Annotated in this window: 49 protein-coding genes and 2 rRNA genes (1 of these 51 running past the window's edge); 16 read left to right on the top strand and 35 right to left on the bottom strand. The window is 70.7% G+C overall.

Annotation, left to right across the window (positions count from 1 at the left end; all coding sequences use genetic code 11):
• From I847_RS0105370 to I847_RS22080, 4 genes are all read right to left on the bottom strand, one after another.
• A protein-coding gene (locus I847_RS0105370) for a DUF2306 domain-containing protein (protein ID WP_028048871.1) crosses the window boundary here: on the bottom strand, positions 1–683 show its 5' portion. It extends 52 nt beyond the left edge of the window; 683 of the gene's 735 nt are visible here — the first part of the coding sequence; its start codon is at positions 681–683; the stop codon falls past the left edge of the window.
• A gap of 66 nt (positions 684–749) precedes the next feature.
• On the bottom strand, positions 750–2,414 hold the full coding sequence (locus tag I847_RS0105365; protein ID WP_028048870.1) for an alpha-glucosidase: 1,665 nt from the start codon (positions 2,412–2,414) through the stop codon (positions 750–752).
• Between the two features lie 36 nt (positions 2,415–2,450).
• On the bottom strand, positions 2,451–3,446 hold the full coding sequence (locus tag I847_RS0105360; protein WP_028048869.1) for an ABC transporter permease subunit: 996 nt from the start codon (positions 3,444–3,446) through the stop codon (positions 2,451–2,453).
• Positions 3,443–4,459 carry an ABC transporter ATP-binding protein gene (locus tag I847_RS22080; RefSeq protein ID WP_034609272.1) on the bottom strand — a complete coding sequence of 339 codons (1,017 nt, stop codon included), beginning with the start codon at positions 4,457–4,459 and terminating at the stop codon, positions 3,443–3,445. Before I847_RS22080 ends, I847_RS0105360 begins: the two co-directional genes overlap by 4 nt.
• Before the next feature lie 127 nt (positions 4,460–4,586).
• Here I847_RS22080 and I847_RS0105350 point away from each other — a divergent pair, with 127 nt between their 5' ends.
• Both I847_RS0105350 and I847_RS0105345 read left to right on the top strand, forming a co-directional pair.
• Complete coding sequence (locus I847_RS0105350) at positions 4,587–5,015, top strand: hypothetical protein (protein WP_028048868.1); 429 nt, start codon at positions 4,587–4,589, stop codon at positions 5,013–5,015.
• Complete coding sequence (locus tag I847_RS0105345; RefSeq protein WP_028048867.1) at positions 5,015–5,335, top strand: transcriptional regulator; 321 nt, start codon at positions 5,015–5,017, stop codon at positions 5,333–5,335. Before I847_RS0105350 ends, I847_RS0105345 begins: the two co-directional genes overlap by 1 nt.
• Positions 5,336–5,338: 3 nt before the next feature.
• Here the strand turns inward: I847_RS0105345 and I847_RS27030 are convergent, their stop codons facing one another.
• Positions 5,339–6,094, bottom strand: coding sequence for a hypothetical protein (locus I847_RS27030; protein WP_028048866.1), 756 nt, complete (start codon positions 6,092–6,094; stop codon positions 5,339–5,341).
• An 8-nt stretch (positions 6,095–6,102) separates the two neighbouring features.
• The gene (gene ilvD, locus I847_RS0105335; protein ID WP_028048865.1) at positions 6,103–7,833 is read right to left on the bottom strand and encodes a dihydroxy-acid dehydratase; all 1,731 of its coding nucleotides are present in this window, start codon (positions 7,831–7,833) and stop codon (positions 6,103–6,105) included.
• A 247-nt stretch (positions 7,834–8,080) separates the two neighbouring features.
• Here ilvD and I847_RS26610 point away from each other — a divergent pair, with 247 nt between their 5' ends.
• A complete protein-coding gene (locus I847_RS26610) occupies positions 8,081–8,248 on the top strand; it encodes a hypothetical protein (RefSeq protein ID WP_155856024.1) in 168 nt (55 codons plus the stop codon).
• A gap of 78 nt (positions 8,249–8,326) precedes the next feature.
• Here I847_RS26610 and I847_RS22075 read toward each other — a convergent pair whose 3' ends face one another.
• From I847_RS22075 to I847_RS0105305, 5 genes are read right to left on the bottom strand one after another with little or no spacing between them, the layout of a single operon-like run.
• Positions 8,327–8,800: a S26 family signal peptidase gene (locus I847_RS22075; protein WP_051274500.1), complete on the bottom strand. Its 474-nt coding sequence runs from the start codon at positions 8,798–8,800 to the stop codon at positions 8,327–8,329.
• A complete protein-coding gene (locus I847_RS22070) occupies positions 8,797–9,627 on the bottom strand; it encodes a BTAD domain-containing putative transcriptional regulator (RefSeq protein ID WP_034609267.1) in 831 nt (276 codons plus the stop codon). Before I847_RS22070 ends, I847_RS22075 begins: the two co-directional genes overlap by 4 nt.
• Complete coding sequence (locus I847_RS22065; protein ID WP_051274499.1) at positions 9,624–11,489, bottom strand: ABC transporter ATP-binding protein; 1,866 nt, start codon at positions 11,487–11,489, stop codon at positions 9,624–9,626. Before I847_RS22065 ends, I847_RS22070 begins: the two co-directional genes overlap by 4 nt.
• Positions 11,459–11,953, bottom strand: a complete 495-nt coding sequence (locus I847_RS27025) for a hypothetical protein (RefSeq protein ID WP_028048864.1) — start codon at positions 11,951–11,953, stop codon at positions 11,459–11,461. The genes I847_RS22065 and I847_RS27025 overlap by 31 nt, the downstream gene beginning before the upstream one ends.
• A gap of 46 nt (positions 11,954–11,999) precedes the next feature.
• Positions 12,000–12,533: a MauE/DoxX family redox-associated membrane protein gene (locus I847_RS0105305; protein WP_155856022.1), complete on the bottom strand. Its 534-nt coding sequence runs from the start codon at positions 12,531–12,533 to the stop codon at positions 12,000–12,002.
• A 272-nt stretch (positions 12,534–12,805) separates the two neighbouring features.
• On the opposite strand from I847_RS0105305, the gene I847_RS22055 reads away from it, so the two are divergent.
• Positions 12,806–13,396: a polysaccharide deacetylase family protein gene (locus tag I847_RS22055; protein ID WP_231384096.1), complete on the top strand. Its 591-nt coding sequence runs from the start codon at positions 12,806–12,808 to the stop codon at positions 13,394–13,396.
• 6 nt (positions 13,397–13,402) lie between these two features.
• On the opposite strand, the gene I847_RS0105295 is transcribed toward I847_RS22055, so the two are convergent.
• Both I847_RS0105295 and I847_RS0105290 read right to left on the bottom strand, forming a co-directional pair.
• A complete protein-coding gene (locus I847_RS0105295; RefSeq protein ID WP_028048862.1) occupies positions 13,403–14,068 on the bottom strand; it encodes a 4a-hydroxytetrahydrobiopterin dehydratase in 666 nt (221 codons plus the stop codon).
• Positions 14,069–14,096: 28 nt separating this feature from the next.
• Complete coding sequence (locus tag I847_RS0105290; protein ID WP_028048861.1) at positions 14,097–15,617, bottom strand: peptide MFS transporter; 1,521 nt, start codon at positions 15,615–15,617, stop codon at positions 14,097–14,099.
• A gap of 88 nt (positions 15,618–15,705) precedes the next feature.
• On the opposite strand from I847_RS0105290, the gene I847_RS0105285 reads away from it, so the two are divergent.
• Positions 15,706–17,025, top strand: a complete 1,320-nt coding sequence (locus I847_RS0105285; protein ID WP_028048860.1) for a deoxyribodipyrimidine photo-lyase — start codon at positions 15,706–15,708, stop codon at positions 17,023–17,025.
• 8 nt (positions 17,026–17,033) lie between these two features.
• Here the strand turns inward: I847_RS0105285 and I847_RS0105280 are convergent, their stop codons facing one another.
• From I847_RS0105280 to I847_RS0105255, 6 genes are all read right to left on the bottom strand, one after another.
• Positions 17,034–17,579, bottom strand: coding sequence for a GNAT family N-acetyltransferase (locus tag I847_RS0105280; RefSeq protein ID WP_028048859.1), 546 nt, complete (start codon positions 17,577–17,579; stop codon positions 17,034–17,036).
• A 52-nt stretch (positions 17,580–17,631) separates the two neighbouring features.
• Complete coding sequence (gene gatB / locus I847_RS0105275) at positions 17,632–19,128, bottom strand: Asp-tRNA(Asn)/Glu-tRNA(Gln) amidotransferase subunit GatB (protein ID WP_028048858.1); 1,497 nt, start codon at positions 19,126–19,128, stop codon at positions 17,632–17,634.
• Entirely contained in the window at positions 19,125–20,636 is a 1,512-nt protein-coding gene (gene gatA / locus I847_RS0105270; RefSeq protein ID WP_028048857.1) for an Asp-tRNA(Asn)/Glu-tRNA(Gln) amidotransferase subunit GatA, read from the bottom strand. The genes gatB and gatA overlap by 4 nt, the downstream gene beginning before the upstream one ends.
• The gene (gene gatC, locus I847_RS0105265) at positions 20,633–20,932 is read right to left on the bottom strand and encodes an Asp-tRNA(Asn)/Glu-tRNA(Gln) amidotransferase subunit GatC (RefSeq protein WP_028048856.1); all 300 of its coding nucleotides are present in this window, start codon (positions 20,930–20,932) and stop codon (positions 20,633–20,635) included. The genes gatA and gatC overlap by 4 nt, the downstream gene beginning before the upstream one ends.
• Positions 20,933–20,974: 42 nt before the next feature.
• A complete protein-coding gene (locus I847_RS22050) occupies positions 20,975–21,490 on the bottom strand; it encodes a VOC family protein (RefSeq protein ID WP_034609265.1) in 516 nt (171 codons plus the stop codon).
• A 114-nt stretch (positions 21,491–21,604) separates the two neighbouring features.
• On the bottom strand, positions 21,605–22,021 hold the full coding sequence (locus I847_RS0105255; protein ID WP_028048855.1) for a hypothetical protein: 417 nt from the start codon (positions 22,019–22,021) through the stop codon (positions 21,605–21,607).
• Positions 22,022–22,321: 300 nt separating this feature from the next.
• On the opposite strand from I847_RS0105255, the gene I847_RS22045 reads away from it, so the two are divergent.
• On the top strand, positions 22,322–23,293 hold the full coding sequence (locus I847_RS22045; RefSeq protein WP_155856021.1) for a glycoside hydrolase family 16 protein: 972 nt from the start codon (positions 22,322–22,324) through the stop codon (positions 23,291–23,293).
• A 117-nt stretch (positions 23,294–23,410) separates the two neighbouring features.
• Here I847_RS22045 and I847_RS0105245 read toward each other — a convergent pair whose 3' ends face one another.
• The 5 genes from I847_RS0105245 to I847_RS0105225 all read right to left on the bottom strand — a co-directional run bounded on the left by I847_RS0105245 (position 23,411) and on the right by I847_RS0105225 (position 29,339).
• A complete protein-coding gene (locus I847_RS0105245; RefSeq protein ID WP_028048854.1) occupies positions 23,411–24,412 on the bottom strand; it encodes a sugar phosphate isomerase/epimerase in 1,002 nt (333 codons plus the stop codon).
• A gap of 2 nt (positions 24,413–24,414) precedes the next feature.
• Entirely contained in the window at positions 24,415–25,590 is a 1,176-nt protein-coding gene (locus I847_RS0105240; RefSeq protein ID WP_028048853.1) for a Gfo/Idh/MocA family protein, read from the bottom strand.
• Between the two features lie 71 nt (positions 25,591–25,661).
• Complete coding sequence (locus I847_RS0105235) at positions 25,662–26,714, bottom strand: substrate-binding domain-containing protein (protein WP_028048852.1); 1,053 nt, start codon at positions 26,712–26,714, stop codon at positions 25,662–25,664.
• A gap of 58 nt (positions 26,715–26,772) precedes the next feature.
• Entirely contained in the window at positions 26,773–27,825 is a 1,053-nt protein-coding gene (locus I847_RS0105230) for an ABC transporter permease (RefSeq protein WP_028048851.1), read from the bottom strand.
• Positions 27,822–29,339, bottom strand: coding sequence for a sugar ABC transporter ATP-binding protein (locus tag I847_RS0105225; RefSeq protein WP_034609263.1), 1,518 nt, complete (start codon positions 29,337–29,339; stop codon positions 27,822–27,824). The genes I847_RS0105230 and I847_RS0105225 overlap by 4 nt, the downstream gene beginning before the upstream one ends.
• Before the next feature lie 109 nt (positions 29,340–29,448).
• Here I847_RS0105225 and I847_RS0105220 point away from each other — a divergent pair, with 109 nt between their 5' ends.
• Both I847_RS0105220 and I847_RS0105215 read left to right on the top strand, forming a co-directional pair.
• Positions 29,449–30,633 carry an ROK family protein gene (locus tag I847_RS0105220; protein WP_028048849.1) on the top strand — a complete coding sequence of 395 codons (1,185 nt, stop codon included), beginning with the start codon at positions 29,449–29,451 and terminating at the stop codon, positions 30,631–30,633.
• Between the two features lie 9 nt (positions 30,634–30,642).
• Complete coding sequence (locus I847_RS0105215) at positions 30,643–31,299, top strand: ThuA domain-containing protein (protein WP_028048848.1); 657 nt, start codon at positions 30,643–30,645, stop codon at positions 31,297–31,299.
• On the opposite strand, the gene I847_RS0105210 is transcribed toward I847_RS0105215, so the two are convergent.
• From I847_RS0105210 to I847_RS0105185, 6 genes are all read right to left on the bottom strand, one after another.
• Positions 31,296–32,573, bottom strand: a complete 1,278-nt coding sequence (locus I847_RS0105210; RefSeq protein WP_034609369.1) for a GNAT family N-acetyltransferase — start codon at positions 32,571–32,573, stop codon at positions 31,296–31,298. The two genes, I847_RS0105215 and I847_RS0105210, sit on opposite strands and share 4 nt — an antisense overlap.
• A gap of 92 nt (positions 32,574–32,665) precedes the next feature.
• On the bottom strand, positions 32,666–34,906 hold the full coding sequence (ligA, locus tag I847_RS22040) for an NAD-dependent DNA ligase LigA (protein ID WP_369751707.1): 2,241 nt from the start codon (positions 34,904–34,906) through the stop codon (positions 32,666–32,668).
• A 159-nt stretch (positions 34,907–35,065) separates the two neighbouring features.
• Entirely contained in the window at positions 35,066–35,422 is a 357-nt protein-coding gene (locus I847_RS0105200) for a hypothetical protein (RefSeq protein WP_028048846.1), read from the bottom strand.
• On the bottom strand, positions 35,419–36,444 hold the full coding sequence (locus tag I847_RS0105195) for a hypothetical protein (RefSeq protein WP_028048845.1): 1,026 nt from the start codon (positions 36,442–36,444) through the stop codon (positions 35,419–35,421). The genes I847_RS0105200 and I847_RS0105195 overlap by 4 nt, the downstream gene beginning before the upstream one ends.
• Positions 36,441–37,550, bottom strand: a complete 1,110-nt coding sequence (gene mnmA / locus I847_RS0105190) for a tRNA 2-thiouridine(34) synthase MnmA (RefSeq protein WP_028048844.1) — start codon at positions 37,548–37,550, stop codon at positions 36,441–36,443. The genes I847_RS0105195 and mnmA overlap by 4 nt, the downstream gene beginning before the upstream one ends.
• The gene (locus I847_RS0105185) at positions 37,550–38,725 is read right to left on the bottom strand and encodes a cysteine desulfurase family protein (RefSeq protein ID WP_028048843.1); all 1,176 of its coding nucleotides are present in this window, start codon (positions 38,723–38,725) and stop codon (positions 37,550–37,552) included. Before I847_RS0105185 ends, mnmA begins: the two co-directional genes overlap by 1 nt.
• 96 nt (positions 38,726–38,821) lie before the next feature.
• Between I847_RS0105185 and I847_RS0105180 the strand changes: the two genes are divergently transcribed.
• Positions 38,822–39,814 carry a phosphotransferase family protein gene (locus tag I847_RS0105180; protein ID WP_028048842.1) on the top strand — a complete coding sequence of 331 codons (993 nt, stop codon included), beginning with the start codon at positions 38,822–38,824 and terminating at the stop codon, positions 39,812–39,814.
• Positions 39,815–39,824: 10 nt separating this feature from the next.
• Here I847_RS0105180 and I847_RS0105175 read toward each other — a convergent pair whose 3' ends face one another.
• The 3 genes from I847_RS0105175 to I847_RS0105165 form a co-directional block, all read right to left on the bottom strand.
• Positions 39,825–40,223 carry a PLD nuclease N-terminal domain-containing protein gene (locus tag I847_RS0105175; protein WP_028048841.1) on the bottom strand — a complete coding sequence of 133 codons (399 nt, stop codon included), beginning with the start codon at positions 40,221–40,223 and terminating at the stop codon, positions 39,825–39,827.
• A gap of 80 nt (positions 40,224–40,303) precedes the next feature.
• Positions 40,304–41,284: an electron transfer flavoprotein subunit alpha/FixB family protein gene (locus I847_RS0105170; RefSeq protein WP_028048840.1), complete on the bottom strand. Its 981-nt coding sequence runs from the start codon at positions 41,282–41,284 to the stop codon at positions 40,304–40,306.
• 20 nt (positions 41,285–41,304) lie between these two features.
• Complete coding sequence (locus I847_RS0105165; RefSeq protein WP_028048839.1) at positions 41,305–42,099, bottom strand: electron transfer flavoprotein subunit beta/FixA family protein; 795 nt, start codon at positions 42,097–42,099, stop codon at positions 41,305–41,307.
• A gap of 130 nt (positions 42,100–42,229) precedes the next feature.
• On the opposite strand from I847_RS0105165, the gene glgX reads away from it, so the two are divergent.
• The 7 genes from glgX to I847_RS22035 all read left to right on the top strand — a co-directional run bounded on the left by glgX (position 42,230) and on the right by I847_RS22035 (position 54,101).
• A complete protein-coding gene (gene glgX / locus I847_RS0105160; RefSeq protein ID WP_231384094.1) occupies positions 42,230–44,449 on the top strand; it encodes a glycogen debranching protein GlgX in 2,220 nt (739 codons plus the stop codon).
• Between the two features lie 38 nt (positions 44,450–44,487).
• On the top strand, positions 44,488–46,134 hold the full coding sequence (locus tag I847_RS0105155) for an FAD-binding dehydrogenase (protein WP_028048837.1): 1,647 nt from the start codon (positions 44,488–44,490) through the stop codon (positions 46,132–46,134).
• Between the two features lie 153 nt (positions 46,135–46,287).
• Complete coding sequence (locus I847_RS0105150) at positions 46,288–48,297, top strand: alpha-1,4-glucan--maltose-1-phosphate maltosyltransferase (protein ID WP_028048836.1); 2,010 nt, start codon at positions 46,288–46,290, stop codon at positions 48,295–48,297.
• Entirely contained in the window at positions 48,294–50,045 is a 1,752-nt protein-coding gene (treS, locus tag I847_RS0105145) for a maltose alpha-D-glucosyltransferase (protein WP_028048835.1), read from the top strand. The genes I847_RS0105150 and treS overlap by 4 nt, the downstream gene beginning before the upstream one ends.
• Positions 50,042–51,289 (top strand): aminoglycoside phosphotransferase, encoded by a 1,248-nt coding sequence (locus I847_RS27345; protein ID WP_028048834.1) that lies wholly within the window; start codon positions 50,042–50,044, stop codon positions 51,287–51,289. Before treS ends, I847_RS27345 begins: the two co-directional genes overlap by 4 nt.
• A 192-nt stretch (positions 51,290–51,481) precedes the next feature.
• Positions 51,482–53,665, top strand: coding sequence for a 1,4-alpha-glucan branching protein GlgB (gene glgB / locus I847_RS27340; RefSeq protein ID WP_028048833.1), 2,184 nt, complete (start codon positions 51,482–51,484; stop codon positions 53,663–53,665).
• A 13-nt stretch (positions 53,666–53,678) separates the two neighbouring features.
• Positions 53,679–54,101, top strand: a complete 423-nt coding sequence (locus I847_RS22035; protein ID WP_231384092.1) for an AAA family ATPase — start codon at positions 53,679–53,681, stop codon at positions 54,099–54,101.
• A 174-nt stretch (positions 54,102–54,275) separates the two neighbouring features.
• On the opposite strand, the gene rrf is transcribed toward I847_RS22035, so the two are convergent.
• Both rrf and I847_RS0105115 read right to left on the bottom strand, forming a co-directional pair.
• Positions 54,276–54,392: ribosomal RNA gene (gene rrf, locus I847_RS0105120) — 5S ribosomal RNA — on the bottom strand.
• Between the two features lie 82 nt (positions 54,393–54,474).
• A 23S ribosomal RNA gene (locus I847_RS0105115) occupies positions 54,475–57,583 on the bottom strand.
• Between the last annotated feature and the right edge of the window lie 88 nt (positions 57,584–57,671).

The following is a 57,671-nucleotide window of genomic DNA, read 5'->3' as shown; positions in this document are numbered from 1 at the left end:
ACGAGCCACTCGGCGACCACGAGGTTGATGAGCCAGCACAGGAACGGGACCGCGGCATAGCCGTTGTCCCAGGCGGCCTCGTACGACTCCGTCGTGACGGACGAGAACGGCACCAGCTGCACGACGAGGAACAACGGCTGGAGCACCCGGAGCGTCACCGCCGCATAGGTGAGGGCGTAGTTGCGGATCATCCACGCCTGGTGGCTGGGGACGTCGCCGGTCCGGATGGCCCGGTAGGCACGGCCGCCGGTCCACAGCCACAGCACGGCGAGCGTGCCGAACCCGAAGAAGCCGACCATCCCCGCGGTGTTGAACGGAGCCATGACGAGCGACGCGAGCGCGCTCACGGCGACCGAGAGCAGATACGTACGGCCGATCGCGCGGTGCAGCGCGCGTCGTCGGTTCCGGAGCCGGGCGGAGAACTGCAGTGGTCCGAGGAGCAGCGCGAGCGTGGCGAACGTGATGTGGACGTAGAGCGCGGCCTGCACGAACGCGGGTTGACCGGCATATCCCTTGGCCAGTCCGCTGTCCTGGTCGGCCAGCGTGCTCAGCGATGCGGTGAAGTAGGGCACCGCCGAGAAGGCGACGACGCCGACAGAGGCGAGCAGGACCGCGGTCCAGCCCACACGGTTGCGGCGTACGGTCGTGATCTGCGGGGCGGGCGGGGCAGCCGTCGTCGTCATGCGATCGACGCTAGAGACCGCCGGAGGGCAGCGTCTGTGGTGCGCGCCCCCGGGCGGGTGCGGGGGCTACCCCACGTGCCGGTGCACGCGCGCCTCCCACGGGCGCAGGGTCGTGGCCGGTGCGGAGTAGTTGGACAGGATCAGCTCCCCGGGGTCGTGGTCCAGCACGACGTCCTGCAGCGAGCCCGAGAAGTTCCCGAGCACCGTGAGCGTCACCCCGTCCCACGAGCGCGTGAAGGCGTAGACGTGCTCGTGATCGGGCAGGAGCATCGTGAAGTCGCCGAGGGCGACGACCGGGTCGTCGTGGCGCAGCGCGATCAGGCGGCGGTAGTGGTGGAAGACGGACTCCGGGTCGGCGCGCTCGGCCGCCGCGTTGATGATGCCGAAGTTCTCGTTGACGTCGATCCACGGCGTGCCGGTGGAGAATCCGGCGTTCGGGTCCGACGACCACTGCATCGGCGTGCGGGCGTTGTCTCGACCCCGCTCGGCGACGCCCGCCAGGCTTCCGGAGGCTTCGACGTGGCGCAGCGTCTCGATGTCCCGGTACTGGTCGAGGCGCGTGAAGTGCGCGTTCGTCATCCCGAGCTCCTCGCCCTGGTAGACGAACGGCGTGCCGCGGTGCAGGTGCAGGACCGTCGCCAGCATGGTCGCGGACTCTCGTCGGAAGTGGCCGTCGTCGCCGAACCGGGACACGATCCGCGGCTGGTCGTGGTTGTCCCAGTAGAGGCTGTTCCAGCCGATGTCCGCCAACCCCGCCTGCCAGCGGCCGAACGACGCCTTGAGGTCCGCCAGCCGCAACGGCCGGACGTCGAACTTGCCCCCCGGTCCGTGGTCGAGGCCGACGTGCTCGAACTGGAAGACCATGTCGACCTCGGCGCGGGCGGGATCCGTGAACACGCGGGCCTGGTCGATCGTGACCCCCGGCATCTCGCCGACCGTCAGCAGTCGCTCCGGCCGGCCGGCGAACACGGCCCGGTGCATCTCCGCCAGGAAGTCGTGGATCCGGGGCCCGCAGATGTACGACGCCGAGCCGTCCGCCCAGACACCGCCGTGCACGGGACCGTCCGGCAGGGACGTGTCCTTGGAGAGCACGTTGACGACGTCCATCCGGAAGCCGTCGACGCCCCGGTCGAGCCACCAGCGCATCATGGCGTAGACGGCCTGCCGGACCTCCTCGTTCTCCCAGTTGAGGTCCGGCTGCTTGCGGCTGAACAGGTGCAGGTAGTACTCGCCGCTCGTCTCGTCGAGCTCCCAGACGGAGCCGGAGAAGAAGGACCCCCAGTTGGTGGGCTCCGCGCCCGGTGCACCCGCGGCGAGGCCCGCGCGAGGTGGGCGCCACCAGTACCAGTCACGCTTCGGGCTCGTCGGGTCGCGGGACTCCACGAACCACGGGTGCTCGTCGGACGTGTGGTTCACGACGAGATCCATGACCAGCTTGATCCCGTGCTCGTGCAGGGCCGCGATCAGCTCGTCGAGGTCGTCGAGCGTGCCGAACACCGGGTCGACGGCCTGGTAGTCGCTGATGTCGTAGCCGTTGTCGTCCTGCGGCGAGGCGTAGACCGGCGACAGCCACACGGCGTCCACGCCGAGCTCGACGAGGTGGTCGAGGCGGTGGAGGATGCCGCGCAGGTCACCGATGCCGTCACCGTCGGAGTCCGCGAACGACCGCGGATACACCTGGTACACGACAGCACGGGTCCACCACGGCGCATCCTCGACGCTCCAGCTCACCCACCCATCGTGAACCCGGCGCGGTAGATCCGCCGGTCAGGCGATGTCTCGACGACGGAACACGAGGAGAGCCGCCGCCACGAGCGCGACTGCGACCACCCCGCCGACGACAGCGCCGTGCGTCTGGGAGACCTGGTGGACGATGGCGGTGCACTCCTGCCCCGTCGGCGTCGTCGTGCACTTGTTCACGTAGTACTCGGCACCGCCGTTGGTCCACGCCGTGATGTTCATGACCACGGACCACGGCCTCAGGCCGGTCGCGACGTTCATCAGGATGCCCTCGACGAGCACGGCCCAGCCGAGCACGACCCCCAGAGCCGCGGCCGTGTGCCTCAGCAGGGTGCCGAGCGCGGCGCCCACCATCGCGACGACGGCCGCCAGCGCGAGGATCCGGCCGGACTCGGCCCAGATCTCGCCCGTCCCCCCGTGCGCCTCGCCGAAGTGGGCGTAGATCAGCCAGGACCCGCCGATCACGAGGCCCAGTCCTAGGGCCGCGTACGGGATCGTCGCGACCACGGCCGCGGCGAGCTTGCTGGCGAGCACACGCGTGCGGCGCGGTGCGAACGTGAGCCAGTTGCCGATGGCGCCCGTCGAGAACTCCGCCGCGACGAAGCTCACCGCGAGCACGGCCGGGACGAGCACGTACAGCGCGGCGAGCTGGCCGAGCAGGCCGGCGGTGTCCACCGCGAAGTTCGGGTTCTTCGGCAGGAAGTTCGCGAGGGTCGGGGCCATGTGGTCGCACCCGTAGTCGACGTCGGCGGGATCCGTGCCGGCCGCTTCGGCGTCCTTGCGGGCGGTCGCCTCCTGCGCGCGGCAGTCGGCGAGCATCTGGGGCCCGTTCTCCTTCCAGTCCGCTTCCTGCTGCTCGAAGTACTGCGTCGCCTGAGCGACCTGGGCCGCCGACGCAGGCTTCGCAGCATCCCAGGCCGAGATCAGCGTCAGTCCCGACAGGACGAGCAGAGCGATCACGCCGAGCCGGATGAGCAACCTGGCCCTGAAACGGTCGAGCTCGATGCCGACGAGACGGATCATGACGCCGCCCCCGCCTGCGCGCTGTCGGAGTCCAGCGCGTGAGCGCCAGGTCCGTCCGGTCTGTCGCCCGGTGCGTGCGTCCCTGGTCCTCGGCCGGCGGTCAGCTCGAGGAACACGGACTCCAGGTCGGCACGGATCGGCACGAGCTCGTCCAGGTAGAGACCCTGGTCCGCGAGCGCCCGCGTGATGTGGCCCGGCTGCACCGAGCCGCTGACGACGAGGTACGCGCCCTCGCGCGTGACGCCCCACCCCCGCGCCTGCAGCACCTGCGCGGCACGTTCGGAGTCGACGATCCCCACGCGGACGGTCGTGGCGGTCGCGCCCGCCCCGATGAGGTCGCTGACCTTGCCGCTCGCGATGAGCTCGCCGCGGGCGATGATCGAGACCGTGTCGGCCACCTGCTCGACCTCGGCCAGGATGTGGCTCGAGACGAGCACGGTCTTGCCGCGGTCCGCGAGCCCACGCATGGTGCCGCGGATCTCGCGGATGCCCGCCGGGTCGAGGCCGTTCGTCGGCTCGTCGAAGATCAGCAGGTCGGGGTCCTTGAGCAACGTCGCCGCGATCGCGAGCCGCTGCTTCATGCCGAGGGAGTACCCCTTGTACCGGTCCTTCGCGCGGTCCGTGAGCCCGACGTCCTCCAGCACCACGTCCACCAGGTGCGGGGGCGCGTCGATCGCACGCGCGAGCAGGGAGAGGTTCTTGCGTCCCGAGAAGCTGGGGAAGAACTTGGGCTGCTCGACGATCGCGCCGACGCGCCCGACGACCTGAGGCAGCCGGGCGGGCACGTCCTCGCCGAACAGGGTCATCGTGCCCGAGTCCGGGCGGATGAGGCCGAGCAGCATCCGGATCGTCGTCGTCTTGCCCGCGCCGTTCGGCCCGAGGAAGCCGTGCACCCCACCGATGGGGACGTCGAGGTCGAGTCCCCCCACGGCGACCGAGCGGCGACCGTTGAGCTTGCGGTAGGTCTTGCGCAGACCCCGCGTGGATATGGCCGTCGTCGTGCTGGTGCTCACAGCGTTGTGCTCCCTGCAGGGGATACGTCCGGCGATGTGCCGGCCGCGAGCGACGGTACAGGTGCCGGCACCGGCCGGGAGGCGGAACGGACGTGCGAAAGTACTTTCCGTTATGGAAACTACTTCCATGACGATGAACCCGACGCCCGAGCAGGCGCAGCACCTCCTGACCCTGACCCACGGCGCAGCCGACTCGCTGCGCGCCGCGGGCCAGAACCGCCACGCTCAGTGGCTCACCGGGTTCGCGACCAGCACCTTCATGACGTACGTCGGGCTGAGCACGACCCCCGACGACGCCGGCGGCCTCGTGCTGCTCGGTGCGTACATGGCGACCGTCGCGTTCCTGAGCTTCGCCCTGCGCCGGGGAGCACCCGTGACCAAGCGCGGCCTGTCCGGGCGTCTGGTGCCCGCCATGTCGACCTGGGGCGTGCTCTACGGCATCACGCTCTTCGTCGGGCTGGAGTGGTTCCGCGAGTCGAGCCTGTTCTGGCTCGTCAGCGCGTTCGTCGTCACGGCACCGCTGGCCGTCGGCGCGTGGCGCGAGGGGCGGGCGTGATGGCTCTGCCCGACAGCGACGCCGTGGGAGAGACGGCTCGCTCCCGGCTCGACGAGATCATCCACTCCCCCGTGCGCCTCTCGGTGGTCGCGGCCCTCGCCGCGACCGACGAGGCCGAGTTCGGCGCCGTCCGGGATGCGGTCCAGATCAGCGACTCCGCGCTGAGCAAGGCCGTGACCGTCCTGGAGGACGCCGGCTACGTGTCGGCGCGCAAGGGGTACGTGGGCAAGCGGCCGCGGACGTGGCTCTCGGCGACGTCAGCCGGCCGGGACGCGCTGCAGGCGCACCTGGCCGCGCTGAGAGCGATCGCGGGCCAGTGAGCCTCACGGCGTCGGTGTGATCGTCCAGCTGCCGGTGGTCGCGATCGCGAGGATCCCCGGCATGGCCACGTCCTCGACGTCGGCGAACGCCTCGGTGTCACCGAACAGCTGCGGCGGCCCGGCCTCCTTGGTGCCGAAGCTCCGGGCGGAGAAGCGGTCGCCCGGTCCGGCCGGGGTCCACGAGACCTGCGCGGACGTGGCCGTGTCGCCGAACCTCAGCACCGACGAGCCCGAACCCGCCTGCTGGCCGTGCACGACCGGCAGGTCGTTCCAGCTCTCGAACCGCAGCGTCCACGGTCCTTGCGCCTGCAACCAGACCGACTGGTTCGGGTCGCTGCCCTTGAGGGGATCCATGAGGTAGGAGCCGGTGAGCGGCCCGTCGGTGCTGCCGAACGGCGACCGTCGACCGGGTCCCGTGAGCGCGGTCGGACCCGCGCAGGCGCTGCAGTCGAGCGTGACGACCACCGCGACGTCGCCGTCGACCAGGTAGGTCACCGCGACGTCGCCGGAGCCCTGCAGCTGCGCCGGCGCGCCGTTGCCGACGGGTCCCGCGTCCAGGCGCTGCGCCGGCGCGGCAGTTGGCCCCGCGACGGGCTCGACCGTCGGCGTCGGCGTAGGGGTCGGGGTCGGCGTCGGGACGGCGGACGGCGTCGAGGTGGCGCGAGCGGACGGCGCGCTCACCGGGTCGGGTCCGGCGCCGCACGCCGAGAGCACCAGCACGCCGAACGCCGCGGTGACCGCCAACGATCGTCTGACCACCAGACCGCTCAGATCAGGACCGCGCCCTTCGATGCCGACTGCACGAGCTTGGCGTACTTGGCCAGCACGCCGCGGGTGTACTTGGCCGGCAACGGCTCCCAGCCGACCTTGCGCGACTCGAGCTCCTCCTCGGACACGAGGACCTCGAGCAGCTCGTTGGCCATGTCCAGCCGGATCCGGTCGCCGTCCCGGACGAACGCGATCGGACCGCCGTCGACGGCCTCCGGAGCCACGTGCCCGACGCACAGCCCAGTCGTGCCGCCCGAGAAGCGACCGTCCGTCAGCAGGAGCACGTCCTTGCCCAGGCCCGCACCCTTGATCGCGCCGGTGATGGCCAGCATCTCGCGCATGCCAGGACCGCCCTTGGGGCCCTCGTAGCGGATGACGACGACGTCACCGGCGACGATCGTGCCGTTCTCGAGGGCGTCCAGCGCGTGACGCTCCCGCTCGAACACCCGGGCGGTGCCCTCGAACACGTCGGAGTCGAAGCCCGCGGACTTCACGACCGCACCCTCGGGCGCCAGCGATCCGTGCAGGATCGTGATGCCGCCCGTCTTGTGGATCGGGTTGCTCAGCGCGCGCAGGATCTTGCCGTCGGGGTCCGGCGGGTTCACGTCGGCCAGGTTCTCGGCGACGGTCTTCCCGGTCACGGTGAGGCAGTCGCCATGCAGCAGGCCCGCGTCGAGGAGCGCCTTCATGACGACGGGGACGCCACCGATGCGGTCGATGTCGTTCATGACGTACCGGCCGAACGGCTTGAGGTCGCCCAGGTGCGGCACCTTCGCGGCGACGCGGGAGAAGTCGGCGAGCGTGAGGTCGACCTCGGCCTCGTGCGCGATGGCCAGCAGGTGCAGGACGGCGTTGGTGGAGCCGCCGAACGCCATGACCACGGCGATCGCGTTCTCGAACGCCTCCTTGGTCATGATCTGGCGCGCCGTGATCCCCCGACGGAGCAGCTCGACGACGGCCTCGCCGGACTTGTGCGCGAAGGCGTCGCGACGACGGTCCGCGCTGGGCGGTGCGGCCGAGCCGGGCAGCGACATGCCCATGGCCTCAGCCACCGAGGCCATGGTGTTGGCGGTGTACATGCCGCCGCACGCTCCCTCACCGGGACAGATGGCCCGCTCGATGCGGTCGACGTCCTCGCGGCTCATCAGCCCACGGGCGCAGGCGCCGACGGCCTCGAACGCGTCGATGATGGTGACGTCCTTCTCGGTGCCGTCCGACAGCTTGACCCAGCCCGGCGCGATCGACCCCGCGTAGAGGAACACGCTCGCCAGGTCCAGACGCGCCGCGGCCATGAGCATGCCCGGCAGCGACTTGTCGCAGCCGGCCAGCAGCACGGAGCCGTCGAGACGCTCGGCCTGCATGACCGTCTCGACGGAGTCGGCGATGATGTCACGGCTCACCAGCGAGAAGTGCATGCCCTCGTGGCCCATCGAGATGCCGTCCGAGACGGAGATGGTGCCGAACTCGAGCGGGTAGCCGCCGGCCGCGTGGACGCCGCTCTTGACGGCCTGCGCGAGCCGCTGGAGCGACAGGTTGCAGGGCGTGATCTCGTTCCACGAGCTCGCAACGCCGATCTGCGGCTTGGCGAAGTCGTCGTCACCGAGCCCGACCGCGCGGAGCATGCCGCGTGCGGCCGTCGCCTCGAGACCGTCGGTGACGGTCCGTGAGCGGGGCTTGATGTCGACGTCGGGAGTGGTGGAGCTCGGGTTCTTGTCGGACGTCACGGTCATGCTCGCGAGTGTATGACTGCCGTTCAGGTGCTCCGCTCGCGGGTCACCCTGCGGACTGTGCAGTCGCGACGGTCCGCCCTCGCCGTGTCCCACCGGCCGTCGGTCGACGTAGCCGTGGGAACAGACCTGGCCGGCCGTCTCAGGGCGCCGGGGATCGTGAGCGACGCGTCAGCAGACCGTCAGCGACGCCACGGAGCATGCCTTCAGGGGGCTCGAAGACCGGACCCCCCGAGACGAAGGAGACATCGTGACGAAGATTCGCGCTCTCGCCGACCGCGCCCTCACGGCGCTGCTACCCACGCGTGAGGCCGACGCGGCCAACTGTTGGTACGTCGGAATGCGTGGCCCCTACAAGGAGTACTGCTGCATTACCCCCGGCCGGCCCGGCACGGACTGCTACTACGTCCAGACGTGACGAACAGCCCGGGCGACGACGACGGGCGGCCAGTCGCGCCCGTCGTCGTTGCCCGGGCGGGCATCTCGGCCCGAACGCTCACACAGCAGCCGAAGGGTCCGGCGGGCGGCGCCGGAGCTCCACGTCCCGGGTGCCGGACAGCCGGGCGATGACCCGGCCGTAGACGAGCTCGTCGTGCGCCAGACCCCATGTGCGCGAGTCGGCGCTGGCGGCGGCGTTGTCGCCCAGGACGACGAACCGGCCGGGCGGCACGGGGGCGCCGGGGACCATACCCGCGGCGGCGGCAACGTCCTGCGGCACCGGCGCGCCCGCGGTCGCCGCGACCCGCTTGATGATCAGCCCCGAACCGAAGCCCGCCTCGGAGGGCACGGGGTGCAGGACGACGATGTCGCCAGCACCGGGCACACTGCCTCTGCGGCGGACGAGGACGAGCGCGCCGTGCTCGAGGGTCGGTTCCATGCTCGGACCGCGCACCGCGACGACCGTGAGCGCGTGCCGCAGGAGCAGGACCGTCGCCCCGACGACCAGCGCCGCGAGCAGCACGACGATCACAGGCGCAGCTCCGTTCGCGGATGCGCCGGGCGCGGCGTCACGACAGCGGCCCTGACGGCACCAGCACGAGACATGACCGTCTCGCTCAAGATCGCATCGACGAGGCGACGCACGGCTTCGCTGGGCTCGATCCCGAGCTCCGCGCGATAGAGGTCGCGACATCGCCGGTACGACCGGATGGCGTCCGTGGGCCGACCGAGCTCGACGAGGGCGTGGATCGACAGCTCGTGGAGGCGGTCGCGGAAGGGGTGTGCGCGCAGCGCCCGCGTCGCGATCTCGAGGGCGTCCGCTGCGCGCCCCCGCTGCACGTCGATCTCGGCCTTGGCCTCGACGACGGCCAGTACCTGTTCGGTCAGCATGTCTGCCGCGAGCAGGGTCCGCGCGGCGCCCAGGTCGGCCAGGGCAGGCCCACGGACGATGTCGAGCGCCCGCCCGTACCGCTCGGCAGCCTCGTCCAGGCGACCGGCTCCCGCACTCGAGCGCGCCCCGTCGACGACCTCGACGAACGCGGCCAGGTCGGTCTGCATGGCACCACGCGGAACGAGGTAGCCCGGTGCCGTGGTCACGACGTATCGCGTCGGGTCCGGGACGCCGGCCGCCCGCAGCGCCTTGCGCAGGGCGCAGACATGCCCCTGGAGCTTGGACAGCGCGGTTCGGGGAGGGTCCGAGGGCCAGATCATGTCGACGAGCTCGTCCGTGGCGACGACCCTGCCGTCCGCCATGAGGAGCGCGGCGAGGACGACCCGGCGGGACGTGCTGCCGAGATCCACGGGCACGCCGGCGTGCACGGCAACCATCGGTCCGAGCAGTCCCACCTCGATCGTCATCGGGTCCCCCCCAGCAGCGCGTCGGCCTGCACGTCCAACCACCTCGCGTACGAGCCACCGGCATCCTGGAGCTCGGCGTGCGTCCCCCGTTCGATGACGGCGCCGTCGTCCAGCACGACCACCTGGTCGGCTCCCCGCACGGCGCGAACCCGGTGCGATATGACGAGGCACGTGCCGTGCCGGCGTGCGTCCACCAGCGACGACAGCAGGTCGGCCTCCGCGACGGGGTCGAGCCCGGACGACGGCTCGTCGAGCACCAGCACGTCGCTCGACGTCCGCAGGAAGGCCCGCGCGGCGGCCACGCGCTGCCACTGCCCTCCCGACAGAACCACTCCGGTGGTGGCGTCCTGGTCGCCGACCGGCTCGCCGGAGAACGACCGAGACAGGATCGTGTCGTAGCCCGCGGGCAGCCCGGCGAGCAGGTCCTCGACCCCGGCGCTTCGCGCCGCCTCGTGGACCGACTCAGGCCGTCGGCGGGCCTCAGCGAGCGAGCCGAACGCGACGTTCTCGTGCGCCGACAGCTCCCAGCACACGAAGTCCTGGAAGACCGCCGACATCCGCTCGCGCAGCGCACGCACGTCCACCGTCGCGATGTCTGTGCCGTCCCAGGTGATCCGGCCCCGGTCCGGCTCGTACAGCCGGCACAGGAGCTTGGCGATGGTCGACTTGCCTGCGCCGTTCACGCCGACGATCGCCGTGCACTCGCCGCGGCGCAGGACGAGGTCGACGCCTCGAAGGACCCACGGCTGGTCGTCGGCGTACCGGAACCAGACGTCGTGGAACACGACGGAGTCCTGCAGCGCCTCGACGGCGCCTTCGACGGCACCGGACGCCGGCTGGACGGGCGCGCCGCCCTCGACCACCGCACGGTAGTGGTCCAGCAGCATCGCTCCCTCGTCGACCGCTCCGGCCTGGGACACGAGTCCGGCTGCAGCCGCCTGCATCCCGGCCAGCGACGCCACGAGGAGCGTCACCTGGCCGACGGTCCCGTGGCCGTCCAGCACCAGCAGGACAGTGCCCACGAGCAGCCCGCCGAGGACTGCGGCGGCGAGGACGGCCAGCCCCGAGTCGACGACGGCCGTACGCCGGTCGACCCGTCGCTCCGTCTCCTGGATCGCACCGACCTCGTCGACGAGCCTGCCACGCAGGTGCTCGCCCAGGTCGAACAGCCGGACCTCCTTGGCCACCCGGAGGTCGGTCAGCGTCGTCGCGTAGAAGAGGAGTCGTCGTTCGTGCGGGCTGCGGATGGCGAGGGACGCCGACCGGAGCCTGCTCAGCCGTCGCTGCGCCCATACGCTCGGGGCGATCGCCACGGCCGCGACCACTGCGGCCGCCGGGAAGACGACGACCATCGCGACGAAGAAGCCGATCAGGGCGACGAGGGCCTGGATGGACTGCAGCAGGGCCGGGGTGAAGATCTGCGGGACGGTCTGTGCCGCGACCCGCGACAGCTGGAGCCGGTCGTGGAAGCGCGGGTCCTCCAGCCGGCTCAGCCCGGGGTCACGGGACACCGCAGCGAAGAGGTCCGACTGCAGGCGCAGACCGACGCGCCGCGCCACCTCGGAGTCGAGGTACCGGCTCACGTGCTGGATCACCGCCGCCGCGGCGGCAACGGTGGCCACGCCGACCCCGGCCAGCACCGCGTTGCGCTCGTCCGCACCATCCGTCAGCGCGTCGACCAGGCGCGCCAGGGTCCACGCCCCGACGACCGGCGCGAACCCAGCCAGGACGGCCGTGGCCAGGCGCACGCCGACGAGGACCGGCGCGGCGCGCAGGTGGAACGCGATGCTCGACGCGGCGCCCGTCAACCGCCGAGCCGGTCGGTCGGGCGTCACCGCGCCGGCACCGACGCCGCGAGACAACCCTGCAGGGTCCGGTCGGCAGCGACGGTCCGACCGTCCTCGACCAGGACGTAGGTGGGCGTCCCCGGCACGCCGAACGCCGCGAACCAGTCGTCCATCGAGGACTGGTGCACGACGGCTCCGGCACCGGCGAGCGTCCGACCTATGTGCTGGGAATCGGGTCCGCTGTCCAGCAGCACCGGGACCACGCTCACGCCGGCGTCCGCGAGCTCGGGGACCCGGGCGACGAGGTCCGGCGCGTCCCGCACGCAGCCCTCGCACGTCGTCGACGAGAAGGCGACGAGCACCCGCCCGGACGGGGCGACCTTGTCGGAGACGTCGACGCCGAGCAGAGCACGCGGCAGATCAGGCCCGAGAGCCCGGCGTTCGTCGGCGCGCAGGCGTCGCACGATGGCACCGGTGAGGGCGAGATTGACGAGCACGAGAGCTGTCAGAACCACGACGGCGGCGACCAGGTAGGGCACGGGGAACTCCTTCGTTGCGGGGTTCGAGGGGTTGAGGGGTTCGAGCTCAGAGCGCGCCCGCCGGACGCAGGAGGTCGCTCAGGTCGTCGAGCAGGACGATCGCGCCCACGACGACGACGGACACGACGAGGGCCAGGAGCACACCCGCCACCTCGACCGGTGCCGAAGCGGGGAGCGCCACGACGAGGGCCGCCACGATCAGCCCGACGTTGCGCGCGACGTGCCGGGGAGCCGGCGCTGCGTCCGAGGCCCCGAGGCAGTGGCACGGCGCGGCGTCGCGTCGGCGGATCGCACCGAGCAGCGCGATCGAGAAGACGACGAGCTCGACGACGGCGACACCACCCCCGACGCGGACGATGGTTCCCGAGCCGAGAACGAGGCCCGCCGCCAGTGCGACGACCACGATCGACTCCCCCAGCAGGGCGAGGGCCACGGCGGGCGCCGGCGGCAGATGCGGGGCGAGATGCGCGGCGGCGTCGACGGCGTCCCTGCGTGCCGCGCGCGATCGCGCCTTGCCGAGGAACGCGACGGCGAAGACGCCGATCAGCACCATCCCGGCACCGAGCCGAAAATAGGTCACCTCAACCGCCCCCTGTGCGTCGCCGTTGACCGCAGATGCCCCACTACGAGCATCCCGAGAGTGTGCCGAACAGGGACATAGAGGTCAATGCTTACTGACAAGTCAGTAAGCGAGTCGCGGCGCGTCGTTCGATTGCCGTGGGGCATGGTCGCCACGGTCGTCACCTCACCGACCTCCTTGGCTAGAGTTCCCTGGTGGCACGGCGAGGACGACCTCTGGCCTCGGGCACCGGAGCTCGCGGCCGCCCAGGTGGCGCGACGGACACGGACCACGTGACCCGCGCTGCCGGAACCGGGCTCGTCTGCGCGCTGACCTTCGACGACGGCCCCAACGGCGCGACGACCGAGGCGCTGCTGGACTTTCTGCGGGCGCACGACATCCGGGCAGTGTTCTGCGTGATCGGGCGGCAGGTCACCGCGCCCGGCGGGGCGGCCGTCCTTCGACGCATCGTGCGCGACGGCCACCCGCTCGGGAACCACACGACGCGGCACGACGACCTCGGAGACTGGCCGGCCGAGCGCGTCCGCGCCGACCTGGTCGAGAACCTGGCGATCATCAGGTCCGCCGCGCCCGACGCGCAGGTCCCCTACTACCGCGCACCCAACGGCAGCTGGGGCGTCTCCGCCGAGGTCGCGGCATCGCTCGGCATGCGACCGCTCGGCGTGCTCAACACCATCGACGACTGGTCGACGCAGGACGTCCCCACCCTGACGGCGTACCTGCGCGCGGCCATGCGCCCCGGCGAGCTGGTCCTCGCCCACGACGGTGGCGGCGACCACCGCACCGGGACGCTCGCCGCGGTCACGGCCGTCGTCGAGGAACGGCTGGCGCAGGGCTGGACGTTCACCCTCCCCGCCGAGTAGCCCTCGTCAGCTGTTCGAGCGCCCCTGCCAGGTGCAGACGCACGCCTCGTTGCCCTCCTTGTCGGCGAGAACCCAGAACGCCGGTGCGGCACCGTCGTCGAGCAGGTGCCCGCCGGCCGCGATCGCCGCCGTGACCCGCGCCTGGGCCTCGTCGTGCGGCACCAGGACGTCGAGATGGATCCGGTTGCGCTGCGGGCGCGGCTCGTCCATCTGCTGGAACCAGAACGTCGGCCCTACGCCGGCCGGGTCCGCGAGCTCGCTGCTGCTGCCGACCTTTCGTTCGTCGTACGCCAGGACCGCCCGCCAGAACGGCCGTACGCCCGGGATGTCGATCGCGTCGATCGCGATCTCGACGATCTCCGACTTCGGCGGCTTCCCGGTCAGGCTCAGCTCGTCGGCGAGCGCACTGATCGTCCGGGCGAGGTCCACGTCCCGCTGCGTCAGGCCGCCCGCGTCGTGGCTCACCGTGGTCACCGCGACCTCACCCCAGCGCAGCAGCACGTCCGGGTGGTGGTCGGCCGCGTCCGCGGCCTGCGCGATGCGGGCGACGAACGCGGCGGCACCGGCGAAGTCGTCGGCCCCGAACGTCGCCCGAAGCCTTCCGCCGATGACCCGCCAGTGCCGGTCGTCGACCTGGTCGGTCACGACGGACCACGTCAGTACCTCAGACATGCTCGACCACCTCTCCGTCATCCCGACGTCAGTGCTGCAGCGCTGCCTCGCCCGCCGTCTCGGCGCCCGCCTTGATGTGCCGGGTCACCCAGGGAGCGACCGCGAACATCCCGCCCGCGAACGCGAGCGAGACCAGCCCGATGACACCGAAGTACGCCGTGTCGCTGACGCCCTCGGTGCTCTGGATGAGCTGGGCGGTGATCGCGTTCCCGGCCGCGGGCGCCAGGAACCACAGCGCCATGGCCTGGCCGCGGAACGCGCGCGGTGCGAGCAGCGTCGTCGCGGCGAGGCCCACCGGAGACAGGCACAGCTCGCCGATGGTCTGGATCACGTAGACGGTCACGAGCACCCACGACGGCGCCTTGTCCTCCCCGATCACGGCCGACGCCGCGGCCAGGAAGACGAAGCTCAGCGCCGCGAACATGAGCCCCAGCGCGAACTTCACCGCTGTCGGCGGCCGGTCGTCGAGCTTCAGCCAGATCCAGGCGAAGACCGGCGCCAGGATGATGATCGCGGCCGGGTTGACCGACTGGAAGAACTCGGGCGGGATCGCGATGCCCAGGATGTGCAGGTCGGTGCGGTCCTTCGCGAACGACGACAGCGTGTTGGCGGCCTGCTCGAAGATCATCCAGAAGAGCGTCGCCGCGATGAACAGCGGGATGTAGGCGCGCAGTCGGGTGCGCTCGTGCGCCGTCACCTTGCGCGACCGGAACATCACCAGGAACGTCGCGATCGGGGCCGCGAACGCGAGGTAGGACACGGCGTCGACCAGCGCCTCGATCCCGAAGCCGCCCCGCACCCAGACCGCGATCGCGACCGCCACCGCGATGCCACCGAGGACCATGAGCAGGAGCCGGACGACGGCGGGCCGGTCGGCCCGGGTCAGCGGGTTGGGGACGGCGTCGCCCGCGCCGCCCAGGTACTTGCGGCCCGCGACGAAGAACACCAGGGCGAAGCCCATCCCGATCGCAGCGACCGCGAAGCCGGCGTGGTACCCGCCCCACTCTCGGGCGAGCCCGACGAGGAACGGGGCGGCGAGGGAGCCGATGTTGATGCCCATGTAGTAGATCGAGAACCCGGAGTCACGCCGGGGGTCGTCGCGGTCGTACAGCTCGCCCACCATGCTGGAGACGTTCGGCTTGAGCAGGCCGGTGCCGAGTGCGACCAGGCAGATGCCGAGGAACGAGAAGCCGGCCGCCGGGATGGTGAGGAAGATGTGCCCGGCGGCGATGACGATCCCGCCGTAGAGGACCGAGCGGCGTGAACCGATCATGCGGTCCGCGAGCCAGCCGCCCAGCACGGACAGCAGGTAGACCGACGAGCCGTAGATCGCGACGAGCGCCTCGCCCGACGCCTTCTCGATCCCGAGGCCGCCCTTGGCCACGGAGTCGGTCAGGTAGTACAGCAGGATCGCGCGCATCCCGTAGTAGCTGAACCGCTCCCACAGCTCGGTGTTGAAGAGCGTGAAGAGCCCGTACGGATGCCCGAAGAACCCGCGGTCACGTGGAAGCGTGTCGCGCTTGGGTGCCGCGTTCTCGACGCCGGTCATGCCTTCATCGTGGCCCGCAGGGTGCCGGTGCACCAGCCGCACGGCACCCCGGAGAGCGCACCGGTGCCCGCGCGGATAGCGTCGCCGGGTGCCGACGATCCACTGGTTCCGCCGCGACCTGCGCCTCGCGGACAACCCGTCGTTGCTCGCCGCGGTGGAGGCGGCACGGGCCGACGACGGCCTCGTCGTACCCCTGTTCGTCGTCGACCCGGTCCTGTCGGCCACCGCGGGCGCACCGCGACTCGCCTACCTGACGCACTCCCTGCGGGCGCTCGACGAGTCCCTCGGTGGGCGTCTCGTGGTCCGGCACGGGCGCCCCCGCGACGTCGTGCCGGCGGTCGCGTCCGAGGTCGGGGCCTCGCAGGTGCACGTCACCGCCGCGACCGAACCGTACGGTCGGCGGCGCGACGAGGGCCTCTCCCTCGTCCGCACGGGCTCGCCCTACGCCGTCGCGCCGGGTCGCCTGCTCACACGAGGCGGCACGCCGTTCCAGGTGTTCACGCCGTTCCGGCGTGCCTGGCTGGACCACGGCTGGGCTCCGCCGGCACCCCGACCGACCGGGAGCCCGTGGGCGCACCTGCGGTCCGACAGCATCCCGGTCCCGCCCGCCACCGACGTCCGGCTCCCACCAGCGGGCGAGGCCGCGGCCCTGCGGCGTTGGCAGGAGTTCCTGCGCGACGGACTGGCGCGGTACGCGACCGATCGGGACCGACCCGACCTCGACGGCACGTCACGCCTGTCCGTCCCGCTGAAGTACGGCGAGCTGCACCCGCGGACGCTCCTCGCGGGGCTGCCCGCCTCAGCAGACGTGTTCCGCTCCGAGCTGGCCTGGCGGGAGTTCCACGCCGACGTGCTCTGGCACCACCCGACCGCTGCGCACACCTCGCTGCGCGACGTCGTGCCCGACGACGCCTGGGCCGCGGGCCGTGCGGAGCTCGCGGCGTTCGCCGCCTGGGCCGAGGGCCGGACCGGGTACCCGATCGTCGACGCCGGGATGCGCCAGCTGCGGGCGCTCGGCTGGATGCACAACCGTGTCCGCATGGTCGTCGCCTCGTTCCTGGTGAAGGACCTGCACGTGCGCTGGCAGCGCGGCGCGGAGCACTTCATGGCCTGGCTGGTCGACGCAGACGTGTCGCAGAACCAGCTCAACTGGCAGTGGGTGGCGGGCACCGGCCGCGACGCCGCACCGTACTTCCGGGTGTTCAACCCGGTGACGCAGGGCCGCACGTTCGACCCGTCCGGGTCCTACGTCCGGCAGTGGGTCCCGGAGCTGCGCGGAGTCGACGGGGTCGCCGTGCACGAGCCGTGGCGGCTCCGGACACCGCCCGACGGCTACCCGGCGCCCATCGTCGACCATGCCGTCGAGCGGAAGGTCGCGCTGGACGACTTCCACCGCGCCCGTGACTGACGCTCGCCTCAGTCCAGCTGGGCGGCGCGGTACTCGTCCTCGAGGATCGCCATGATGATCGCGTCGCACCAGCCGTCACCGTCGCGGTAGGCGTCGCGCTTGCGACCCTCCACGCGGAAGCCGATGTTCTCGTAGAGCGACTTGGCGCGCGCGTTGATGCTGAGCACGTCGAGCTCGACGCGATGCAGCCCGAGGCCGTCGAACGCCAGCCCGAGGACGAGCTGGATGCCCTCGGTGCCGTAACCACGGCCGCGGTACTGCGGACCCATCGAGAGGCGCAGGCCGGCCGACCCGACGATCTCGTCGACGTCGCTCAGCACGATCTCACCGCGGAACGTGTCGTCCCCGTCGACGGTGACGGCGAAGTCGTAGCGGCCCTCGGCGGACTCCCGACTGGCGCACCACGCGTCGATCTCCTCGCGTGTGAACTTGGCCGTCGTGCCGGTCAGCCGCCGGCCGTCCGGGTCGTCGAGCATCTCCCACATGGCGTCCGCGTCGCTCGCGCGGATCGGTCGGAGCACGATCATCTCGCCCTGCAGCGTGGGCTTGTCCATCGGCTGCTCCTCTCGGGTGCACCGACACTACGACGAGCGTGTGCCGGGCAGGTTACGAGCCGATCCGCTCGAGCAGCAGCTCCCGCACGCGGCCTGCGTCCGCCTGCCCACGCGTCGCCTTCATGACGGCCCCGATGATCGCGCCGACCGGCCCGAGGTTGCCCGAGCGGATCTTCTCGGCGATGTCGGGCTGCGCGGCGAGCGCGCCGTCGATCGCGTCGAGCAACGGACCGTCGTCGGACACGACGCCCAGGCCGCGGGCGGCCACGACGTCCGCCGGGTCGCCCTCGCCCGCCAGCACGCCCTCGAGCACCTGGCGGGCGAGCTTGTCGTTGATCGCGCCGTCGTCGACGAGCTTCTGCAGCTGGCCGATCTGCGTGGGCGTCACGGGGAGCGCCTCGAGCTCGACGTCCTGCTGCTTGGCGGTACGGGCCAGCTCGCCCATCCACCACTTGCGCGCGGCGGCCGGGCTGGCGCCCGCGGCGATCGTGGTCTCGATGAGCTCCACGGCGCCGGCGTTGACGACGTCGCGCATCTCGGCGTCGGCGTACTCCCACTCGGCCTGCAGCCGGCGGCGTCGCGCGGCCGGCATCTCCGGGAGACCCGCACGGATCTCCTCGATCCACGCGCGGTCCGGGGCGATCGGCACGAGGTCGGGCTCCGGGAAGTACCGGTAGTCCTCCGCGTCCGACTTCACGCGGCCGGACGCCGTGGTCCCGGTGTCCTCGTGCCAGTGCCGCGTCTCCTGGATGATCGCGATCCCGTCGTCGAGGACGCCTGCCTGCCGGCTGACCTCGTAGCGCACGGCCCGCTCGACCGACCGGAACGAGTTGACGTTCTTGGTCTCCGTGCGGGTGCCGAGCACCGACTCGGGCGTCGGACGGATCGACACGTTGACGTCGGCGCGGACGTTGCCGCGCTCCATCCGCGCCTCCGACACGCCCAGTGCGCGGAAGATGTCGCGCAGCGTCTGCACGTACGCCCGCGCCACCTCCGGCGCCCGCGAGCCGGCGCCCGTGATCGGCTTGGTGACGATCTCCACCAGCGGGATGCCCGCACGGTTGTAGTCGACCAGCGAGTACTCGGCGCCGTGGATGCGACCGTCGGAGCCACCGATGTGGGTGTTCTTGCCGGCGTCCTCCTCCATGTGCGCACGCTCGATCTCGACGCGGAAGATGCTGCCGTCGTCCAGCTCGACGTCGACCCAGCCCTCGTAGGCGATGGGCTCGTCGTACTGCGACGTCTGGAAGTTCTTGGGCACGTCCGGGTAGAAGTAGTTCTTCCGCGCGAACCGGCAGTTCTCGGCGATCGAGCAGTTCAGCGCCAGGCCGATGCGGATCGCGTACTCGACGGCGGTCGCGTTCACGGCCGGCAGCGCGCCGGGCAACCCGAGCGAGACGGGGGTGACCTGCGTGTTCGGCTCGGCACCGAACGTGACCTCCGCGCCGTCGAACATCTTGGTGCGGGTGCCGAGCTCGACGTGCACCTCGATCCCGATCACCGTGTCGTAGCGGTCGACGGCGTCGTCGTAGTCCACCAGCGTGCTCATCGCGCGATCTCCAACTCGGGGGCCTTCAGCAGCAGCGGACCTTCCCAGGCCGTCTCCAGCAGCATCTCCAGCGCCGCGCCGACGCGGTACAGCCGGTCGTCGGCCTTGGCCGGGGCGAGGATCTGGAAGCCGACGGGCAGGCCGTCGTCGGACAAGCCCGAGGGCAGCGACATCCCCGGGATCCCGGCGAGGTTGGCGGGGATCGTCGCGACGTCGTTCAGGTACATGGCGAGCGGGTCGTCGAGCTTCTCGCCGAGCCTGAACGCCGTGGTGGGCGCCGTCGGGGAGACGAGCACGTCGGCCTGCCCGAACGCGGCGTCGAAGTCGCGCTGGATGAGCGTGCGGACCTTCTGCGCCGAGCCGTAGTAGGCGTCGTAGTAGCCGGCCGACAGGGCGTAGGTGCCCAGGATGATGCGGCGCTTGACCTCGTCGCCGAACCCCTGGCCGCGGGTGGCCGCCATGACACGTTCGGCGGTCGGGTTGTCCTCGGGGACGACCCGCAGGCCGAACCGCATGCCGTCGAACTTGGCCAGGTTGCTGGACGCCTCGGCCGGCAGGATCAGGTAGTACGCCGCGAGCGCGTAGGTGAAGTGGGGGCAGGAGACCTCGACGATCTCGGCTCCCGCGCCCTGCAGGACCTCGAGCGACTCGTGGAACCGTGCGAGCACGCCGGGCTGGTAGCCCTCGCCCTGCAGCTCGGTGATGACGCCGACGCGCACGCCCGACAGGTCCCCGGTCGCGCCCAGCTGCGCCGCGGCGACGAGCCCCGGCAGCGGCTCGTCGATCGACGTCGAGTCACGCGGGTCGTGCCCACCGATCAGCTCGTGCAGCAGCGCCGAGTCGAGGACCGTGCGGGTGACCGGACCGGCCTGGTCCAGCGACGACGCCAGCGCGATGAGCCCGTAGCGGGACACCCCTCCGTACGTGGGCTTCACGCCGACCGTGCCGGTGACCGCGGCAGGCTGACGGATGGAGCCGCCAGTGTCCGTGCCGATGGCCAGCGGAGCCTCGTAGGCGCCGACGGCCGCAGCCGAACCGCCGCCCGAACCACCAGGGATCCGGTCGAGGTCCCAGGGGTTGTGGGTGTTGCCGTACGCGGAGTGCTCCGTGGAGGAGCCCATCGCGAACTCGTCCATGTTGGTCTTGCCCAGGATCGGCAGCCCGGCGGCCTTGATCTTCTCGACGAGCGTCGCGTCGTACGGCGGGACCCAGCCCTCGAGGATCTTCGAGCCGGCCGTCGTCGGCAGCCCCTTCGTCACGACGACGTCCTTGACGGCGATCGGGACGCCGGCGAGGGCGTGCAGGGTCTCCCCCGCGGCACGGCGCCTGTCGACGTCGGCCGCTGTAGAGAGCGCCTCGTCGCCGGACACGTGCAGGAACGCGTGCACCGCGTGCTCGACGTCGGCGATCCGGTCGAGGTGCGCCTGCGTCGCCTCGACGCTGGACACCTCCTTCTTGGTCAGGGCGTCCGCGAGCGCGGCGGCCGAGATGCGCGTCAGGTCGCTCACGCGTCCTCCCCCAGGATCTGCGGGACCGCGAACTTGCCGTCGATCGACGCGGGCGCGGACGCGAGCACGAGGTCCCGGTCCACCGGGGCCTCGGGCACGTCGGCACGGAACACGTTGGTCAGCGGCAGGGGGTGGCTGGTGGCCGGCACGTCGGGCGTGGCGATCTCGCTCACGCGCGCGACCGACTCGACGATGACGTCGAGCTCGCCCGCAAGGCGGTCGAGCTCCTCCGGCGTCAGGTCGATCCGTGCCAGGCCCGCCACGCGCGCGACCTCGTCGCGAGAGAGGGTGGACATGACCGGAAGTCTAGACGTGTCGGCTCACCCGCTCCCCAACCCTCACACGGTGGCGACCGGGCGACCCACCCCTGGACCAGGCGTCGACGCACGGTCGGCCGCCGCGTACAGCGTGGCGACGTCGATCTTGGCCATGGTGAACATCGCGGTCAGGGCGCGGTGGGCGCGCGCGGGGTCCGGGTCGGCGAGGAGCGCGGGGAGGGCCTCGGGGATGACCTGCCACGACAGGCCCCACCGGTCGATCAGCCACCCGCACTGGCTGGGCATGCCGCCGTCCGCGAGCAGGGCGTCCCACAGGCGGTCGCACTCCTGCTGGTCGGGAACGACGATCTGCAGCGAGAACGCGTCGCTGTGCGGATGCCCCGGCCCGCCGTTGAGGGCCTGGATCTCGAGCCCGTCGAGCACGAAGGTCACGTTGAAGGCTGTCCCGGCGGGTTGCGGACCACCCTCGCCGTAGCGGGCGACCTCGACGATCCGCGAGTTCGGGAAGAGGCTGACGTAGCGCTCGGCGGCCTGTTCCGCCTCGTCGTCGAACCACAGGAACGGGGTGATGGACATCTCGGTACCTCCGACGTGTGCGACGCGTGGCCCGGTGCCTCGTCGTCCCTCATGCGGTGGTCGGAGCCGCCGCGGCATTCTCGACACACCAGCGACAATCGGGTCGGCCGCGACTCAACCCCGCGGATCGACGGCCGCCACGACGAGCGCCAGCACCGCCTGCGCATAGGCGTCGGCGGCGTCGTCGGCCGAGAACACCTGCTCCGGGCGGCCGACGAGCTCGACCAGAACCTGGTAGCCACCCCACGTCGAGCGCGCCAGGCTGCGGAACGTGCCGCCCAGGAGCTCGCGCAGCTGGTCCTCGCGGGGCAGCCACAAGGCGTCCTCCTGCCGCACCGAGTCGAGCGCCCACTCGGTGGTCCCGTTGAACCCCAGCACCGTGCCGGTCGGGTACTCGCGCGGCTCGACCACCATGTCGGCGATCGTGAACACCTGGTCTTCGAGCACCCGGACGGCGAACGCGTCACCGGCGCGCGGGTTCCAACGCAGCCCGGCGGCGTGCAGCTGCTCTGCTCGCGCGATGCTGATCATGCGACCGGCCCGAGGACCGCGGCCGCCGGGGCGAGCACGGACGCCCGCGCCGCGGAGGCCGGCCTGTCGTGTACCGCACGGACGCCAGTCATCCTCGTATCGTGCCCGACTCGCCCGACTTCGGCCGGTTGCCGGCCGGTTCCGTCGTGCTCGTCGGTCCCGAAACCCACACGCTCCGGCCACCCGGGCCGATAGACCCCTTCGGAAGCGCTTACCAGCCAGTAGTGTGCGACCCCCGACCAGCGCTGATCCGTCACGTGCGGACAGCGATCCTCCCCAACGAGAAGACCTGATCAGATGATGAGAGTGCGACGGACGACGGTGTCCGCGATGATCCTCGGCACGGCGATGCTCGGCACGGCCCTGCTCGGCGCGAGCGCCGCCTCCGCAGCCGGGACGAGCACCTGCAGCGCTCTCTTCGACGACTTCAGCTACACCTCCCCGAACGACAGCGCCTTGACCGGCAACGGCTGGCAGGCACGCACCAACGCGGGCGGTCCCGGCGTCGTGGGCGCGGCGTGGTCGTCGAGCAACATCTCCTTCCCGACGGTGGACGGCTCGAAGGTCGCACGGCTCACCGCCTACACCACCGGGAACGCCGGCGGCACGTCGCAGGCCGAGCTCCTCACCGGAGAGCGCCGGTTCAAGGACGGGACCTACGCCAGCCGGATCAGGTTCACCGACAGCCCGACGTCCGGCAAGGACGGTGACCACGTCAACGAGACCTTCTTCGCGATCGGTCCGCAGCAGCGCTTCGACTACGACCCGGACTACAGCGAGCTCGACTTCACGGAGTACCTGCCCAACGGCGGCTGGGGCGCCCGCGGTCCGATCGCGTACCAGACGAGCTACAACGGCTACCGCCTGGAGCCGTGGGACCCGCACAACGCGCACTCGCAGCAGACGAGCAGCCTGAACGGCTGGCACACCGTGGTGACGCAGGTGTGGGACGGGCACGTGAAGTACTACATGGACGGCGCGCTGCTCGGTGACCACACCGTCGACGAGCAGACCGGCCAGTACCCCGTCGCGCCTCGGGTCCCGATGTCCGTGAACTTCAACCTCTGGTTCATCGACATCGCCGGCCACAAGGGCGCCCGCAGCACGTACACCGAGGACGTCGACTGGTTCTACTACGCGAAGGACCAGGTGATCGCGCCCGGCGAGGTCACCGCGACCGCGACGTCGCTGCGCTCCTCCGGGACGACCCACCTGGACACCGTGGACTCGGGTCTGTGCGGCGGCTCCACGACGACCCTCGTCAAGCGCTGACCGGCCGGAGCCGACACAGGTCGAGCGCCGTCCGCGCCGTGGCCCCTCAACCACGGTGCGGACGACGCTCGTCCCCAGTTCGAGACGCGCACGCACTCCCGATCGTGCGCGTCTCCCTCAGCGTGTGCTGAACGCAGCGTCGAACGACGCAGCGGGAGCGTCGAACGCGTTGCGACGGACGAACTCGAGGGCCTGCGGTGCACCCACGAGCCGGTCCATCCCCGCGTCCTCCCACTCCACCGAGATCGGCCCCGCGTAGCCGATCGAGTTGAGCACACGGAAGGCGTCCTGCCACGGCACGTCGCCGTTGCCGGTGGAGACGAAGTCCCAGCCGCGTCGGGGATCGCCCCACGGCAGGTGGCTGCTCAGCCGGCCGTTGCGACCGTTGCCCAGCCGCTTCTTCGTGTCCTTGCAGTCGACGTGGTAGATCCGGTCCCGGAACTCCCACAGGAAGCCGACCGGGTCCAGGTCCTGCCAGACGAAGTGGCTGGGGTCCCAGTTGAGGCCGAACGCGGGCCGGTGCCCGATGGCCTCGAGCGTGCGCACGGTCGTCCAGTAGTCGTAGGCGATCTCGCTGGGGTGCACCTCGTGCGCGAACCGGACGCCGACCTCGTCGAACACGTCGAGGATCGGGTTCCACCGGTCGGCGAAGTCCTGGTAGCCGGCCTCGACCGTCTCCGCCGAGACCGGCGGGAACATCGCGACGTACTTCCAGATGCTCGAGCCCGTGAAGCCGACGACCACCTCGACGCCGAGCTTCGCGGCGATCCGTGCGGTGTGCTTCATCTCCTCGGCGGCCCGCTGCCGGACTCCCTCCGGGTCGCCGTCGCCCCACACACGGTCCGAGACGATGTCCCGGTGTCGCTGGTCGATCGGGTCGTCGCAGACGGCCTGGCCCTTGAGGTGGTTGGAGATCGCGAAGACCTGGAGGTTGTACTTCTCCAGCAACGCGAGCTTGCCGGCGACGTACTCGTCGTCGTCCCAGCGCCAGGGGTCCAGGTGGTCGCCCCAGCAGGCGATCTCGAGGCCGTCGTAGCCCCAGCCGGAAGCGAGCCGGGCCACCTCCTCGAACGGCAGGTCGGCCCACTGGCCGGTGAACAGGGTGATCGGTCGTGCCATCGTCAGCTCTCCTCGTTCACAGAAGTCCACGTGCTGCGGTTCGCCGCCGAGCGCTCCACGGCGTCGAGCACCCGCTGGATCGCCAGACCGTCCGCGAAGCTCGGCTCCGGCTGCCGCTGCTCCGCGATCGCCGTCACCAGGTCCACGGCCTGGTGCGTGAACGCGTGCTCGTACCCGAGCCCGTGACCCGCCGGCCACCACGCTGCTACATAGGGGTGCTCGGGCTCGGTGACGACGATCCGCCGGAAACCGGCTTCGACGGCGGGCTGCGCGACGTCGAAGAAGTGCAGGACGTTCATGTCCTCGAAGTCGAACGCCACCGAACCGGCCGAGCCGTTGATCTCCAGGCGGATCGCGTTCTTGCGGCCCCAGGCGAACCGGGTCGCCTCGAAGGTCGCGACTCCGCCGCCGGACATCCGACCCAGGAAGATCGCGGCGTCGTCCACCGTCACGGGGCCCGTCTCGGCGCCGGCCGTGCCGTGCAGCCCCGACGAGGCCGTGGCCACCGGTCGCTCGTGCACGAACGTCTCGAGAACCGCCGAGACGCCGGTGACCTGCTCGCCCGTGACGAACTGCGCGAGGTCGACGATGTGCGCGCCGATGTCACCGAGCGCGCCCGAGCCGGCCTTCTGCTTGTCCAGGCGCCAGGACAGCGGCGCGTTCGCGTCGGCGATCCAGTCCTGGAGGTACTGCGCGCGCACGTGCCGGACGGTCCCGATCCGCCCGTCGGCCACGAGCTGGCGGGCCAGCTGGATCGCGGGCACCCGCCGGTACGTGAAGCCGACCATGGCCAGCTGGCCGTTGGCGCGGGCTGCCTCTGCGGCCTGCGCCATGGCGACCGCCTCGGACACGCTGTTGGCGAGCGGCTTCTCGCACAGCACGTGCTTGCCGGCAGCCAGCGCCGCGATCGCGATCTCGGCGTGCGTGTCCCCGGGGGTGCAGATGTCCACGAGGTCGATGTCGTCGCGGGTGACGAGCGCCTTCCAGTCCGTCTCGACGCTCGACCAACCGAGCCGTTGCGCGGCAGCGGTGACGGCGGCCTCGTCGCGACCCGCGATCGCTGCCATGTCCACGTGCAGGGGCAGGTCGAAGAAGTGCGGTGCCGTGCGCCACGCCTGCGAGTGCGCGACGCCCATGAACGCGTACCCGACCATGCCGACGCCGAGACGCTCTGTCATGTCTCTGGTCCTTCCTGTCGGTGCTGCCGGGCGGGCCGCGGACGACCCGCCCGGCACGAGGTGGCTGGTGGTCAGGACTCGAACGCGGTCGGCAGGAACTGGTCCACGTTCTCCTTGGTCACGACGGGCGCGAACAGCTGGATCTTGCGCGGCACCTGCACGTCCACGAGGTCGCTCATGGCCTTCTCCTGCACGAGCAGCCGGGCGAGCTTGACGCCGTCGGCAGCCTGCGTGGACGGGTAGACGACCGTCGCCTTGAGCACCGTGTTGTCGGCCTTGATGGCGTCCATGACGTTCTTCGATCCGGCACCGCCGACCATGAAGAACTCGTTGCGACCCGCGGCCTCGATCGCTGCCAGGACGCCGACGCCCTGGTCGTCGTCGTGGTTCCAGATGGCGTCGAGGTGCGGCTGCGCCTGCAGGAGGTTGGCTGCCGCCGCCTCGCCGCCCTGGACGGTGAAGTCCGCGGCGACGCGGGCGTCGACCTTCAGCCCGCAGGTTCCGAGCGCGTCCTTGAAGCCCTTGCTGCGGTCCTGCGTCAGCGGGAGGGAGTCGATTCCGGCGATCTCGGCGACCTTGGCGCCGGCCTTTCCGCCGAGCTGCTCGCAGATGTAGCTGCCGGCGCTGACGCCCATGCCGTAGTTGTCGCCGAGGATCGTCGTGCGGGCGGCGTTCGGGTCGTCGAACTCACGGTCCACGTTCACCACGACGATGCCGGCGTCCATCGCCTTGTTGGCAACCTCCGTCAGTGCGGCCCCGTCGAAGGGCAGGAGCACGATGGCGTCGACGCCGTCGTTGATGAACTGCTCGATCTGGCTGATCTGCAGGTTGACGTCGTTGGTGGCCTCGGCCTGCTTGAGCTCCACGTCCGAGTACTTCGCGGCCTCGTCGACCGCGGACGCGGTGATCGAGCCCATCCAGCCGTGGTCCGCCGCCGGAGCCGAGAAGCCGATGACGACCTTGTCGCCCGGCTCGTCGTTGCCGCCGGCCGCGACGGGCGCCGGGGCGGCGCTCTCGCTGCCCTTGTCGGTCGGCGTGTTGGACGTGCAACCGGCGACGACGAACGCGAGGGCCGCAGTGGCGCCGGCGACGGCGAGCCAGCGGTGGCGAAGGGGTGCGGACATGACGATCCTCCTTGATCGGAACTGCTGTGCTGGGTGGGCTGTGCGTGCCTGTGGTGCGTCAGGTTTTCGAGCGTGACCGGTCGGCGATCCGCTGCTGGAGCATGACGGCGACGACGATGATCACGCCCTTGGCCACGGCCTGAGCCGAGATGGACAGGTTGTTCTGCGTGAAGATGTTGGAGAGCGTCGTGAAGATCAAGACGCCCAGGACGGTGCCGACGATGGTGCCGCGGCCCCCGGCGAGGAGCGTGCCGCCGACGACGACGGCTGCGATGGCGTCCAGCTCGTAGAGCTGGCCGTTGGTGGAGCTGCCTGCCGTGGTCCGGCCCAGCATCATGACGCCGCCGATGCCGGCCGCGAGACCGGAGAGGGCGTACAGGTACATCGTGTGGCGCTTGACCTTGATCCCCGCGAGGCGGGCAGCCTCGGGGTTGCCGCCGACCGCGATGGTGCGACGGCCGAACGTCGTGCGGTTGAGCAGGATCCAGCCGGCCACCGCGACGACGACGAAGATCCAGACCAGCGTCGGGATCCCGAACGGGTCGGCGAGGAAGAAGTCCTTGAAGCCCTGGACCCTGACGACCTGGGTCTGGCGCCTGGCGATGATCTCCGCCAGGCCCCGCGCCGCGACCAGCATGGACAGCGTCGCGATGAACGCGACGACCTTGCCGTAGGCGATGAGCACGCCGTTGACCAGGCCCGCGCAGAGCCCCACGGCGAGCGCGCAGACCACCATGACACCCCAGTTGAGGTTCCCTGCGAGCGTCTGGGTGGCCAGCGTGGTCGCCCAGACCGACGCAAGCCCGACGACCGAGCCGACCGAGAGGTCGATGCCGCCGCCCGTGATGACGAAGGTCATCCCGATGCTCAGCACTCCGAGGACCGAGGCCAGACGCAGGATCGTCAGGAGGTTGTTGACGCTCGCGAACCGGTCCCCCGCCGTCACCACCCCGACGATGCAGATCGCGACGAGGGCGATCACCAGGCCGAGGTTGCGACCGGCGGCGCCGTGCAGGACGCCCTTGCGAGGCGCCTTCACCTGGTCCTGGGTGATCGTGTCCTCGACCGCCGCGCCCCGGGCGGCTGGCACCTCGATCTCCTGGTCGCTCATGCGGCACTTCCTTCCATGACGAGGTCGAGCACTCGGTGCTCGTCGATACCGGACGCAGGCCCGTCGTGGACCACGCGCCCTTCGGAGACCACGAGGATCCGGTCGGACAGGCCGATGACCTCGGCGATCTCGCTGGAGACGACGACCACGGCGGCCCCGCTCTTCGCGAGGTCCGCGATCAACGCGTAGATCTCGGCACGGGCGCCGACGTCGACGCCCCGCGTCGGTTCGTCGAGCAGCAGGACCCGGCAGCCGTGCACGAGCCAGCGTGCGAGGAGCACCTTCTGCTGGTTGCCGCCGGACAGCGTGCGGGCGGTGCGCTCCGGGTCCGACGGCCGGACGTCGAGCGCGTCGATCTGCACCTTCGCGGCGCGGCGTTCGGACCGCTCGTCGAGGAACGAGGCGTTGGCCGTCCGCGTGAACGTGGAGAGCGTGATGTTGCGGTACACGGGCTCGTCGAGGATCAGGCCCTGGCTCTTGCGCTCCTCGGGGCACAGCCCGATGCCGGCCTCGACGGCTTTGCTCACCGCGCCGGCGCGCAGCGCCTGGCCGCCGACGCTCACCGTGCCGGCCGTGCGCTTGCGGGCGCCGAAGATCGTCTCGAGGATCTCCGTGCGTCCCGAGCCGACCAGCCCCGCGAGGCCGACGACCTCCCCCGCACGGACGTCGAAGGACACGTCACGGAACGCGCCCTTCAGACCCAGTCCGTCGACGTGCAGCACCGTCGGCGCGTCGTCGGCGACCGGGGGCCGCGGCGGGATCGCGTACTCGACCGTGCGGCCGGTCATCAAGCGGATCAGCTCGGCGGTCGGCGTGTCGGCCACGGGCAGACCCGTCGCGACGGTGCGGCCGTCCTTGAGCACCGTGATGCGGTCGCCGATCTGGCGGATCTCTTCCAGTCTGTGCGAGATGTAGACGACCGCGACGCCCGAGCTGGTGAGCTCACGCACCACCCGGAACAGGTTCTTGACCTCTTCGGAGTCGAGCACGGCGGAGGGCTCGTCCATGACGATGACGCGGGCGTCGTGGGAGAGCGCACGCGCCATGCTGACGATCTGCTTGCCGGCCGCGGACAGGCGTCCGACCTCGCGGTGCGGCGAGATGTCGCCGTGGCCAAGCCTCTTGAGGATGGTGCGGGTGTTGGCGGTGGCGGCGCGCCGCTGGGAGAACCCGCCGACCGCCAGCTCGTGCCCGAGGTAGACGTTCTCGGCGACCGACAGGCCGTCGACGACGTCGAGCTCCTGGTACATGGTCGCGATGCCGAGCTTGAGCCCCGCGACCGGGTGGGAGATGGTCACGGGCGAGCCGTCGACCAGGATCTCGCCCTCGTCGGGCTGGTGCGCTCCGGCGAGGACCTTGATCAGCGTCGACTTGCCGGCACCGTTCTGACCGAGCAGGCAGTGCACCTCGCCGGCACGGATGTCGAGGTCGACGCCGTCGAGGGCCCGGGCGCCGGGGAAGTGCTTGACGATGCCGCGCATGTGGAGGAGCACGGGAGGGTCTGCATTGACCATGTCGGAAAAACTAGGGCGAACTTCTGTCGTGCGTCAAGCAAAAGTCGCGCTGCTCGTGTCAGAGTTATGCGAACGTGACCTACACAAGGCGAGATGGTTCACTGTGCGCATGGACGAGCTCCTCAAGTTCGCCCCCAGGCCGACGGGCGCCGGGGAGATGTTCCAGCTGCTTCGCGACGGACAGCCGCGCACCCGCTCGGACCTGGCAACACTCACCGGTCAGGCGCGCTCCACGATCGCCGCGCGTGTGGACCTCCTGCTGTCCTCGGGGTTCGTCACCCCCGCCGGCGAGGCCACCTCGACCGGGGGCCGTCCGCCCGCCACGTTCGCGTTCAACCCGGCCGCCCGTGCGGTCCTCGCGGTCGACCTCGGTGCCACGCACGCCCGCCTCGCGCTGACCGACCTCGTCGGCACCGTGCTCGCGGAGGTGGGCGAGCCGATCGCGATCGCCGAGGGTCCCGCCGCGGTGCTGGACCGGGTGGTGGCCCTGGGCCACGGCCTGCTCGAGACGGCCAACCGTCCCCTGTCCGACCTCGTCAGCGTCGGCGTCGGCCTCCCCGGACCGGTCGAGCACTCGTCGGGACGCCCGATCAACCCGCCGATCATGCCGGGCTGGGACGACGCCGACGTGCCCGGTCACCTGTCGCGACGCCTGCAGCACGTCCCGGTCCTCGTCGACAACGACGTCAACGTCATGGCCCTCGGCGAGCACACCTCGCAGTGGCCCACCGTCGACCACCTGCTGTTCGTCAAGGTCGCCACCGGCATCGGCGCCGGCATCATCTCGGACGCCCAGATCCGCCGCGGCGCCCAGGGTGCCGCCGGAGACCTCGGACACATCGCGGTCCCCGGCGGACCGGACCTGCCCTGCCGGTGCGGCAACACCGGCTGCCTCGAAGCCCTGTCCAGCGGACCCGCCATCGCCGACGCCCTGCGCGCCGCGGGGGTGGCCGCCTCGACGAGTGCCGACGTCGTCGCCCTGGTGCGGGCGGGCGACCCCGACGCCAGCCGAGAGGTCCGCGAGGCCGGCCGGCGCATCGGCGACGTGCTCGCCGCGTGCGTGAGCATGCTGAACCCGTCGGTGATCGTCATCGGAGGCATCGTCGCCGAGGCCGGGGAGCAGCTGCTGGCCGGCATCCGCGAGGTCGTCTACCGTCGATCACTGCCGCTCGCCACGCAGCACCTGCGCATCGTCGCGTCCCGGACCAAGGGCCGGGCCGGCGTGCTCGGCGCGTCCGCGATGGCGTCCGACCATGTCCTGTCCGCCGCGGCGATCGACGCCCTGATCTCCTAGGAGCCTGACGTGACCAAGCAAGCCCTCGTCGTCCAGGGCGGGTGGGACGGCCACGCTCCCGCAGAGGCCGTCGACCTCTTCGTGCCGTTCCTGCGCGAGCACGACTTCGAGGTCGTCGTCGAAGCATCGCTCGAGGCCTACGCCGACTCCGCGCTGATGGCCTCGACCGACCTGGTCGTGCAGTGCTGGACCATGGGCGAGATCCTCGCCGACGAGCTCCACGGCCTGCGCGACGCGGTCGCCGCCGGCACCGGCCTCGCCGGCTGGCACGGTGGGATCGTCGACTCCTTCCGGATGGCGACCGACTACCTGCAGCTCGTCGGCGCCCAGTTCGCGGCGCACCCCGGCGGGATCGTCGACCACGCCGTCACGCTCGTGCCGTCCCGTGCCGACCACCCGATCGTCGAGGGACTCTCCGACTTCAGCCTGCGCTCGGAGCAGTACTGGCTCCTCGCCGACGACCTGAACGACGTGCTCGCCACCACCACGATCGCGCCGGGTCCCGACGACCCGTGGCACGCACCCGTGACGTCACCCGCCGTCTGGACACGCCCCTGGGGCAGCGGTCGCGTGTTCGTCTGCGCACCCGGGCACCAGCTGGCCGACCTCGAGCTGCCCCCCGTTCGCACGATCATCGAGCGCGGGCTCCTCTGGGCGGCCCGTTAGCCCCCTGATCGTGCGTCGCGCTCCCGGTAGGCATACCGGTCCGCGGGCTGGAAGCCCAGACCCCAGTAGAGCGCCGCGGCAGCCGCGTTGTGGGCCTCGACCTGCAGGAACGCCCGCTGGGCACCACGATCGCGCCCGTCGTGCAGGGCATGCAGCGTGAGCGCCCGTGCGAGGCCGCGACGTCGCGCCGAGCCGTCGACGACCAGGCAGGACACCGCCGCCCAGTCGTCGACCACCGTGACCCGGACGACCGCCAGCGGTGTCGCGGAGTAGGTCGACGTCATCGACAGGTAGAGCGCGGGGACGCCGGTGAGGATCGCGCGTCCGGTGTCCCGGTCGGCGGCGTCGTTCTTGGCGCCGAGCCAGAGCTCCAGCCAGGCGTCGTCCGGTTCGTCGCGCTCCGAGATCCGCACACCGGGCAGCTCGAGCCGGGCGGGCAGCACGGGCTCCCCCACGAGCGAGCGGACGAGCACGTCGGTCTCGGCGACCGTCCGGTAGCCGCGGGCGTCGAGCAGCGCGGCAACCTCCTCCCCCTGCCCGTCCCCGCCGGGCCGAGGAGTGCGGACGATGCTCGGCAGACCGGCCTGCGAGTACATGCGCTCGATCCGGTCGAGCGCATCCCCGGGGCGCATCGCCGTACCGGTGAGCAAGGCGCTGTTACCCCGGCGCGTGAGTCCGTCGGAGATCCCGACCCGCCAGCCGTCGACGTCCTCGACCCTCAACGGTGGCCAGGTCCGTGACTCCACGAGTGCGCCCGGCGCCTCCGGTGGCGTCCACGTCTGCACCCGGAGGTGCACGTACTGGTGCCCCCAGTCACGGTCCGGCGCGCGGACGAAGCCCAGCCGTGCGTAGAGCCGGTGCGCGGTGACCATCGAGTCGAGCGTCGAGAGCACGACCCGCCGCGCACCCGACGCGACCGCGTACCCGAGCGCGGCTCGCATCAGCGCCTCCGCGATACCGCGTCCCCGGGCACGCGGGGCCACCGCGAGCATCCGCACCTCGAGCTCGCCGGGCTCGGCGATCTCGGCGTAGTCCGTGCCGTACCGCGCCAGCGTCACCGTTCCGACGACCGTCGCGGTGCCGTCGGACTCCACGCAGGGAACCGTCGCGACGAGCAGGATCGCCTCTCGGGCACGCCGGGCGGCGTCCCGGAGCTGGGCCTCGTACTCGTCGTCCTCGTCGAGCAGCCGGTCCGCGAGGTAGGCCTCGGCCGTGAGCGCACCCGCGCCCGCGATCTCGTCGGCGCGCGCCAACCGGACGGTCGGACCGGTCACCTCCGCCACCTTCACGACGAACCCCTCACGAAGAACCCTTCACGACGACCTTCACGACCAACCCTTGCGAGAGCCCTGCTGAGCACCGGTGGTCACTCGTCTTCGTCGGTCGCAGCCACCGAGCCGCCCTCGTTGGTCCCGTCCGTCTCGCCATCCCCGAGCCCCGCAGGGCCCTCGGCGAGCAGCGTCACGAAGCCGGCCTCGTCCAGGATCCGCAGCCCGAGCTCGCGCGCCTTGGTCTCCTTCGAGCCAGCGTTCTCCCCGACCACCACATAGTCCGTCTTCTTGGACACGCTGCTCGACGACTTGCCGCCCCGCGACAGGATCGCCTCCTTGGCCTCGTCGCGGTTGAGCCCCTGCAGACCGCCCGTGACCACGACCGTCAGGCCCTCGAGCGTCCGCGGCATCGACTCGTCGCGCTCGTCCTGCATCCGCACACCGGCGTCGGCCCACTTCCGGACGATCTCGGCGTGCCACTTGTCCTCGTCCTCAGGCTGGTCGAACCAGGCGCGGACGGCGGTCGCGATGGTGGGCCCGACGCCCTCGACGGAGGCGAGCTCGTCCTGGCCGGCCTCACGGATGGCGTCGAGACTGGCGAAGTGCTTGGCCAGCTCGCGCGCCGCGCTCGGTCCGACGTGCCGTATGGAGAGCGCCACGATGACGCGCCAGAGCGGCTGCTCCTTCGCCTTCTCGAGGTTGGTGAGCAGCGCCTCCCCGATCGCGTTGAGGTCCCCCGCCTCCCGCACCCGGCCCGCCACCTTCGAGGTGGTCGAGAGCGTGAACTGCGGCACCTTGCGCAGGTCGTCGGCGCCCAGGGAGAACAGGTCGCCCTCGTCCGTCACCACGCCGGCCGCCAGCAGGCTGTTCGCGGCCTGCTCGCCGAGCGCCTCGATGTCGAACGCCCCGCGTGACGCTACGTGGTACAGCCGTTCACGCAGCTGAGCCGGGCACGACCGCGTGTTCGGGCAACGGATGTCGACGTCGCCCTCCTTGCTCGGCGCCAGCGTGGTGCCGCAGGACGGGCACTGCGTCGGCATGACGAACTCCACCTCCGTGCCGTCTCGGAGGTCCACCACCGGTCCGACGATCTCGGGAATGACGTCGCCCGCCTTGCGCAGCACCACGGTGTCGCCGATCAGCACGCCCTTGCGTCGCACCTCGCTGGCGTTGTGGAGCGTCGCCATCTCGACGGTCGACCCCGAGACGAACACCGGCTCCATCACCCCGAACGGCGTCACCCGTCCCGTGCGGCCGACGTTCACGCGGATGTCGAGCAGCTTCGTGTTGACCTCTTCGGGCGGGTACTTGTACGCGATCGCCCACCGGGGAGCCCTGCTCGTCGCGCCGAGCCGTCGCTGGAGCGCGATCTCGTCGACCTTGACGACGATGCCGTCGATCTCGTGCTCGACGTCGTGCCGGTGCTCGCCGTTGTAGGCGATCATCTCCCGCACGCCGTCCAGGCCCTGCACCACCTTGGTGTGCCCCGAGACGGGGACCCCCCACGAGGCGAGCAGGTCGTACACCTGAGACTGCCGCTCGATCCCCACGCCACCGCCGGGCGCCCACTGGAGCGCGCCGATGCCGTGCGCGTACATCCGCAGGTCCCGCGACGCCGTGACGCGAGGGTCCTTCTGCCGCAGCGAGCCGGCGGCGGCGTTGCGCGGGTTGGCGAACGGCGCCTTGCCGGCCGCGACCTGCGACGCGTTGAGCTGCGCGAACGCCTCGACCGGCAGAAACACCTCGCCGCGGATCTCGATCAGGTCAGGGTGCGTCGACGGGTCGCCGCCCAGGACGTCGGGGATCGTCGAGATGGTGCGGACGTTCAGGGTGACGTCCTCGCCCGTGCGACCGTCCCCGCGGGTCGCCGCGCGGGTGAGTCGGCCCTTCTCGTACAGCAGGGCGATCGCCAGCCCGTCGATCTTGAGCTCGCACAGGTAGTGCAGCGCGGCGTCCGCCTCGAGGTCACGGTGGACCCGATCCGCCCACGACGAGATGTCCTCGTCGGAGAACGCGTTGTCGAGCGAGAGCATCCGCTCCACGTGGCCGACCGACGCGAACTCCGTCGAGAACGTGCCGCCCACCCGCTGCGTCGGCGAGTCGGGGGTGCGCAGCCCCGGGTGCTCGTCCTCGAGCGCCTGCAGCTCGCGCAGCCGCTCGTCGTACTCCTTGTCCGACGACACGGGCGCGTCGCGGACGTAGTACGCGAACTGGTCCGCGTCGATCAGGTCTGCCAGCTCGGCCCAGCGATGCCGGGCCTCGGCCGGGATCTCGTGGTCGGCGGAGGCGCTGACGGCCGCTGTACCGACAGGGGCCTCGTCGATCTCTTCACTCACGGTCCCATCATGTCGTGCACTGCCGACACGGCGGGCACAGCCGAGCGCGTGAGTCTGCACGGAGCGCACGTCCGACCCGTGCCTGCACATCCCCTCGCTCGCCGCCCGGGCGACAGCGCTCCGTAGCTCCCGAAACAGGCGCAGTCAGGGTCGGTGGGTTCAGACCGAGTCAGCTCTGCGCAGCCGCGGGGCCAGGAGCACCCCGGCGCAGACGGCGATCCCGCCCAGCGCCAGGACCGCCCCCAGGCCGGCTGCCGCGGGCGACGCCGAGGCGACGACGACCGACCTCGGTGCGCCGGCGACATCGAAGGTGCAGATGCTGCGCGGCGGGAACGCCGTGTACCGGACGTGCGACCCCGGAAGGTCCTGCGCGTAGGACTGCAGGCAGGGCGAGTCGCCGGCCTGCGCCGCCTGCAGAGTCCGCGTGCCGATGCCGACGAGCGCGACGGCGAGGATCACCAGACCGACCAGGGCGGCCGCAGAGGCCAGCAGCAGGACCAGGGGCCGACGGATCACGACTCCGCACGCTCCGCGACGAGGCGGGCCGCGCGAACGAGTCCGGCCAGCACGGCCCGGGCGTCGTCGGGCGACCCCACCCCGGTGGCGTCGCCGGCCAGCAGGACGACGTCGCGCAGACGGGAGGACGGCAGCCCGACCGACCGCCAGGGCCGCAGGAGCAGGTCCGCCTGCCCGGCCACATCAGGTCCGGCGCACTGGGAGGACGCCTGCGGGGGCAGCTCCGGCCAGAACGCCAGGCCGCCCTCGACGACCTCCGCGACCCGCTCCCAGGACCGCTCGTCGAGCGCGGTGACGGCCAGCGCGAACCCGTCGGCACCCGCGGCCCGGATCGCCCCCAGGGACGACCACGCGCTGCCCCCGTGCACGATGACGGATTCCGCGCCGGACGCACGCAGACCCGTCGCGACGGCCGAGAGATGCCCGGCCGCGACCGGCCCAGGCACCGACCGCAGGGCCGAGTACCCGGAGAAGGACGGCAGCACCCCGGCCATCACCTGCGCGAGCAGGGGCTCGTGCAGCAGGACGGTGGGCACGGCGCCGGGGACGGCCCGGGCCAGCGAGGCGAGATGCGCGCCGATGCCGTCGGACAGCGAGGCCGCGAGCTCGCGCACGGCGCCGCTGTCCGACAGGACCCGGTCACCGCGGGAGAGGTAGAGCGAGGCCGCGAGCGTCAGAGGGCCGAGGACCGGTACGACGAGCGGCCCGGCGTACCCGTGCGCGGCGACCGCGAGCGCGTCCAGGTCCTCACGGCCGAACGCCTGCGCCCGTGCGAGGTCCCGGCCGGGGCGGTCGGCGAGCTTCCAGCCGTGCGGACCGAGCTCGGTGGGCAGGTCGGCGAGCAGTGCCGACGCCCGTCCGACCAGGTCGCTCCACGGTCCGCGCGCCGCCAGGGACACCGCGAACGGGATCCCGAGCACCTCCGAGGGGGTGTCGAGCAGGTCGCCGACGACGACGCTCTGCGCCTCCAGCGCGTCGCTCCCCGGCCACGGCCCGCTGCCGGTGACGGACGGGCGGCTCACCGGGCAGCGCCGACGGCGCCGAGCGACGACCGCACCGCGGCAGTCACGGTCGCCTGACCGAGCACGCGCGTGCCGTCGTAGAGCACGGCGGACTGACCGGGTGCGACTCCGCGCAGGGCGCCGTCGACAGCGACCGAGACCGACCCGTCGGGCAGGAGGTCGGCCCGCGCGGGCACCGCCGCACCGTGCGCGCGGACCTGCAACGAGCAGTCGAACGAGTCGGCGGGCGGCGCGAACCACACCGCACGGTCCGCCAGCACCACGTCGACGGCCAGGTCCGCCGCCGAGCCGACGACCACGCGGTTGTTCACCGGCTCCACCGACAGCACGTACCGCGGCTTCCCGTCCGGCGCAGGTCGACCGATCGCGAGCCCCCGCCGCTGTCCGACCGTGTACGCGTACGCGCCGTCGTGCGTGCCGAGCACCGCTCCGGACTCGTCGACGATCTCGCCCGGCTGGGAGCCGAGCCGCGACCGCAGGAACCCCTGCGTGTCCCCGTCCGCGACGAAGCAGATGTCGTAGGAGTCGGGCTTGGCCGACACCGACAGCCCACGCGCGGCGGCCTCCCGGCGGGTCTCTTCCTTGGAGACGACGTCGCCGAGCGGGAACAGCGACCGGGCCAGCCGCTCGGGACCCATGACCGCGAGGACGTAGGACTGGTCCTTCGCCGCGTCGGCCGCGCGGAACAGCGACCGCGTGCCGTCGTCGGAAGGGCCGATGCGCGCGTAGTGCCCGGTCGCCACGGCGTCGAACCCGAGCGCCACCGCCTTGTCGAGCAGCGTCGCGAACTTGATGTGCTCGTTGCAGCGCACGCAAGGGTTCGGCGTGCGGCCCGCCTCGTACTCGGCGACGAAGTCCGCGACGACCGTGTCCTCGAACTTCTCCGACAGGTCCCACACGTAGTACGGGATGCCCAGCACGTCCGCGGCCCGCCGGGCGTCACCGGCGTCCTCGATCGAGCAGCAGCCCCGCGAGCCGGTGCGGAACTGGTCCCGGCTGCGGGACAGGGCCATGTGCACGCCGACGACGTCGTGCCCGGCGTCGACAGCTCGGGCCGCAGCGACCGCGGAGTCGACGCCGCCCGAGAGTGCCGCGAGGACGCGCATCAGGACACCACCGCGAGCCCGGCCGCGCGCGCACGCTCGACCACACCGGGCAGCACCGCCAGCAGCGCGGCGACGTCGGAGGGCACGCTCGTGTGCCCGAGGCTGAACCGCAGGGCACCGCGTGCCTCGAGCTCGTCGACGCCCATCGCCAGCAGCACGTGGCTGGGCCGCGGCACACCGGCCTGGCACGCGGACCCGGTGGAGGCCTCGACGCCGGCCGAGTCGAGCAGGTACAGCAGCGAGTCGCCCTCGCAACCCCCGAAGGTGAAGTGGGCGTTCGCGGGCAACCGGCCCGACCGCGGACCGCGCAGCACGGCACCGGGGACCGACGCGAGAACGCCGTCGACCAGCTCGTCGCGCAGCGCACCGACCCGCGAGGCGAAGGCGGCCCGGCCGTCGACCGCCGACGAGACCGCCGTGGCGAACGAGGCCAGCAGCGCGGCGTCCAGCGTCCCGGACCGCACCCCCCGCTCCTGCCCGCCACCGTGCTGGACCGGCGTCAGCTCGAGCCCCCGGCGCGCCAGCAGCGCGCCGGCCCCGCCCGGTCCGCCGACCTTGTGCCCGGTCAGCGTGAGCGCATCCAGCCCGGACGCACCGAAGTCGACCGGCACCTGCCCGACGGCCTGCACCGCGTCGGCGTGCACCGGTACCCCGTACTGGCGCGCGAGGGCGACCACGTCCGACAGCGGCTGCAGTGCCCCGACCTCGTTGTTCGCCCACATGACCGAGATGAGCGCGGTCTCGTCCGCATGCTCGGCGAGCTCCTCGGCCAGAGCGTCGACACGGAGCACCCCGTCCGAGTCCACGGGCAGGAGCACCAGCTCCGCGCTCGCGTGCTCGGCCATCCAGAAGGCGGGATCGAGGACCGCGTGATGCTCGACGGCCGAGACCAGGATCCGGCGTCGTCGCAGGTCGCGAGTTCGCCGGGCCCAGAACAGGCCCTTGACGGCGAGGTTGTCGGCCTCGGTCCCGCCGCCGGTGAACAGCACCTCGCTGGGCCGCGCGCCCAGGGCCGCGGCGAGCTGCTCACGCGACTCCTCGACGACCCGCCGCGCGGCCCGACCCGAGGTGTGCAGCGACGAGGGGTTGCCGGTCCGCGCGAGCTGCTCGACGAGCACCCGCGTGGCCTCCGGGGCCATGGGCGTGGTCGCCGCATGGTCGAGATACACGCTCACACGGCCCAGTCTACGAACGGTTGGCGACGCACCCCGTCCTCCCGGTGCGTGGGATCACCCGCCAGGGTCTCGACATCACCTGGCAGGATGTGCCGCGTGAGTGCCGACGACGTCATCGCCCTCCCGCTTGCCTTCAGCGGCCAGCGGCTGGACTGGCGCGACCTCCCCCGGCACGTCCGGGCTCGGATCGCAGAGCTCGCGGGCTCCCAGGTGACGGCAGAGATCAGCGCGAACAGCGGGTTCAGCCCCGGTTTCGCTGCGGTGCTCGAGCTGGCCGACGGCCGCGGTGTCTTCGTCAAGGCCGTCTCCGGTGAGCAGAACCCGTCCTCCCCGGACCTCGCCCGTGCGGAGATCCGCGTGGCGCGTGCCCTGCCTCCGCAGGTCCCCGCTCCCGCCCTGCTCTGGTCGTCCGACGACGACGACTGGGTGATCCTCGGGTTCGAGGTGATCCACGGCCGGTCCCCCGAGCTGCCGTGGAAGGCCGCCGACCTCGAGGCCGTGGCCGAGGCGCTGGGCGCCCTCGGGAAGGCCGAGCCGCTCCCCGGTCACCAGCTGCCCCGCACCGACGACCTGCTCGCCGACGACTTCACCGGGTGGCGCAAGCTCACCGCGCTGGACGACGAGGTCCAGGAGCGGTACGCCGAGGTCGGTGGCGACCTGGGCCGGTGGGCGTTCGAGAACCGTGGGCAGCTGGTCCGGTGGGAGGACGCTGCTCTGCGGGTGTGCGCGGGCGACTCGCTCGTCCACGGCGACCTGCGTGCCGACAACGTCATCATCGACCCCGACCGCGCACACCGCGTCTGGCTCATCGACTGGCCGCACGCGAGCATCGGCGCCCCGTGGCTCGACCTCGCGTTCATGCTCCCCAGCGTCGCCCTGCAGGGCGGCGGCGATGCGGCGACCAACTTCCGGAGCAAGTCCCTGTCCGAGGGCGTCCACGACGACGACCTGCGTGCTGGGCTCGCCGGGCTCGCCGGCTACCTCGCGTGGAGCTCGCGCCTACCGCCCCCGCTGGGCATCCCGAACCTGCGCCGTTTCCAGGCCGCGCAGGCGATGGCGGTGCTGCGCTGGTTGCGCGACCTGTCCTGAGCGACCCTGCTCAGCGGTCCTCGGGCTCCTCGGTCTGCTTCAGCTTCGCCTCGCGCTCGCGCAGCTGCTGCTCCCACTCGGAGAGCATCTGCGCGTGCTTCTCGTCCGAGGCACGCATGCCCGCCAGGAACCCGGGGTCGTCGTCGGGAGATCCGGTGCGCGGCCGCTCGTGCTCCGGAAAGCCGGCCGTCCGGGTGGACGGCCACGGCACGGCCCGCCCGCGCGACGAACCCTCCGGTCGCCCCGCGACGAGCCACGCGATGCCCCCGACGATCGGCACGAAGATGATCAGCAGGACCCAGAACGTCTTGGACAGGTTGCGCACCAGGACGGAGTCGGTCTGGATGCAGTCGATGAGGCAGTAGACGAACAGCGCGAGCTCGACGATGGGCAAGAGAAGGCGCAGCATGTGGTCCCCCTGGTGGTGATTCCGTCGCGCGAACCGTAGCGGAGCAGGGGGTTCACCGTCAGGCAGTTCGCCGGATCGGGCTAGCCCTTGAGGCGGCGGAGCTCCGCGACGGCCTGCGGGAGGACCGTGAACAGGTCGCCGACGACGCCGAAGTCGGCGATCTCGAAGATGGGTGCGTCGGGGTCGGAGTTGATCGCGACGATCGTGCCGGAGGCCTGCATCCCGCCGCGGTGGTGGACCGCGCCGGAGACGCCGACGCCCACGTAGAGCTTCGGGGCGATCGTCACGCCGGTCTGCCCGATCTGCGCGTCGTGCCCGATCCAGCCCTCGTCGGTGGCCACGCGCGTGGCACCGACGGCACCGCCGATCACGTCGGCGAGCTCCTCGACGAGCGAGAAGTCGCCCTCCGTGCCTCGGCCACCGGCCACGACGACGCTCGCGCTGCCGAGGTCCGGTCGACCGCTCTCGGGCCGCACGGTCCGCTCCACGAGCGTGACCCGGCGCGCCTTGTCGCTCACGGCGACCGCGTGCTCGGAGACGACCGGCGCCGCCGCCGCCACGCTCGAGACGACCACGCTGTTCGGCTTCACGGTGACGATCGCCAGCGGCGCGGTGATCGCGCACGAGGTGTTCCAGGTGCCGGCGAAGACGGTCTTGGCGGCGACGAACCGGCCGTCCACCAGCGAGAGTGCGTCGGCGTCCGTGATGACGCCGGCGCCGGTGGTGACCGCGAGGCGTGCCGCCGCCTCCGAGTTCTCGAACGACGACTCGAGCAGCAGCAGGCCGGCGCCGGTCGCGTCGAGCAGGGAGGCGAGCGCCTCGGCCAGCACGGCGGAGAGGTGCAGGTCGGCATCGGCGGACAGGCGGTGGACGTGCGTGGCCCCGAGCGACGCGACCTCCTCGAGCACCGAGGCCGACGGCTCGACGCCGTCGAGGGCCCAGGCGGCGTGCACGGCTTCGGCGCCGGCGAGCGAACGGGCCAGCGTCAGCAGCTCACGGACGGGCGCGCGCAGGGCGCCGGCCTCGGTGTGGTCGAGCAGGACGAGCACAGATGCAGTCACGTCGGGAGTCTTCTTCCGGGTCAGACGAGCTGGTTGTCGACGAGGTACGCAGCGAGCCGGACGCCGGCGTCGCCGGTGTCGTTGATCAGCACGCGGTTCTCCCGAGGAGGCCGAGCGGCGGCCTCGAGCACCTCCGTGCGGGCGCCGAGCGCGCCGACGTGCGAGGCGTCCAGGTCGAGGTCGGCCAGCGTCAAGGTCGTGATCGGGATCTTGCGGGCCGCCATGATGCCCTTGAAGCCCGGGTAGCGCGGCTCGTTCGCCTGGTCGGTGACGGAGACGAGCGCGGGCAGCGAGGCCGAGAGCACCTCGGTCGCATGGTCCAGGTTGCGCCGGACCTGCACGGTGCGCGTCGTGTCGTCGACGGTCAGCTCGGCGGCGAGCGGCAGGGCGGGCAGGTCGAGCAGCTCGGCGATCGCCGTCGGCAGCAGCGACGTCAGCCCGTCGAGGCCGGCCATTCCGGTCACGACGAGGTCGACCGGCTCCTGGGCGTCCAGGTGCCGGATCGCGGCGGCGAGGACCCGCGCCGTGCCGATCGCGTCGGAACCGCCGATCGCGTCGTCGAGCACGTGCACGGCCTCCTGCGCGCCGAGCTGCAGACCGCGACGCACGGCGTCCGCTGCATCGTCGGGACCCGCGGTCAGCGCCACGACCGAACCGCCGGACGCCTCGACGAGCGCGATGGCCGCCTCGAGCGCGTTCTCGTCGAGCTCGTTGATGGTGCCGTCACCCCCGTCGCGCACCACGCGGTGGTCGGGGCCGATCGCCCGGTCCGACTGGATGTCCGGGACATGCTTCACACAGACGACGATCCTCACCCGCGGAAGATTACCCGCCGCAGCGGCCCGCACGGACGCGGGTGTCGCCAGCCGGAAGGGCGGCACGCGTGTCGCCTGCCGGAAACACGCCGTTCGCACAGCAGCGCCGACGGTCCCGCACAATGTCGAGGTGACCTCGACCTCCCCACGCCGGCGCCCGCTGTCTGGGCGCCGCCCACCACGTCTCGGCGTGCACGTGACCGACGACGGCGTGGACGTGGCCGTCTACGCCGCCCATGCCACCGCCGTGGACCTGTGCCTGTTCGACGGCCGCAACGAGCGCCGCGTCCGGCTCGACGGTCCGGTGCACGGCGTGTTCACCGGCAGCGTGCCGGGTGTGACCGACGGGCAGCGGTACGGGTTCCGTGCGCACGGCCCGTGGGAGCCGGCCGCGGGCCACCGGTACAACCCTGCGAAGCTGCTGGTCGACCCGTACGCCCGCGGTCTCGTGGGCGAGCTCGGGTACGGCCCGGAGACGTACGGCCACGTGGTCGGTCGCGATCTCGTGGGCGACCCGTACGGTCCGGCGAGCACGGTCGACTCCGCGCGCTACGTCCCGCGCTCGGTCGTCGTCGACACCGACAACCTGACCAGCCCCGACCCGACGACCAACCGGCCGTGGGTGCCGTGGTCGCGGTCGGTGATCTACGAGGCCCACGTCCGCGGGCTGACCCTGCTCAACGACAAGCTGCCCGCGGAGGTGCGCGGGACGTACGCGGGTCTCGCGCACCCTGCGGTGGTCGACCACCTGCTCGGTCTGGGAGTCACCGCGATCGAGCTCCTCCCGGTGCACGCGTTCGCCTCGGAACCGCACCTGATCGAGAAGGGCCTGACCAACTACTGGGGCTACAGCACGCTCGGGTTCTTCGCGCCGCACGCGGCGTATGCCACGGCTGCCGCCCGTGAGGCGGGCCCGGCTGCGGTCCTCGACGAGCTGCGGACCGCCGTGCACTCGCTGCACGCTGCGGGCCTCGAGGTGCTGCTCGACGTCGTCTACAACCACACGTGCGAGGGCGGCCTGCCGGGTCAGCACATCTCCTGGCGCGGGTTGGACAACGCCGCGTACTACCGGCACAACGGAGACGCACCGGCCGCGCTCGACGACGTGACCGGTACCGGCAACACGCTCGACTTCCGCCGTCCCGAGGTGGTGCGGATGACTCTCGACTCGTTGCGCTACTGGGCGGACGTCGTGGGCGTCGACGGCTTCCGGTTCGACCTGGCGGTCACCTTGGGACGGGACGCCTCCGGCTTCTCCCCCGACCACCCCGCGCTCGTCGGGATGGCGAACGAGCCGAGCCTGCACGGTCTCAAGCTCATCGCCGAGCCCTGGGACGTCGGTCCCGGCGGCTGGCGCACCGGCCAGTTCCCGGAGCCGTTCGGCGAGTGGAACGACCGGTTCCGCAACGCGGTCCGCTCGTTCTGGCTGGCCGACCCCGCCCGCGCCGCGCACGGCCTGCCCGGCCACCGCGTGCGCGACCTGGCGACGCGTCTGTCCGGCTCGGTCGACCTGTTCGGGCACAGCGACCCGCCCCTGGTTCGCGGGCCGATCGCGTCGGTCAACTACGTCACCGCGCACGACGGCTTCACCATGGCCGACCTGGTCGCGTACGACCACAAGCACAATGCGGCGAACGGCGAGCAGAACCGCGACGGGTCCGACGACAACCGCTCGTGGAACCACGGCATCGAGGGGCCGGTGACCTGGCAGTCCCCCGCCGTCGACCTCGTCCCGCTGCGCCGTCGGTCGATCCGCAACCTGTTCGCGACGCTGGTGCTCGCCGCCGGCGTGCCCATGATCACGGCGGGTGACGAGATGGGGCGGTCGCAGAAGGGCAACAACAACGCCTACTGCCAGGACTCCGAGATCTCGTGGATGCGCTGGGACCTGAGTGCGTGGCGCAAGGACCTGCTCGCGACGTCCCGCTGGCTGCTCGCCCTGCGCCGCGACCACCCGGCGCTGCGGACCGAGAGCTTCTACACGGGCCGGCCGGTCGACAGGGACCGACGCCCGGACCTCGCCTGGTACGACGCCCTCGGCGTCCCGTTCGACCACGACCGCTGGCACGACCCGTCGGTGCGCACGCTCCAGATGGTGCGCACCGCGGCGAAGGAGACGGGCTCCACCTCCTCGAAGGACGCCGTCCTGCTGGTGATCAACGGTTCGCTCGACGCCGTGGACATCGTGCTGGCCGACGATCACGGCGGCACGTGGCGGCTCGCGTGGGACTCGGTCTGGGAGCACCCGAACGAAGCGTCCGCGGTCGCGATCGAGGGCGGCCTGCACACAGCGCCCGGCGAGGGGTTCGTGATCGAGCCGATGAGCATGCGGGTGTACGTCCTCGTCTGAGCTGCTGGACGTCCGTCCAAGAGGCGTACCGTACGAAGATGACCAACACCGTCGTTGTCGTCGGAGCGGGCCTGGCCGGGCTCGTCGCCACCGCCGAGCTGCTCGCGGCCGGGCAGCACGTCACGCTCCTGGACGCCGAGAACGCGGCGAGCCTGGGCGGTCAGGCGTTCTGGTCGTTCGGGGGCCTCTTCCTCGTCGACTCCCCGGAGCAGCGGCGCCTGGGCGTCAAGGACTCCGCCGAGCTCGCGCTGGCCGACTGGCTGGGCTCGGCGCAGTTCGGCGACCACGATCGCTGGGGGCGCGCGTGGGCCGACGGGTTCGTGTCGTTCGCCGCCGGTGAGATGCGCCCGTGGCTCGCGGGCCAGGGCGTGAAGTGGTTCCCGCTCGTGCAGTGGGCCGAGCGCGGCGGGTACGAAGCCGGCGGGCACGGCAACTCGGTCCCCCGGTTCCACGTCACCTGGGGCACCGGGCCGGGGATCCTCGAACCGTTCGTGCGCGCCCTGCTCGAGGGTCGTCGCGCGGGACTGGTCGACGTCCGCTTCCGGCACCGCGTCACGTCGCTCCTGACGACGGACGGCGTCGTGACCGGCGTGGCCGGTGACGTGCTGGCGTCCGACGGCGTGGACCGCGCCGTGCCCAGCAGCCGGACGACTGTGCGGCCCTTCACCCTGGACGCGACCGCCGTGGTCGTCGCGACCGGTGGCATCGGCGCGAACCACGAGCTCGTCCGGGCGACGTGGCCGACCGCCGCGGGCACCCTCCCGGCCCGGATGCTCTCCGGCGTGCCCGACCACGTGGACGGCTCGGGCATCGAGGCCGCCCGTGCCTCCGGGGCGGCCGTCGTGCACGAGGACCGCATGTGGCACTACCCCGAGGGAATCACCAACCACTCCCCGGTGTGGAGCGAGCACGGCATCCGCATCCTCGCCGGCCCGAGCAGCCTCTGGCTCGACGCCGACGGCAATCGGCTCCCCGCACCGCTCTTCCCCGGCTTCGACTCCCTCGGTGCGCTCCAGCACATCACCGAGCGTGGCGACGACCACTCGTGGTTCGTGCTCGACAAGACGATCCTCGGCGCGGAGTTCGCCCTGTCCGGCTCGGAACAGAACCCCGACCTCACCGGCAAGGACCTGCGCCTGCTGCTCGAACGCGTCAAGCCCGGAGCGGTCGGACCGGTCGAGGCGTTCGCGCAGAAGTCCGACGAGTTCCTCTGGGCGGACTCGCCCGCCGAGCTGGCCGCGAAGATGAACGCGCTGTCGGGCACGGCAAGGATCGACGCCTCCGAGCTCCAGCGGACCATCGAGGCGCGCGACCAGCAGGTGGCCACCGGCCTGGGCAAGGACCCCCAGGTCGTCGCGACCGCCATGGCCCGCCGGTTCGTCGTCGACAGGCTCATCCGCGTGGCCAAGCCGCACGCGCTGCTCGATCCCGCGCACGGCCCGCTGCTCGCGGTGCGCCTGTCCGTGCTCACCCGCAAGACCCTCGGCGGCCTGCACACCGACCTGGAAGGCCGCGCCCTTCGACCCGACGGGCAGGTACTGCCCGGGCTGTGGGCGGTAGGCGAGGCGGCAGGCTTCGGCGGCGGTGGTGTGCACGGTCACCGGGCGCTCGAGGGCACGTTCCTGGGCGGCTGCCTCTTCACCGGCCGAACGACGGGCCGAGCCCTGGCCGCCACCCTCCGCTGACCCCCTCACTCACAGATTCAGAGGATCCGCCGACGAATAGTGCGCGGATCCTCTGAATCTCCGCTTGCGGCGGATTCCTTGCGTGCCACGGCACCCATCCCACATTGCGCCTCCGGATGCCTGCCACCAGCACCTACGGCTAGGTTCGGGAATGTGACGACTACCCCCGGCCCGGTAAGCAGCACCGTCGGGCGCATCCCCGTCGTGGAGGTCTCCCCCGTCGCCGAGGCTGGGCGGTTCCCGGCCAAGGCTGTCGTCGGCGAGGCCGTCCCTATCCGGGCGACCGTGTTCCGCGAAGGGCATGATGCGGTCGGTGCGACGGCGGTGCTCACCGACCCGTCCGGCGTCGACCGCGCGAGCGCCCGGATGGTGGACATCGCACCTGGTCTCGACCGGTTCGAGGCACGCGTCGTCCCGACGAGCACCGGCCGCTGGACATTCCGCGTCGAGGGCTGGTCGGACCCTTACGGCACGTGGTCCCACGACGCGTCGATCAAGGTCGAGGCGGGTGTCGACGTCGAGCTCATGCTCGCCGAGGGGGCGCTGCTCCTCGAGAAGGCGAGCAGGCGCAAGGGCACCAAGGGCATCCAGGCCGTTCTCCTGGACGCGATCGTCGGCCTGCGCGACCACACCCGGCCGCCGGCCGACCGGCTGGCCGCTGGCTTGTCCCCGGCCGTGCGGGCCGCACTCGCCGAGCACCCGATCCGGGAGTCGGTGACCGCGTCGCCGTCGTACCCGCTCGTCGTCGACCGGCCGCTCGCGCTGGCGGGTTCCTGGTACGAGCTCTTCCCGCGCTCTGCGGGCGCGACCTACGACTACGAGACGGGCACCTGGACGTCCGGCACCCTGCGCACCGCCGCGCTCGACCTGCCGCGGATCGCCGGGATGGGGTTCGACGTGGTCTACCTGACGCCCGTGCACCCCATCGGGACCACGTTCCGCAAGGGGCGCAACAACTCGCTCGACGCCGAGCCCGGTGACCCCGGCTCGCCGTACGCGATCGGGTCGAAGGACGGCGGCCACGACGCGATCGAGCCGTCGCTGGGCACGTTCGACGACTTCGACGCGTTCGTCGCCGATGCCCGGGCGCTCGGCATGGAGGTCGCCCTCGACGTCGCGCTGCAGTGCTCGCCGGACCACCCCTGGGTCACCACGCACCCCGAGTGGTTCACCACGCGGGCGGACGGCACCATCGCGTACGCCGAGAACCCGCCGAAGAAGTACCAGGACATCTACCCGCTGAACTTCGACAACGACCCCGAGGGCATCTACCGCGAGATCCGCCGGGTCCTGCAGGTGTGGATCGACCACGGCGTGACGCTGTTCCGCGTCGACAACCCGCACACCAAGCCCCTGGACTTCTGGGAGCGGATCCTGGCCTCGGTCCGGACGGACCACCCCGAGGTCATCTTCCTGTCCGAGGCGTTCACGCGACCGGCCATGATGCTCACGCTCGCCAAGATCGGGTTCCACCAGTCGTACACCTACTTCACGTGGCGCAACACGAAGCCCGAGCTGACCGAGTACCTCGCCGAGGTCTCGGGCGAGCAGGGTTCGTGGCTGCGGCCGAGCTTCTGGCCCACCACGCACGACATCCTGCCGCCGTACCTGCAGGCCACAGGCGTGCGAGGCTTCGCGGTGCGTGCTGTGCTCGCGGCGCTCGGGGCACCGACGTGGGGCATCTACTCGGGCTACGAGCTCGTCGAGAACGTCCCCCGGCCCGGCGTCGAGGAGCAGATCGACAACGAGAAGTACGAGTTCAAGCCGCGCGTCTGGGGCGTCGCGGACAAGATCGGCATCAACCTGCTCCTCGGGCGCCTCAACGAGATCCGGCGCAACCACCCGGCGCTGCGACAGCTGCGGAACCTGCACATCCACCCGACCTCCGACGACGCGCTCGTGGCGTTCTCGAGGCACCTGTCCGCCGAGCACTCCGCGACCGGACGGGCCGACACGATCCTCGTGATCGTGAACCTCGACACCGCCAACGCTCGGGAGGGGTGGGTCGAGCTCGACCTCGGCGCGCTCGGCCTCGAGCACGGGAGGCCGGTCGTCGCGCACGACGTCCTGTCCGACGACGCCTACGAGTGGTCGTCGCCCGCGTTCATCCGTCTGGACCCGGTGGTACGCGCCGCCCACGTGATCCGCCTGGTCACGCCGTGACCACCGTCGGCAGGCACCCGCGCGAGCCTGCGCCCACGACAGCCCAGCTCTCGCTGCCGAGCCGACGCCAGCCACCGGTGCCCTCGACCGATGCGCCGGGGCTCGTCGACGATCCGGAGTGGTACCGGACCGCGGTGTTCTACGAGGTCATGCTCCGCACGTTCGCCGACTCCTCCGGCCAGGGCAGCGGGGACCTGCGCGGGCTGATCGACCGGCTCGACTACCTGCAGTGGCTCGGCATCGACTGCCTGTGGCTCCCACCGTTCTACCCGAGCCCCCTGCGCGACGGCGGCTACGACGTGGCGGACTACACGGCGATCGCCGCCCAGTACGGCACCATGGCGGACTTCACGGAGCTGATCGAGCAGGCGCACGCCCGCGGGATGCGCATCGTGGTGGACCTCGTGATGAACCACACCAGCGACCAGCACCCGTGGTTCCAGGCGTCCCGCTCCGACCCCGAGGGGCCCTACGGCGACTTCTACGTCTGGTCGGAGGACAACACCCGCTACCAGGACGCCCGGATCATCTTCGTCGACACCGAGACGTCGAACTGGACCTTCGACCCCGTTCGTCGGCAGTACTTCTGGCACCGGTTCTTCAGCCACCAGCCGGACCTGAACTTCGACAACCCGCGAGTCGTCGAGGCCATGCTCGACGTGGGCCGGTTCTGGCTCGGGATCGGGGTCGACGGGTTTCGGCTGGACGCGGTGCCGTACCTCTTCGAGGCCGAGGGCACCAACTGCGAGAACCTGCCCGAGACGCACGCCTTCCTGCGCACGGTCCGCACGATGATCGACACCGAGTTCCCGGGCCGGATCATGCTGGCCGAGGCGAACCAGTGGCCCGAGGACGTCGTCCACTACTTCGGCACCGAGGCCGAGCCCGAGTGCCACATGTGCTTCCACTTCCCGGTGATGCCGCGCATCTACTACGGCATCCGGGACCAGCGGGCCACGCAGATCATCGAGATCCTGGCCGACACCCCGCCGATCCCGAAGAACGGTGCGCAGTGGAGCACGTTCCTGCGCAACCACGACGAGCTGACGCTCGAGATGGTCTCCACCGAGGAGCGCGCGTCGATGTACGGCTGGTACGCGCCGGACTCCCGGATGCGAGCCAACGTGGGTATCCGACGACGGCTCGCCCCCCTGCTGGACAACTCGCGCAAGGAGATCGAGCTCGCGCACGCGCTGCTGCTGTCGCTGCCGGGGAGCCCGTGCCTGTACTACGGCGACGAGATCGGCATGGGCGACAACATCTGGCTGCCCGACCGCGACTCGGTGCGCACCCCGATGCAGTGGACGCCCGACCGCAACGCGGGCTTCAGCACGGCCGATCCGGGCAAGCTCTACCTCCCGCTCGTCCAGTCGCTGGTGCACCACTACAGCCACACCAACGTCGAGGCGCAGCTGGCCCAGCCGACGTCGCTGCTGCACTGGGTCCGCGGCATGCTGAGCGTGCGACGCCAGCACCCGGCGCTCGGTGCCGGCGAGTTCGAGGTGCTGACCAGCGACAACGAGTCGGTGCTGGCGTTCTGCCGGCACACCCCGACCGAGACCCTGCTGGTCGTCGCGAACATGGCCGCGACGGCGCGCGCGGCCACGATCCAGCTGCCTCGTCACCACGGGTGGGCCATGCACGACGTGTTCGGCGGCGCCGACTTCCCGGCCGTTCGCCCGGACGGCACCTGCAGCTTCACCCTCGGCTCGCGGGACTTCTACTGGCTGGAGCTGACCGCGCCATGACCCTCGTCGCCCGCAGCGACCCCGACGACGCCCGCCTCCTCGAGGTGGTGCGGGGGTGGCTGCCGGGCCGGCGGTGGTACCCGGCCAAAGGCGTGGCTGCGGACCTCACCGTGGTCGGCGGGATCGACCTGGGCGACGACGTCCGCATCCTGCTGGTCCGCGTGCTCGCGGGGTCGATCGACGTGGTCCTGCAGGTGCCGCTGGTCTTCTCGTCCACCGGTGACGTCGTCGGATCGCTCGACGGGCGACCCGTGTCCGACGGAGCCGCGCACCCTGCGTTCCTGCGCGCGTGGCTCGCCGCCGCCGACGGGCCGGGCGGCGCGTTCGACGTCTCGACGGCTCGGATGATCAGCGGCGAGCAGTCCAACACCTCGGTGATCCTGGGGCCGGGGGCCGACGAGCGCAGCAGCGGGATCCTCAAGGTGCTGCGCGCCGTGGCGCCCGGGGAGAACCCGGACGTCGACGTTCCGCGCCATCTCGTCGCCACCGGATGGAAGAACGTCCCGGCTCCGCTCGCCTGGCTGCAGGCGACCTGGCCGGGTGCCGACGAGCCGGGCTACCTCGGTGTCCTGGCCGCCTTCGTCGACGACGCCGAGGACGGGTTCGAGCTCGCGTGCTCGGTCGCGCGTCGAGGCGACTCCTTCGTCGGCCCCGCGACGGACCTGGGCGCCGTGACCCACGGGATGCACGGCAGTCTCGTCGAGGCGTACGGCGTCGCACCGTCGACGACCGAGGAGGTGGCGCGTGCCGTCGAGAGCCGGTTCTCCTGGTCGCTGTCCGCGGTACCGGCCCTCGCGCGGTTCGCCGACGGGGTCGCAGGGGTCGTCGCCGAGGTCCGCTCCCTGCCGTCCGCGCCACCCCGCCAACGCGTGCACGGGGACCTGCACCTCGGCCAGGTGCTCCGCTCGCACGGCACCTGGTTCATCACCGACTTCGAAGGGGAGCCCCTGGCCCCGCTGTCCGAGAGGACCCGACCCGATCTCGCCGTCCGCGACGTCGCCGGACTGCTGCGCTCGATCGACTACGCGGCGGCGGTCGGTGGGCTCACCGGGCCGGCTGCGCAGACCTGGACCGCCCAGGCACGGGATGCTCTGCTCGCCGGCTACGGGCTCGACGAGGACGCGACGCTGGTGCGGGCGCTCGAGCTCGACAAGACCCTGTACGAGGCGGTCTACGAGTCCCGCAACCGCCCCGACTGGCTGCCGATCCCGATCGCCGGGCTGGAGCGCCTGACCGCCGAGTGACGTTCCTCCCCACCGAGCCGCGCACACCGCTCGGCGGCGGCGACGCAGGCCCTGCGACCGTCCTGCGCGCTCGGTAGCGGCCCCGACGGAGCGCTGCCGTGCCTCGATCGTGAGCCCGCCCACCGTCCGGGTGTCGCAGGTCACTCATGCGACAGACCTGCGCAAACGCCCCACGGGTGGTTGGGTAGGGGGATGAGCCCGGCTGCACCGTCCCCGGTCCCTGTCGACACAGACGTGCTGCGCAGCGTCGCCTACGGCGTGTCCTACGCGCCGCATGACGTCCTGGGTCCGCACGCCGGCGGCAGTGGCATCACCATCCGCACCCTGCGGCCGCTCGCGGACGCCGTCGTGGTGGTCACCGCAACCGGTCGGATCCCCGCCCGGCACGAGTACGAGGGCATCTGGGTGGCGGTCCTCCCCGTCGCTGAGGTGCCGGACTACCGCCTCGAGGTCACGTACAACGCCCTGACCACGATCGCCGACGACCCCTACCGCTTCCTGCCCACCGTGAAGGAGCTCGACCGGCACCTGGTCCGCGAGGGCCGCCACGAGACGCTGTGGACCGTTCTCGGCGCCAACGTGCACACCTACCCGGGCGAGCTCGGCGAGGTCAGCGGCACGTCGTTCGCCGTCTGGGCGCCCAACGCACGAGCCGTCCGGGTCGTCGGGGACTTCAACTACTGGCAGGGCGCCTCGCACGCCATGCGCTCGCTGGGCGACAGCGGCGTGTGGGAGATCTTCGCCCCGGGCGTCCGCGCGGGCGCCCGCTACAAGTTCGAGATCCTCGGTCAGGACGGGTCGTGGCGGCAGAAGGCCGATCCCATGGCCCGCGGGACCGAGGTGCCGCCCGCCACCGCCTCGGTCGTCGTCGAGGAGAGCTTCGTCTGGGGCGACGAGGACTGGATCACGTCGCGGACCACCCGTGACCCGCACACCGCGCCGATCAGCGTCTACGAGGTCCACCTCGGCTCGTGGCGCGTCGGCCTGTCCTACCGTGACCTGGCCCACCAGCTGACCGAGCACGTGCTCTCACTCGGCTTCACCCACGTCGAGCTCCTGCCCGTCGCCGAGCACCCGTTCGGTGGCTCGTGGGGCTACCAGGTCTCCTCCTACTACGCACCGACGTCGCGGTTCGGGCACCCCGACGACTTCCGCTACCTCGTCGACACCCTGCACCGCGCCGGCATCGGCGTCATCGTCGACTGGGTGCCCGCGCACTTCCCCAAGGACGAGTGGTCGCTGGCCCAGTTCGACGGCTCCTCGCTGTACGAGCACCCCGACCCCCTCCTCGGCGAACACCCCGACTGGGGCACCTACGTCTTCAACTTCGGCCGCGCGGAGGTCCGCAACTTCCTCGTCGCCAACGCGACCTTCTGGCTCGAGGAGTTCCACGTCGACGGGCTGCGGGTCGACGCCGTCGCCTCCATGCTCTACCTCGACTACTCCCGCAAGGCCGGACAGTGGCGGCCCAACCAGTACGGCGGCCGCGAGAACCTGGACGCCATCTCGTTCCTGCAGGAGGCCAACGCCACCGCGTACCGGCGCACCCCGGGCATCATGATGATCGCCGAGGAGTCCACCGCCTGGCCCGGCGTCACCGCCCCCACGGACGGCAACGGCCTCGGCTTCGGACTGAAGTGGAACATGGGCTGGATGAACGACACTCTCCGCTACATGACGGAGCAGCCGATCCACCGCCGTTACCACCACAACGAGATCACCTTCTCGATGGTCTACGCCTACTCCGAGCGCTTCGTGCTCCCGATCAGCCACGACGAGGTCGTCCACGGCAAGGGGTCGCTCTACGAGCGGATGCCCGGCGACCACTGGCAGAAGCTCGCCGGCGTCCGACTCCTCCTGGGCTACCAGTGGACCCATCCCGGAAAGCAGCTGCTCTTCATGGGAAGCGAGTTCGCCCAGCAGACCGAGTGGGCCGAGTCCCGCTCCCTGGACTGGCACGCCCTGGACGACCCGGCGCACCAAGGCGTCATGCGATCCGTGACGGACCTCAACCGCATCTATCGCGACACACCGGCCCTCTGGCAGCTCGACCACAGCCCCGACGGCTTCGAGTGGATCGACTCCGACGACGCCTTCCGCAACACGCTCGCCTACCTGCGCAAGGGTGTCGGCGTCCCGCCGGTCGCGGTCGTCGTCAACTTCGCCGGCGTCCCGCACGAGGAGTACCGGCTCGCCTTGCCGAAGAGCGGGATCTGGCGCGAGATCTACAACTCCGACTCGGTCGACTACGGCGGTTCGGGCGTGGGCAACCTCGGCGAGCTCCACGCCGAGGACATCGAGCACTACGGCCGCCCAGCCTCCGCCTCGATCCGCGTCCCTCCGCTGGGCGTCGTCGTCTTCGAAGCGACCGCCTGACGGCAACCCGGACATGCCCAGGATCCTCGTCACGGGCATGTCCGGGGCCGGCAAGACCACGCTGCTCGACGCCCTGGACCAACGAGGCCGACTCACCGTCGACACCGACCGTGACGGCTGGGTGCTCGCCGACGGCAGGTGGGACGAGCAACGCATGGCCGCGCTTCTCGACGAGAACCCCGACATCATCGTCGCGGGCACCGTCGAGAACCAGGGCCGGTTCTACCCCCTGTTCGACCACGTAGTCCTGCTCAGCGCCCCGGTGGACGTCCTCCTCGAGCGAGTGACCGCCCGGACCAACAACCCCTACGGCAGCACCGTTGCCGACCGGACGGAGATCAGGCATACACGGCGACCGTCGAACCGCTCCTCCGGAGCGGAGCCACGCTCGAGCTCGACGGCCGGCAACCCGTCGAGACCCTCGCCGACCGCGTAGAGGCGCTTCTCCGATCCACCTGAGCGGAGATACCGGCGAGTCGCCGAAGCCCCGGTCGCGTTGCCAGCAACTGACCGCTCAACGGCCCGACGACCGCTGAGCCCAGACCAACGTCGAAACAGCTCGAGACAACGAAAAAGAGCCACCCCGAAGGGTGGCTCTTTCTCGAATGATGTCCGGCGGCGTCCTACTCTCCCACACCCTGGCGAGTGCAGTACCATCGGCGCTGAAGGGCTTAGCTTCCGGGTTCGGAATGGGACCGGGCGTTTCCCCTTCGCTATGACCGCCGTAACGTTGTCGAGTTGTCAAACGGGTTCCCGTTCGTCTCTCGGGAACCGCACAGTGGACGCGTAGCACATTGACTTGAATGAATGTGATGAAGTTGTCGGCTTATTAGTACCGGTCAGCTGCGAGGGTCTTTCGTCCCCTCTTCCACATCCGGCCTATCTACCCAGTGGTCTAGCTGGGAGCCTCTCGGGGATCAAGTCCCCATGGAAACCTCATCTTGAAGCAGGCTTCCCGCTTAGATGCTTTCAGCGGTTATCCCTTCCGAACGTAGCCAACCAGCCGTGCTCCTGGCGGAACAACTGGCACACCAGAGGTTCGTCCGTCCCGGTCCTCTCGTACTAGGGACAGCCCTTCTCAAGTTTCCTGCGCGCGCAGCGGATAGGGACCGAACTGTCTCACGACGTTCTAAACCCAGCTCGCGTACCGCTTTAATGGGCGAACAGCCCAACCCTTGGGACCTACTCCAGCCCCAGGATGCGACGAGCCGACATCGAGGTGCCAAACCATGCCGTCGATATGGACTCTTGGGCAAGATCAGCCTGTTATCCCCGGGGTACCTTTTATCCGTTGAGCGACGGCGCTTCCACAAGCCACCGCCGGATCACTAGTTCCGACTTTCGTCCCTGCTCGACCTGTCAGTCTCACAGTCAAGCTCCCTTGTGCACTTGCACTCGCCACCTGATTGCCAACCAGGCTGAGGGAACCTTTGAGCGCCTCCGTTACATTTTAGGAGGCAACCGCCCCAGTTAAACTACCCACCAGGCACTGTCCCTAGTCCGGATCACGGACCGAGGTTAGATATCCAGAGCGACCAGAGTGGTATTTCAACGTTGACTCCACCGACACTGGCGTGCCGGCTTCACAGTCTCCCACCTATCCTACACAAGCCGCACCGAACACCAATACCAAGCTATAGTAAAGGTCCCGGGGTCTTTCCGTCCTGCTGCGCGTAACGAGCATCTTTACTCGTAGTGCAATTTCGCCGAGTTCGCGGTTGAGACAGCGGAGAAGTCGTTACGCCATTCGTGCAGGTCGGAACTTACCCGACAAGGAATTTCGCTACCTTAGGATGGTTATAGTTACCACCGCCGTTTACTGGGGCTTAAATTCTGAGCTTCGCCTTGCGGCTGACCCGTCCTCTTAACCTTCCAGCACCGGGCAGGCGTCAGTCCGTATACATCGTCTTGCGACTTCGCACGGACCTGTGTTTTTAGTAAACAGTCGCTTCTCCCTGGTCTCTGCGGCCCTTCACGCTCCCCGAGCAAGTCGGTTCACGCTTCAGGCCCCCCTTCTCCCGAAGTTACGGGGGCATTTTGCCGAGTTCCTTAACCACGATTCTCTCGATCGCCTTGGTATTCTCTACCTGACCACCTGAGTCGGTTTGGGGTACGGGCGGCTAGAACCTCGCGTCGAGGCTTTTCTTGGCAGCATAGGATCACCGAATTCCCGCATTCGCGGTCACTGTCAGCTCTCAGGCTATATGAGGTGCGGATTTGCCTACACCTCGCCCTACGACCTTAGACGTGGACTACCATCGCCACGCTCGGCTACCTTCCTGCGTCACCCCTGTTAATACGCTTACCTACTACCGGTTCGGGTCACGCGCTCCATCAACCGGTGTCCCCGAAGGGACGATGGCTGATCTCGGGCGTTTAGCATCACCGGGCTCGGTATGGGCGGTTCTTCGCCGGTACGGGAATATCAACCCGTTGTCCATCGACTACGCCTGTCGGCCTCGCCTTAGGTCCCGACTTACCCAGGGCGGATTAGCCTGGCCCTGGAACCCTTGGTCATTCGGCGGACGGGTTTCTCACCCGTCATTCGCTACTCATGCCTGCATTCTCACTCGTGTAGGCTCCACCGCTGGGTTCCCCCGCGACTTCACTGCCCACACGACGCTCCCCTACCCATCCACACGCCTGAACCACGAAGGCTTAGCGCTTGTGTGAATGCCACAGCTTCGGCGGTATACTTGAGCCCCGCTACATTGTCGGCGCGGAATCACTTGACCAGTGAGCTATTACGCACTCTTTCAAGGGTGGCTGCTTCTAAGCCAACCTCCTGGTTGTCTGTGCAACTCCACATCCTTTCCCACTTAGCATACGCTTAGGGGCCTTAGCTGGTGGTCTGGGCTGTTTCCCTCTCGACTACGGAGCTTATCCCCCGCAGTCTCACTGCCACGCTCTGGCTTACCGGCATTCGGAGTTTGGCTAACGTCAGTAACCTGGTGGGGCCCATCGGCTATCCAGTAGCTCTACCTCCGGCAAGAAACACGTGACGCTGCACCTAAATGCATTTCGGGGAGAACCAGCTATCACGGAGTTTGATTGGCCTTTCACCCCTAACCACAGGTCATCCCCCAGGTTTTCAACCCTGGTGGGTTCGGTCCTCCACGCGGTCTTACCCGCGCTTCAACCTGCCCATGGCTAGATCACTCCGCTTCGGGTCTAGAGCACGCGACTGAATCGCCCTATTCGGACTCGCTTTCGCTACGGCTTCCCCACACGGGTTAACCTCGCCACGTACCACTAACTCGCAGGCTCATTCTTCAAAAGGCACGCTGTCACCCCTGCTAGGGAGGCTCCAACGGATTGTAGGCACACGGTTTCAGGTACTATTTCACTCCCCTCCCGGGGTACTTTTCACCTTTCCCTCACGGTACTTGTCCGCTATCGGTCACTAGGTAGTATTTAGGCTTACACAGTGGTCTGTGCAGATTCACTCCAGGTTTCTCGGGCCCGGAGCTACTTGGGATCCCCTTCGGGAGGCCACGCCATTTCGTCTACGGGGGTCACACCCTCTGTGCCGGGCCTTTCAATGCCCTTCGACTATGACGCGACTTTCTGACTCCCTGTCGGATCGGCAGATCCAACGGAAAGGTCCCACAACCCCGTGCACGCAACGCCTGCCGGCTTGAACACGTACACGGTTTGGCCTGATCCGCTTTCGCTCGCCACTACTCACGGAATATCTCTTCCTGGCGGTACTGAGATGTTTCACTTCCCGCCGTTCCCTCCACACACCCTATATATTCAGGTGCGGGTCACACGACATGACTCGTGCGGGGTTTCCCCATTCGGACATCCTCGGATCACGGTTCGTTTGCCAACTCCCCGAGGCTTATCGCAGGCTACAACGTCCTTCTTCGGCTCCTAGTGCCAAGGCATCCACCCTGTGCCCTTATAAACTTGACCACAAAGATCATTCAAAAAGATGCTCGCGTCCACTGTGCAGTTCTCAAGCTACGACCGGCTCCGGCACCCTCACCCCAGCGCCTACCCA

The sequence above is a fragment of the Cellulomonas sp. URHD0024 genome, from assembly GCF_000426185.1.
GTDB lineage: Bacteria > Actinomycetota > Actinomycetes > Actinomycetales > Cellulomonadaceae > Cellulomonas.
This window is presented reverse-complemented; position numbering and strand designations above follow the sequence as displayed.

Bases quoted from the DNA above. Each gene is read 5' to 3' on its own strand.
- I847_RS0105255 (WP_028048855.1), bottom strand. From the start codon at position 22,021: ATGATCAGCATCGCGCGAGCAGAGCAGCTGCACGCCGCCGGGCTGCGT.
- I847_RS0105155 (WP_028048837.1), top strand. From the start codon at position 44,488: ATGACCAACACCGTCGTTGTCGTCGGAGCGGGCCTGGCCGGGCTCGTC.
- I847_RS0105290 (WP_028048861.1), bottom strand. From the start codon at position 15,617: ATGACCGGCGTCGAGAACGCGGCACCCAAGCGCGACACGCTTCCACGT.
- I847_RS27345 (WP_028048834.1), top strand. From the start codon at position 50,042: ATGACCCTCGTCGCCCGCAGCGACCCCGACGACGCCCGCCTCCTCGAG.
- I847_RS0105230 (WP_028048851.1), bottom strand. From the start codon at position 27,825: ATGAGCGACCAGGAGATCGAGGTGCCAGCCGCCCGGGGCGCGGCGGTC.
- gatB (WP_028048858.1), bottom strand. From the start codon at position 19,128: ATGAGCACGCTGGTGGACTACGACGACGCCGTCGACCGCTACGACACG.
- I847_RS22050 (WP_034609265.1), bottom strand. From the start codon at position 21,490: ATGTCCATCACCCCGTTCCTGTGGTTCGACGACGAGGCGGAACAGGCC.
- gatC (WP_028048856.1), bottom strand. From the start codon at position 20,932: ATGTCCACCCTCTCTCGCGACGAGGTCGCGCGCGTGGCGGGCCTGGCA.
- ilvD (WP_028048865.1), bottom strand. From the start codon at position 7,833: ATGACCGTGACGTCCGACAAGAACCCGAGCTCCACCACTCCCGACGTC.
- I847_RS22070 (WP_034609267.1), bottom strand. From the start codon at position 9,627: ATGACGATCGAGGTGGGACTGCTCGGACCGATGGTTGCCGTGCACGCC.
- I847_RS0105225 (WP_034609263.1), bottom strand. From the start codon at position 29,339: ATGGTCAATGCAGACCCTCCCGTGCTCCTCCACATGCGCGGCATCGTC.
- I847_RS0105175 (WP_028048841.1), bottom strand. From the start codon at position 40,223: ATGCTGCGCCTTCTCTTGCCCATCGTCGAGCTCGCGCTGTTCGTCTAC.
- I847_RS0105360 (WP_028048869.1), bottom strand. From the start codon at position 3,446: ATGATCCGTCTCGTCGGCATCGAGCTCGACCGTTTCAGGGCCAGGTTG.
- I847_RS0105280 (WP_028048859.1), bottom strand. From the start codon at position 17,579: ATGGACAAGCCCACGCTGCAGGGCGAGATGATCGTGCTCCGACCGATC.
- I847_RS0105350 (WP_028048868.1), top strand. From the start codon at position 4,587: ATGACGATGAACCCGACGCCCGAGCAGGCGCAGCACCTCCTGACCCTG.
- I847_RS0105240 (WP_028048853.1), bottom strand. From the start codon at position 25,590: ATGACAGAGCGTCTCGGCGTCGGCATGGTCGGGTACGCGTTCATGGGC.
- glgB (WP_028048833.1), top strand. From the start codon at position 51,482: ATGAGCCCGGCTGCACCGTCCCCGGTCCCTGTCGACACAGACGTGCTG.
- I847_RS22045 (WP_155856021.1), top strand. From the start codon at position 22,322: ATGAGAGTGCGACGGACGACGGTGTCCGCGATGATCCTCGGCACGGCG.
- mnmA (WP_028048844.1), bottom strand. From the start codon at position 37,550: ATGCGCGTCCTCGCGGCACTCTCGGGCGGCGTCGACTCCGCGGTCGCT.
- I847_RS0105295 (WP_028048862.1), bottom strand. From the start codon at position 14,068: ATGTCTGAGGTACTGACGTGGTCCGTCGTGACCGACCAGGTCGACGAC.
- I847_RS0105245 (WP_028048854.1), bottom strand. From the start codon at position 24,412: ATGGCACGACCGATCACCCTGTTCACCGGCCAGTGGGCCGACCTGCCG.
- I847_RS0105235 (WP_028048852.1), bottom strand. From the start codon at position 26,714: ATGTCCGCACCCCTTCGCCACCGCTGGCTCGCCGTCGCCGGCGCCACT.
- I847_RS0105345 (WP_028048867.1), top strand. From the start codon at position 5,015: ATGGCTCTGCCCGACAGCGACGCCGTGGGAGAGACGGCTCGCTCCCGG.
- I847_RS22035 (WP_231384092.1), top strand. From the start codon at position 53,679: ATGCCCAGGATCCTCGTCACGGGCATGTCCGGGGCCGGCAAGACCACG.
- I847_RS0105220 (WP_028048849.1), top strand. From the start codon at position 29,449: ATGGACGAGCTCCTCAAGTTCGCCCCCAGGCCGACGGGCGCCGGGGAG.